Here is a 57671-nt window from a genome sequence, read left to right as displayed (position 1 = left end):
CGAGCAGCGCACGGCCCCGGGGCGGTCGGCGAAGTCGAAGGCGGGTACGAGGCAAAGGCTCGAGCCAGCCCGCTCCCCGGGTGCGTAACCCTGAATCCCAGTCGGCGACTTGAATCGCCCCGCGTGGCGCAGAAGTTCACTCACGGCCCGTGGACAGCACGGGGAGTCGGCCCTCAGGATGGTGCGCGACCACGGATGAAGGAGAAGTTCACATGCATAGACGTCATGTGCTCGTGGGCGGCACCGCCCTGTCCGCCGCCGCGCTCGCGTCGCCGTGGCGGGCCTCCGCCGCCTTGGCGGCCGCGGAACCGGCGTCCGCCGGGCGTGTGGTGCCCGGAGCCGAGCTGCCGTCCCGGGACGCGATCATCCGCGTACTGCGGCGCGTCGCCGACCACTGGATCGGTGCGCATGGCGACCCGGGCGACAACGGCTGGGCCAACGCCACCTTCTTCAGTGGCCTGCTCGCCCTGCACCGTCTGACCGGTGCCGCGCCCTACCTCGCGTACGCCCGCCGGTGGGCCGAGAAGCACGCGTATGGGCTCAAGGGCGGTGTCACCACCCGGCACGCGGACAACCAGTGCGCGGGACAGGCCTATCTCGACCTGTACGAACTCGAACCCGAGGCGCAGAAGCTCGCCGCGATCGAGGCCTGCCTGCGGCGCATGACCCTCACTGACCAGCCGGCCAAGAACGACGACTGGTGGTGGGACGACGCCCTGCACATGGCGATGCCGCCGTTCGCCCGGCTCGGCGCGCTGCGCGAGGACCCGCGCTACTGGGACAAGATGTTCGCCCTGTACCGGCACACCAAGACGGCCGAGGGCGGACCCGGACTGTACGACGCGGGCGCGTCGGGGCTCTGGTACCGGGACAAGCGGTTCCTGCCCGGCGGGATCCTCTCGCCCGGCGGCAGGCCGGTCCTCTGGTCGCGCGGCAACGGGTGGGTGGCGGGCGGACACGTCAAGACGCTCAAGGCGCTGCCCGCGAGTGAACGCCACACGGCCGAGTACCACGCCACGCTCGTGCGTCTCGTCACGGCGGTGGCGAAGGTGCAGCGGGCGGACGGTTTTTGGAACGTCAACCTGGCCGACCCCGCCCATCTGCCAGGGCCTGAGACCAGCGGCACGGCCTTCTTCGTCTACGGCACGGCGTACGCGGTGGCGGCGCGGCTGGTCGACGCGGCGACCTATGTGCCGGTGGCCGCGCGGGCCTGGAACGGGATGGTCGCGACCGCCGTGCACCCCGACGGCTTCGTCGGCTTCGTTCAGAAAGTCGGCGACCGGCCGGAGTCCAGTCAGCCCGTGACGTACGGGAGCACCGCGGACTTCGGTGTCGGCGCCTTCTTGTTGGCGGGGGTGGAGTTGGCGCGGATCGCGCGCTGATGGGGTGACGGGCATGCGTGGGGCGCGTCGGGGCGAGAGGTGCTGTGCGAGGTGCGTCGCGCGTCGTGCCGGGAACGCGATCGCCGGGCGCGCGTGGGTTCACGCGCGCCCGGCGAAAGAAGGTGAAGAGTGCTACTGCCGAGTGATCAGATCACGTCGACGGCGTCGCCGGTGGCGCTCACCGAGGACGTCGTCGTGTTCCCGGCGAAGGTCCAGCGGTAGCTGCCGTCGACGGAGGCCTTGACCGTGGTCTTCAGGTTGCCCTTGTTGTCGGTCTTCACGGTCTTCACCGCGGTGTAGGCCGTGGCGCCCTTCTTCTTGAACTCCAGCTTCGCGGACTGGCCGGTGTAGCCCGCGTACTTGCTGGTCTCCCAGTTGGCGCGGGTCAGCGCGCCGGTGACGGTGAGGGTCTTGCCCTTCTTGATGGGCTCCGGGGAGGCGTTCACCGTGAGCTTGGCCTGGCGCTGGACCTTAAAGGAACCGGCCTTCTCCGCCAGGATGGTGTCGATGTCGTTCGCCGTCACCAGGGCGTCGACGTACCACGTGCCGGCCGGGCCGTTGTCGAAGAAGTCCGTGTCCGGGTCGAGCGTGAACTTCGCCGTGCAGGTGGACGTCGTCGTGCTGTCCGCCACACACTTCGGGTTGCCCTGCGGCAGGGCGTGGCCGGCGCCGCCGCCGAAGAGCGAGATGTCGGCGGTCTCGATGCCCGAGTCGTCCGATGCGGTCACCGAGACGGTGAAGGTCTTGCCTGCGGTGGTGCCGAGCACGATCGGCTTGCCGCCGTTCACGACGACCTTGTCGATCGTGACGTCGCCGGACGGCGCGGCCACGGCGCCGGGCGCGGCGAAGCCCGCCGCTGCCACGGCCAGGGCCGAGCCGAGCATGGCGACGCGAGTGCGGTGTCGCATGGATCCCCCCACGGGATGATGCCGGGTCAGAAGTGGTGCCCGGCGAGAGATGTGAACGCGATGACAATACGGTCTTCACGGCATCTCCATCATTGTGTTGATCACCACGCGTGTCGCGTGCAACCTTTCGCGCTACGGAATGTCAAAACTCGAAGGAGCTTTCGCCCTGTCGCCCGAAGTGATCATTCCGCCTCTGTGGCGCCCGGTGGGCGCGCCGGAGCCCGCCCGCAAGGATTGTGCGGAACGTTCATCAGGAGGATCGTCGGCTCTCCATGACGTGGGAGCGCGTGGCCGGGCCGCGGTCGTACCGCGCTCGTCTCCGGGTCGTTCGACGACCCGGAGGGCACGAGGTCGTCGAGAGGTCGAAGGGGTGATGAGAGGGTGAGGGGAATTCGTGCCCACGAGGCACGGCGTTCCGGTACGTGAGACGAGACAGCGGGACCCCGACCGAGCAGTCCGCCGCGCGGGCGGTGAGCGCCGCCTTGCAGTCCGCGCCGTGGCCCCTCCTCCTCGCCGGTGCCGACGGGCGCGTCCGGTGGCTCAACCCCGCGGCGACCGCCCTGCTCCCCGGCGTCGGAGCCGGCACCTCCCTGGCGCGGCACGCCCCGTCCTGGCTCGCCGACGCGCACGCGCGCCGCGACCGCGCGGCCGCCGGTGCGGTGGCCGGGCGTGCCCTGCGGGCCGAGGCCGCCCCGGCGGACGGCGCCGAGGCCGTCCTGTGGTGGCTGCGCGACGACCCCGACCCGCACACCGCGCCGGACGCCGAGCGCGAGCGCGCCCGCCTCCTCGCCGACGTCTCGGATGAACTCTTCGCCCGCCTCAACCCCCAGGAGTGCAGGGGGAGTACGGCCCGGCTCGCCGCCCGGCACCTGGCCGACGCGGCCGTTGTCGTCGGCGCGGGCCGGGGCGCACGTCCGCCGGTGGCTGCCGCCCGGCGCGACGGGGAGGTCACGCACGGGCGGCTCGCCGGTGACCCCGCCGACGTACCGGGGCTCGCGGAGGCACTGCAGGGGTTTCCGCCCGTTCCCGCGCGCTGGCTGGACCCGGCTGCCTTGCCGTCGTGGATGCTGCCCGAGGCCTTCGAGTTGCCCGAGGCATTCCAGGGGCGGGGCTCCGACTCCGTCAACGCCCCAGACTCCGTCGACACCCCCGACCCCACCGGCGCGCGCGGCGGTTCCGGTGCTTCCGGCGCTTCCGAGCCCCCGGGCGCCCTCATGGTCACGCCACTCCCGGGACGCGGCACCCCTATCGGCGCCCTGGTCCTGATGCGCCGCGCCGGGGCGCAGCCCTTCACCGAGGACGACGAGGCCCTTGCCCGCCTGTTCGCGGTGCGCGCCGCGGCCGCCCTGTCCGCCGCGACGCTCCACGCCGAGCAGACGGCCGTCGCCGACCTGCTCACCCAGGACACGCTGCGGCCCGGGCCGCGCCGCGTCGACGGCGTCGAGTACGCGGTCGGGCATCGCCCCGCGGACGGCGAACTCGGCGTCGGCGGCGACTTCGTCGACATCAGCACCGCGCCCGAGGCGGGCGGCGAGACCCACGTCGTCCTCGGTGACGTATGCGGTAAAGGTCTTGAGGCCGCCGCCCTGACCGGGAAGATCCGCACCACGCTGCGCGCCCTGCACCTGCTCGAACCGGACCACCAGCGGCTGCTGCGCGCCCTGAACGCCGCCCTGCTCGGCACGGACGACAGCCGCTTCGCGACCCTCGTGCTCGCCTCGGTCAGCCGTCGTGGCAGCGCCGTCGCGCTCCGGCTGACCAGCGCCGGGCATCCGCCACCCCTCATCGTGCGACGCGACGGGGACGTCCTCGCCGCCCCGACCCACGGCACCCTCGTCGGCGCCCTGCCCGAGGTGTCCACGCAGACGTACGAGACCACGCTGCGCCCCGGAGAGGCCTGCCTGCTGTACTCGGACGGCGTCACCGAGGCCAAGGGCGGCCCGCTCGGGACCGACCAGTTCGGCGAGGAGCGGTTGCGGGCGGCGCTCGCGGAGTGCGCCGGGCATCCGCCGGAGGCCATCGCCGAGCGGGTGCAGATGCTCGTCGCCGACTGGCTCGGCGGGCGCCGCCACGACGACATCGGGCTCGTGGTCATCGCCGCACCGCGTCGCCGTACCCACCTCACCGCGGCGCCCGCGCTGTGAGCCAGGAAGAACCGGCGAACTCCTGAGGCCCGTGCGGCCTGTGGCGCCGCTGTGACAGGAGGAGTAGCTTCCGCCACAGCCTGCCGGGTGGGGGCCTGGTGGGGTGGGTCCATGCCCACAGCCGCCCCGCAGGAGACGTCCCCTCAAGGGAGGTGGTGACGCCCGTGCTGGTCGGTTTCGGCGTCCCCGCCCTCTGTGCCATCGGTGCTCTCATCGCCGCCGTGGGCGTCGCCGCGATGGCGTTGCCCGGGCGGCCCGAGCCCTGGCCGGTGCACCTGTTGCGCCGTGCCGCGACGATGACCGCCTGTGCGGCCGCGTCCGTCTACTCCCTGGGGTTCTTCGCCGTCCTGACGGCCGACGTGGCGGTCGGCGACGGCGCGAACTCGCTGCCGGGCCCGGTCTGCCACGACGGCTTCGACGCGGACACCGTCCGGAACCTCTCCCACGCCCGGCCCTCGTACCTGCCCCTTGGCCTCGACTGCGTCCGCTACGACGGCACCTCGTACGCCAGCAGTCCCGACTACGTGTGGATGAACTGGTCGACGCTGTCACTCGCGCTGTGCGCCGTGGTGCTGGCCGTGGGCGCGGGCTGGGCTGCGGAGAACCGGGCCAGGCGGGCCGACGCGCGGGCCGATGTGACGTCATGAGGACGCCCCGACCTGCTGAATCGTTGCGGCGTGCCAAGCGGAAGAGGGGCTACCGCTGGACATGAATTCGACGGGTCCCCCATGGGGGTTTGGCCGCGTGGGACCGCGTTCGGTGGGTCGACACTGGCGGAATGCAGTGGACGCATGATGATGCGGCGACCCAGTGCTCGGTCGAAGTTCACGCCGACAAGAGACGTGGTGTGCGGGTGATTGCGGTGGTGGGTGAGATGGATGTCGAGTACGAGCCGGACATCGAACTCGCCCTGGAGTCAACGCCTTTGACGCTCCGTCTGGTCCTTGACCTGACCCGGCTCGAGTTCGCGGACTCCACGCTCCTGAACGTCCTCATCCGCACCCACCGCAGACGCGACCTGCGCATCCTCGGCCCGATGCCCGCGCAGCTGCGCGAACTGCTGCGGGTGACGGGCACCCTCGGGTTCTTCCACGTGTGCGACTCCCTGGAGGAGGCGTGCGCGCCATGACCCACTCCCCGGACGTGACCGCGCGCGGCGCGGCCCGCGGCGTGACGGCGCCGTGCCCGCTGTGCGACCGGGCGACGGTTCAGGGGGCCTGGTGCCCCACGGCCGGAGACGGTCCCGCACTCCTCACGGTCGACGCGGAGGACTGCGGCATCGGCGGGGCCCGCAGGGCCGCCCGCGCCTACGCCGCCGTACGCTGCCCCGCCGTCGACGCCGCCGACGTGGCGCTCGTCGTGTCGGAGCTGTGCACCAACTCCTTCCGACACGCCACGGGTTGGTGGCGGCTGCGGCTGCACGGGCACCGCGACGGCCTGATCGCGGACATCGACGACGCCAGCGAACAGCCGCCCGTCCCGCGCCTCCCCGACGTCCGCAACGGCACTGGCGGCATGGGCATGCTGCTCGCCGCCACGCTCACGACGACGCTCGACGTGTACGTGTACTCCGGCGGGAAGACCGTCCGCGTCACGTGGAAAGCGCCCTGCGACTAAAGCACCCCCCGCGCTGGTCCCCCGTACCCGGCCCACTCCCGGCGCCGTTGCCGGATCCACTCCCGGCCCCGCTCCCGGATCCACGCCCGGGCCCCGATCTGAGCACCCGCCCGGCCCCGCCCGGACCCGGCCGACAGCCACCCCCGTTGGAGCTCCCGATGACACCCACGGTCACCGCCCCCGAAGAACGAGCCGCCCCCTGGGCCGCCGCCCTGTGGCACGCGGTCATGGCAGGCGACGAGCCCACCGCAGCCGACACCGCCCGCGCCGCGCTCCAGGACGGCCTCGACGCCGAATGCGTCCTCCTGGACGTCATCGGAGCCGTCCAGCGACGCGTGGGCGAGGAATGGGCCGTCAACAAGCTGACCGTCGCCCAGGAACACGCCGCCACCGCCATCAACGAACGCGTCATCGCGGCACTGTCCCGACCGCCCGGCGAGACCCCCGCCACGCGTCGGCCCGGCGGAACCCCCACCACGCACAGGCCCGGCAGGGCCCCTGGCAAGCACAGGCTCCGAGAGGCCCCGACCAAGCAGCGGTTCGGCGGAATCCCCGCCCCGCACGGACTCGGCGGGACCCCCGCCCCGCACGGACTCGGTGGAACCCCCGCTCCACACCCCGAGGCCACTCCGCCCGGCGCCCGAACCCCCTCCGACACACCCGCACGACCCCGCATCACCGTCGCCTGCGTGGACGGTGAGTGGCACGCCCTGCCCGCCCGGCTCCTCGCCGAAGTCCTCACCCTGCGCGGCTGGCGCGTCGACTTCCTGGGCGCGCAGGTGCCCACCGCACACCTCATCGACCATCTGCACCACACCCGCGCCGACGCCGTGGCTCTGTCCGGCTCGCTCGCGACCCGGCTGCCCACCGCCCACGCGGCGATCTCCGCCTGCCGGGCCGCCGGTGTGCCCGTCCTCGCGGGCGGCGCCGCCTTCGGGCCCGGCGGACGCCACGCCGAACTGCTCGGCGCCGACCTCTGGGCCGCCGACGCCCGCACCGCCGCCGCGCGGCTCACCGAGGGCCTGCCGCGACGGCCCGTTGGCACCCCGCTCGCCGACGAACCGCTGAAGCACCTCCTCGACCAGGAGTACACGCTGATCAGCCGCGCGGCGCCCCAACTCGTGCGGGCGACCCTCAACGGGCTCAGCTCCCGGTTCCCCGCGCTCCTCGACTACACCGAAGCCCAGCACCAGCACACGGCCGACGACGTCGCCCAGATCGTCGCGTTCCTCGCCGCCGCCCTGTACGTCGACGACTCCGGCCTGTTCGCCGCGTTCGGGCGCTGGACCGCCGCCGTCCTCGCCGCACGCCACGTACCGGTGGAGTCGCTGCTGCACGCACTCGACGTCCTCGATGCCGAGGCCCGCGACTTCCCGCGTGCCGCCGCGATGATCCGGGAGGCGCACGAGGCGGTGCGGACGTCGCCGGAGGGGGCGGGGGAGTGACGGCGGTGTGCGGCACCCCGGCGACCGGCGGCGGGGCGCGGCCTCTGGGCCGTCCGGCCCGGCGCCCGGCAGCGGGTGTCCGGCGCCTGGCGTCGGGCGGACAAGCAGATGTCGGCCGCCGCGCTCCCGCTTCCGCGCCTCTGGCCATCACGGCCCCGCTCCACGTCCCCACGGCTCCGCTTCACGTCGCGGAGGCTCCGCTCCCAGCCACCGCGCCCCCGCTTCACGGCATGGAGGCCCCGCTCCACGCCATGGAGGCCCCGCTCCCAGCTACGGCGGAGCCCCACCCCTAGCCACCGCGGCCGCGACCGAGCATGCTGCGGACACAGCACCCGCCACCGGCTCGACGCAGACCATCACCGGCTCGGGGGAACGCATGAGCAGTTCCGAGGACGACCCGGAAAGCACCCGGCCCCGCTGGGCGATCCAGTTCGACGCGGACGGCGGCGATGCGGACGGCGGGCAGTGCGCGCGGATCGCGGACGCCGTGCGCGCTGCGGGCATCCGCGACCTGGTGCTCCTCGCGCACAGCGCCCACAACGACGCCGACACGACCGCCGACGTCGACGCCCGCTTCCGCGACCTGTTCACCGACGAGGCCGCGGACGACGACGTGGGCTTCGTGAGCGTGCACTGGCCCGGCATGCGGTTCGAGCCGGAACCCCGGCTCACCGACGCCACCGAGTCCGCGCTCCGCCGCACGTTCCCCGGCCAGGACCGCGTCATCGCGAAACTGCGCGCCCTGGTGGACGAACGGCCGCACCATTTCGGCGCCGTCGACGACGTGGGCATGATGCTGCGGCGACTCGTCGAGGAACCCCTGGACGCCCCCGTCACCGCCTACGCCACCGACATGAGCGACGAACTACTGCCCCAGTCCGAACCGGCGATGCTGTTCGACAGCACCGACCACGTCTGCGAGGGCTTCGCACGCGCCCTGGAACAGGCCCACCAAGAGGCCGAGCGCACCGAACAGCGCCCGGAGCGGATCGAGCAGCCGGGGCGGGGCACCGAGGCACCTACGGTGTCGAAGTCCGGAACACTGACGGAGGCCGAGAGCGCGGGCCCGCGCCCCGCCGACGCCCCCGCCGACTGGCTCTCCCGCCCCGAGCCCCTCACCCCCGGCACCCGCGCCTTCGGAGCCACGGAGTCCAAAGGCGCCCACGACCGGCTGTGGGACGGCGCGCACCAACTCCTGTGCCAGGGAGTCTCGTACGCCATCAGGCGGCGCGCCGGACTGATCGGCGGGACCGGGCTCGCCCCCGCGCTCGGACAGCTCACCGAGGCCCTGCCGGACACCCGGATCCATCTCGTCGGCCACGGCGCGGGGGCCCGGCTCGTCGCGTACGCCGTCCGCGGACTCAGGACGGCGAGGGGCGGGCCCGCCTCCGTGACGCTGCTTCAGGCCGCCCTGTCCCACTTCGCCTTCGCCGGGCGCCTGCCGCAGCAGATGCGCGGCGGGGGAGCGCTCGCCGGGGTGGCACAGAGTGTCGCGGGCCCAGTGGTGTGCGTGTACTCGCACCACGACCTGGAGCTGGGTCTGCTGTTCCCGCTGGCCTACCGCATGATCGGCGAGTCGCCCTCACTGGTGGGAGCCGACCGGATGTGGGGCGCGCTCGGCTACGACGGGGTACAGGGCGTCGAAGGCTGCCTCACCCTCACCCTCGCCGGCGCGCTCGCCGAGCACGCTCTGCCGAGCTCGGGCTATGTCAGCGTCGACGCCTCGGCCGTCGTCCGCGGCGGAGCGCCGCCGCAGGGCGCGCACTTCGACGTGTTCCATCCCGAACTCGCCCGCCTGGTCCGGGCCGCGGGCCGGGTCGGGAGGTAGCTCGCAAGTGAGTGCGTGACGCAATTCCGGATCGCCAGGTGTGGGACCACGAGCGAGGGGCAGACGCGTCTTGAGTCCCCGGATCGTGACACGGGGTGCCGTCGAGTGAAGGGTGGATCGTGTGGCTGCCGCGATGGGTGCACGCAGGCCGACAGTGTCCGGGATCCGGTCGACGAGGGCCGAGGCCTGCGTGGAGGGAGAACTGCCACTGATCGAAGCACCGTCGACCGTGGAGCCGCACAACGCACGGGTGCTCTCCCGGCAGTTCTTCGACCGCCTCGCCGTTCTCGAAGAGGGCACGTACGACCACCAGTACGTGCGCAACACGCTGATCGAGATGAACCTCTCGCTCGTGCGCTACGCCGCCTCGCGCTACCGGGGCCGCGGCGACGAGATGGAGGACATCGTCCAGGTCGGCACGATCGGCCTCATCAAGGCCATCGACCGGTTCGACCTGTCCCGCGAGGTGGAGTTCGCCACCTTCGCCGTGCCGTACATCGTCGGTGAGATAAAGCGCTTCTTCCGCGACACCAGCTGGGCCGTGCACGTCCCGCGCCGACTCCAGGAAGCGCGCATCGAACTGGTCAAGGCCACCGAGGAGCTGGCGACCCGCCTCGACCGGGACCCGACCACCGCCGAGCTGGCCGAGCTGATGTCCCTGTCCGAGGAAGAGGTCATCGAGGCCCGCAAGGCCTCCAACGGCTACACCTCCACGTCCCTCAACGCCGCGCTGCTCATGGGCGGCGGCAGCGACGACGGCGAGGCGGCCCTCGCCGACTTCATCGGCGAGGAGGACGCGGCGTACGAACTCGTCGAGGACTTCAACAGCCTGGCGCCCCTCATCGGTGAGCTCTGCGACCGCGACCGCGAGATCATCCACATGCGCTTCGTGGAGGAACTGACCCAGGGCGAGATCGGCGAACGCCTCGGCGTCTCCCAGATGCAGGTGTCCCGACTCCTCAAGCGCATCATCGGCCGCCTGCGCGCGGGCCTGATGCCGGCCGGAGTCTGATCCGGCCCCTTCCTCTGCCCCCGCGGTCGGACGCGGGGGCAGAGGTATGACTGCCCCAAGTCGGTCCGGGTCAGCGCCTGCGACCGGCGTGCAGTTCCAGCTGCTCGGCTTCGAAGCACGCACGGAAGCCGCGATCGTGCGAGACCGCGACCACCGCCCCTGGGTACGTTGCGAGCGCCGCCTGAAGGTCCTCGACCAGGTCGAGGGCGATGTGGTTGGTCGGCTCGTCGAGGACGAGGAGGTCCGCGGGCCGGGTCACCAGGGTCGCGATCTGCAGCCGCCGACGCTGCCCCACGGACAGTGCGGCGACCGCGACGTGCAGGTCCTGTTCACGGAACAGGCCGAGGGACAGGAGCTGTTCGGCGTACTCGTCCGGCAGTCCGGGCCGCCCGGTGGCGAACGCGGCGAGCAGCGTGCGCCGCGTGGCGTGCGCGGGCAGTTCCTGAGCGAGGTAGCCGATCCGGGCGGGACGGCGCGCCGTGCCCGCGTCCGGCCGCAGGTCGCCCGCCAGGACGCGGAGCAGCGTCGTCTTGCCCGCGCCGTTCTCGCCCGTGACGAGAAGGCGCCCTCCGGGCTCGATCGCCAGGAGGCCGTCCAGGCGCAGCCGTTCCCCGACCCGTACGTCGTCGAGCTCGGCGAGCGCGCCCTGGACCGGGCCGCCGGGCGCCGACGGCAGCGCCGTCGTGAACCTGAGCGGCACCGGCGGCGCCGCCACCGGGTCGCGCCGCAGCCGCGCCAGGTGCTCCCGCACCGCGCGCACCTGCCCGCCGAGCTTCGCCTCGCTGGAGCGGCGGTGCTTGCCGAAGCCCTGCTTCGGGTCGCGGCCCGTGGTGGCCAGCCTCCTGCCCGCGGCCTCCAGGAGTTCCTCCGCGCGGGCCACCTCCTCGACCCAGTCCGCGTACCGCTGCTCCGCTCCGCGCCGGGCGGCGGCCTTCGCGGCGCGGTATCCGGCCCAGCCGTCGCCGTACCGGCGCACGGTGCACTCGTCCCGGTCGACCTCGAGGATCGTGGTGGCGATGTGCTCCAGGAAGCCGCGGTCGTGGGTGACCGCGACGACGGTGCCGCGATGGGCGCGCAGGTGTTCCTCCAGCCAGCGCACGGCCGCCGCGTCGAGGTGGTTCGTCGGCTCGTCCAGGAGCAGCAGTTCGGGGGAGGCGGCCAGGACGCAGGCGAGCGCGAGGCGCGACTGCTCGCCGCCGGACAGCGAGCCGAGCGGGCGCTGCCGGGTGATCCGGGCAAGGCCGAGCCCGTGCATGGCGGCATCCACCCGGGCGTCCGCCTCGTATCCGCCGCGTTCCTCGTAGGCGATCAACAGGTCGCCGTACGTGGCGAGTTCCTCGTCCGACGCGTCGGCGAGGGACTCCTCCGCGGCACGGAGGCTTCGCTCCATGGCGCGCAGATCGGTCAGGGCGAGGTCGACGGCGTCCTGCACGGTGCAGTCCGCTTTGAGGTCGAGGGTCTGGGCGAGGTGGCCGGTTCCGCCGGGAAAGCGGACGGTGACCTCCCCGGCGTCCGGCGTCTCGGCCGTGGCGAGCAGCCGCAGCAAGGTGGACTTGCCGGAGCCGTTCTCACCGATGACGGCGGCCTTCTCGCCCGGCCGGACGGTGAAGGAGACCTGGTCGAGGACGGTCCGGGTGCCGTACGACTTGGTGACGGACTTGACGGACAGCTGCGCCACGGCGGGGACGGCGGTGGGCAGGGCGGTATGAGCGCGGTCGCGCATGGGACTTCCCTGGGCGTACGAAGGGTCGACGGGCGGCAGAAACGGCGGCAGGGGCCGTGCCCGGACTCAGACGAAGAAAAGGAAGGCCATGACCTCACCATAGCAAGACGAACCGTCTCGCCTCAAGTCGTACGGGACGCGAAGTCCGCAAGTCGTGCGAGATGCGAAGTCCGCGATCCGGAGCACACCGGCTCGTCCGGGCGCGGTGCTCACCTCTCCTCGGTGCGCGGCTGCGGCACCGTCGCCCAGACGTTCTTGCCCCCGGGGCGCCACTCCACCCGCACGCCCTCGGTGAGGTCGCGCACCAGATGCATCCCGAAGCCGCCGGGGCGGCCCGGGTCCAGCGGCAGGGTCCGCGGTGGCCGGTTCCCGGCGTCGCGGACCGAGACGGTGAGACCCCGGTCGTGCTGACTGAGCCGGAGGCCGGTCACCCCGCGGGCGTGCCGCAGGGCGTTGGTCACCAGCTCCGACACCACGACGAGGACGGCTTCACGGTGTCTCTCGTCGTGGTAGCCGACGGCTGTCATGAAGTCCCGCGCCAGTTCACGGGCCTGCGCCGCCGACGTCGGCGCGTCCCACCCCCACTCCCGGCACGCTCGCTGTTCTCCTGGGGAGTGCAACACGGCAACCTCCCGTCGCTCTGCGGCTCCTGGACATCGTTCGCTTGCCCGGATCCGCCGCCTGTACGCGGGTGTCACCCAAGTGGCCGACGCGCGGCGTCGGACTACCCGCAGTCGCGCCGGGGTGTCGGCGGCTGCGTGTTCCCCGAGTCCGCCTCCTGCGACGTGAGCACCTGGACCCTCAGGAAGCACTCGACCTGCTTCACCGTGTGGAAGACGACCAAGTCGTCCGGCCCTGACGGGTTCTGCTTGCCACCGGCGACGAAAAGACCGACGAGCAGCGCGCCGTGCACCGGGTGCCCGTCGATCACCGTGTCGATCGGTACGAACACCGGCGCTCCCGAGTCGCCGAAGTCCGAGATCGTGTGGCCGCCCTTCACCGCGCGGGCGAGCCCCTTGGTGCAGCGCTTCGGCGGATCCTTCTCGCACTCCACGCCGTCGCTCAGGTGCCGGACGGTGATGTCGCAGACCAGCTTGGTGATGTTTCCGCTGATGCAGATGCTGGAGCCCTGGGCCGGAGCGTCGGCCTTGCCGAGCACGCGGCGGGCGACCGGTGAACCGGCCGGGCCGCCGTCCGTCCAGAGCGTGGGCGCGTACGTCTGCGCGCTGTCCGGCGTCCCGCTGATCAGCCCGAGGTCTGCCTTCTCCTCGAAGGCGGCCTTCGAGAACGAGCCGTACGTGTACTGGCCGGACGTCACCTTCACCCCGGTCAGGGCGTTGGAGCAGTGTCCGGCCGTGGCCATGGCGCGCTTGCCGTCGTCCCAGCTGCGCACCGTGAAGCCCGACGTGCAGCCGAAGTCGCCCTCGCTGCGGTGGACGACGAGGTCGGCGCCGCCCCGGTGCGGCTGCGGGTCGTTGGCCCGGCTCGCGGGCGCGCCCGAGGTGGGCGTCGACCACGTCAGCGCCATCATCAGCGCGGCCACGCAGGCCGTGATCGCCTGTCTGCGCATCGCGGTCCTCCTACAGTTCGAAGTCGAGCCGGCCGAGGAGGCCGACGGTCAGGCCGAAGTAGTCGGCGTGGACGAGGCGGCGGGCCGCCGCCACGGGCTGGCCGTTCACGGTGACGGTGTCCGTGGCGGTGTCCTTGTCGGTGCGGTACAGCTCGTACTCCTGCACGAGCAGCCGGTAGAGGGTCAGCAACTGGCCGCCGGGCGCGGGGACGCCGCCGCTCCACACGAAGCCGCCCCCTTCGGCCCGGCAGGCGAGGTCCACCGGGGCGGCGGCCTGCTTCCAGTCCATGTCGTCCTCGCCGAGGCTCGCCCTGCTCTGCAGGGTCACCACGACGCGTCGGCTCGCCGCGGCCGCGGCGGCGCCGGTGCCGCTGATCTCACCTAGCTCATTGAACGGCGCCGGACCGGTCAGCTTGATGTCGAGGCGGTCGCCCTCCCGGCGGCCGGTGAGGGCGCGCTCCGGGAGGACCTGCGCGAACTCCGCGACCTCGACCTTCGACAGGTGCAGCGGATCCACCGAGTACGGCTGGTAGCGGGCCAGGGCGAGGCGCAGATAGGGGAAGTACGCCGCCGGGCCCGCCCCCGCGCCGAAGTCCACGTCGATGTCGACGTACCAGAGCTGCCGCTCCTGGTGGTACTTCGGCGTGAAGGCCACCGCGTCGACGAGGACCGGCGCCGAGTCCGGCGACTCGGCGAGGCGCAGCCCCGTGGGCCGCCGCTCCGCGTTCGGGAAGTGCGCGGCCGCCGGCCTGGGCAGCGGCGGGGTGCCGGACCAGACGGGGTCGACGCCCCAGCGGGTGGCGAGGTGGTCCTTGAGGCCGGTGCCCGGGTCGAGGACCACGGCGAGCATCTCGTCGTCGCCCGAGGAGAACCACGGACGGTTCAGATAGACCCTCAGGCCCGCCGTCACGCGCCGCTGGGTGACCGTCTGCCGCTGGTGGTCGACGCCCCGCTGGCGGCGGAAGGTCGGCACGACGTACGCCACGACCGGCGGCTCGGGCCTGCGGGAACTGGGCACCGGCAGCGGGGCGTGCGTCGGGCCGACGCGGATGACCTTGCTGCGGTCCTGCGTGATGCTGGGGTGGAAGTACTCGCGGAAGCGGGTGACGGCGGTTGGTGTGTAGCGGACGTTGCGGTGCCGGGTGTCGCCGAACTCGTGGGTGCGGCGGACCTGTTCCACGTCGTCGGTGTACTCCAGGGTGATGTCCTCCAGGTGCGTGTGGCCGTCGATGCGGGCGGGCGCGGTCTGGGTGACGTCGTCGAGCCACTCGCTCCAGTGCGCGTCCAGCTCGACATGGCCGCTGCTCTCGGCGTGGCTCCTCAGCTCGCCCGTCAGCCGGGCGGCCGTCTGCTCTGCCTCCCGGGCGGACCCGAGGCCGCTCAGCTCCGGCGGGTGCACGGGCTTCTCCACGGCGTGCACCAGGGTCAGTTCGACCCAGGGGGTGAGCATCCAGTTCTCGCCGTCGGCGCTGGCCCGCGTCACGAAGGTCTTGTCCCGCTCCGGCAGGTCCGTCCAGAACTGCGAGCCGGTCAGCAGACCCCACTGCCGCAGCAGCGGCAGCTTCGCCGGGTCCAGATAGCAGCTCAGCCGGACCTTGGCGATCTCGCCCTTGGGCAGGAACACTTCCAGGACCCGCTCGATCAGGCCGTCGTGGAAGTGCGGCTCGCCGGTGCCCTCCAGGATGCGCAGCTTGAACGGCTTCGCCTGCGGCCAGGGCCCGGGGAAGGGGATCTTGCGGTTCTCCCGGTCGCCCGGCAGGCCGCGCAGCATCACGCCCTCGGCGAGGACGTCCGGGAGGTAGGGCAGGATCAGCTGGTCGGAGTCGTGCACCACGAACTCGCCCTGCTGCAGCTCCGCACCCCGCCGGGGCAGCGGAAGCGGCGTGACGGGCAGCGGGTCGTGCACGTCGTGCTTGGCGATGTGGATGCTGTCCTCGCGCAGCAGGTCGTGCTCCCGGTACGGCCACTCGGGGTCGCGCACCACCGTGTCCAGGAAGGACCCGGCCTCGCGGGAGGCCACGGCGACGTACTCCTGGCGCAGCCGCTCGGGCTTGCCCGCGCCGAAGGCCGCGTCGAACACGCCGTGCTCCTCGGCCATCTGCAGGGCCGTCTTGGGCGGCGCCAGATGGCGTTCGGCGATGGCCTTGTACTGCCGGTCGAGTCCGTCCACGTCGGATTCCGGCTTGTGGTCGGGGACGTCCGAGCGCCACAGGACGTACTCGTCGGTGGAGATCTCCCGGCCGTCGTCGGTGACCGTGCTGCGGATGACGAGCCGCTCGGTGGACTCGCCCTCGTTGAACGGAAGCAGCGGGATCACCACCGGCTGGGGCACCGGCTCCCAGCGCCCGTACGTGATCGCCTCCGACTGCACGGCCTGCGGCGTACTGGCCGTGTGCTCCAGGCTGTTGCCCGCGAGGTCGACGACCCGGGCCCGCATCCGGTACGTCCGGCCGTAGCGCAGCGCGGGCAGCGAGCCCGGCTCCGCGGTGAACTTGGTGTCCAGGGGAACGTCCCGGGAGACCGGTGGAGCGGGCTCCTCCGGCGTGTCGCCCAGGCCGATGGTGCGGCCGGGCCGGGGCGCGGCGAGGCTCCAGCCGTGCCAGCCGAACACGGCCTGGTGGCCGTAGAGCTGACGGTTGTCGGCCCCGTCCTTGGTGACCACGCTGGCCCGGACCGTGCCCTCGTCCGGACGGACCTGGATCTCCACGGGCGGCTGCCCGGGCCGGCGGATCGCATAGCGGCCCCGGCGCCGCAGCAGCGACCGCCACTGCGTCACCAGGCCCGTGGCCGGGTCGACGGCGCCGATGTCCACCCGGTAGCCGCGCACCAGGCTCTCGGCGGTCAGGTCGGCGTCCGCGGCCGTCGTGCGGCGTCGGACGTCGGCGCCGATGAGACCGGCGAGCTGGCGGTCCCGGTCGGTGTGCAGGAGCGTGATGCCGGAGCCCCGGGCGGCGGGGGTGCCGGTGCCCGTCACCTGCTGGGCGACCGAGCCGATGCCGCCGGGCAGGTCGCCGCTCAGCAGGTCGTCGATGGAGCGGGCGTAGTCGACGTGCTTGAGGGCCGCGCCGTCCACGTCGAGTTCGGTGAGGTGCCAGGACTCGGGGTCGCCGAGGTTCAGGACCCGGCCGGTGAGCGCCCCCGGGGTCTCCTCGGCCGTCTCGAAGACGCTGCCACGGGTGAACCGGATCTTCGTCCAGGGGCGCCTGCCCGGGGCGTTGAGCTGGGCGTCGCCGGTGACGCCGTCGTCGAACAGCACCCGGACCTTCGTCCCGTCGGCCACCCCCGAGGGCATCGTGAAACGCAGGTCGACGACGAGGCCGAATCTGCGCTGCAGCTCCGGATAGTCGCCGATCAGGCCGCACGCCTCGTGGAAGTCCACGCGGTGCTCCGGCACCTCGGCGAGCGGGGCTGGTTCCTTGCCGCGCTCGTAGAACCGGGCCGCCTCGGCGAGGGGCAGCATCCGCCGTCTGTCCTCGTCGTTGTAGAACGTGCTCGTGCGGTCCATGAAGCGCGGCTCGTGCTCGGGCGCGGCGGACCGCGGTCCGTCACCGTGCGGGTCGAACGCTTCCTCCACGGCCGCGAACCCGGTCTGCACGTTCTTGCCGAGATCAAGGACCTGCTGCGAGAGGATGTCCCACATCCGGTACATCGAAGGCAGCTCCCAGCCGCGGTGGTCCGTCGGCGGCTCCTCGCACAGCATCCGCTCCTCGCGGGCCCAGTGCGCACCCAGTCTGCTCCGGGTGGTGTACACGGCGACCGCCTCGTACACCCCCGTCACCTCGTCGTGCACGAGCTTGCCCGGGTACGAGCGCAGGGTGCGCTGCTCGGCCGCGGCGAACGCGGCGGGATCCTCGGGCCGCCGGACGAAGGTGGCAGGGGTGAACAGGGTCTGCCACAGCGCGGCGTCGGCCGCGGGGTAGCGGCCGGTGGGCTGCCACTGCTTGACGATCGTGCCCCGCGGGCTCTCGAACTCCAGCCACAGGGCGGGCAGCAGCACATCGGCGAGCTTCTTCGGCCAGTTCACGAAGTACGCGGAGCCACCGAGCGCGTCGATCCCGGTCAGGCTGGGGCTGACGAGGATCGACACGCGCACCGCGTCGCCCTCCACCACGCCGTCCGGGAGCACCGTCCATCGGATGCTGTCCATGCTCACGCCACCTCCGCGAAGGCCGTGCAGTAGTCGAAGACGGGGTCGACGCGCGCTCCGGTCACCGGGTCCACGTACGGGGACATCAGATCGGTGAACGTCGGCGGGGCGATGCCCGGGGCGGCCGCGCCACCGGCGAGCGCGAACGACGCGCTGCTCCCGGCGAACCGCTTCTCGCATCGGATCGTCACCGACGTCTCGAAGAAGCCGATCTCGATGCTGATGGTCAGGCTGGCCCGGCCGACCGCGTAGCCGTCCTCGTAGCCGAACTCCAGGTAGAGCTCGATGGACGCCGAGACGATGCCGAGGACGTCGACCTCGCCGCGCGCACGGAGATAGCCGACGAGTTTGACCTTGTTGCGGGGCGAGCCTGGGCCCCCGGTCAGTTCGAGCCGGAAGTAGATGCCGGCCATCACCGACAGGCTGCCGCTGGCCACGCCGAAGTCCATGGACACGGCGGCCCCGAACTCCAGGGCCGCGTCCAGGACTGCGATCTCCTTGGGGCTCAGCACGATGCCGAAGTAGCCGCCGCCGCCCAGCATCGACACCGTCAGGCGGAACGGCGCCTCGCGGCGGCAGAAGGAGAACCCGGCCTGCAGCGGCGTGTCCCCGATGAACGGCACCGAGAGCGCGGCGTTCAGGGAGATGTTCTCCAGGCTGAAGACGCCGACGGCGGCGTTCGGCAGCTGCATGGAGAAGTTCGCGTGGATGCCCGAGCCGTCGACGGTGATCGCGGGTGGGTCGCTGAAGCCGTCGAGCGGGATGATGTTCCGCAGGGTCTGGACGAACGCCAGGTTCCCCACGAAGTCGATGCCGCCGAACTTCACCTCGACGTCGGGCTTCTGCCCGGCGCGCATGCCGAACCGGATCCGGTCGAACTTCAGCACGATCGCGTCGAAGCCGGGCACCATGCGCAGCTGGAACCTGTCCAGCGTGCAGGAGACGTCCGCGGCCTGGGGCACGTCCGGGCGCAGCGAGCCGCGCAGGTCGGCGACCAGCGTCAGCTTGCCGAACGGCCAGAACACCGCGTTGTCGGGGCTGGTGGGCGTCGGCTTGCCCGGCGACCAGGGCTTGATGTCGGGCTGCCACTGCAACCGTGAGTTGACGACGTCCGGCAACTTGGCGCCGAGGGCGGCGAGTTGGATCGCCTGCTTCAGGGCGAGGGCCTGGCCGACGGCGTCGTCCCAGGTGGCGGCCTGCTCGGCGATGCGCGTGAGCAGCTGCCGCACGCCGGTGTCCACGGCGGCGGGCAGGGCGACGCGCAGCGCGGTGAGCGCCTCGGAGAACGCGTTGAAGGCGTTCTCCACCTCCCTGATGGGGAGGGGGTCGGGGTCCTGTTCCAGATGGCTGGTGATGAACTCGACGAGGGTTTCCGCGAACAGCGCCGCCGCGTCCGTCACGCGGATGACCTGGTCGGCGATCTCCGGGAACTGCTCCTCGACCGAGGCGAGCAGATCGCGCAGCCCGCGCAGGTCGTTGAGGAATCCCGTGACCGCGTTGACCGTCGCCGTGAAGAAGTTCGGCGCCTTGAGGTTGTCCAGGCCGATCTCGCTCATGATCTCGGTGAGCGGGAACATCCCGAACAGCTTCGCCTCGGACAGCTTCGCGAAGAAGTCCTTCGGATTGAACCGGCCCTGCGCGAGGTTGGCCCACTTGTCGATGGCGGGGCCCGCGTCCGCCTCGGGTCCTGGCGGAGGGGCGGGGGTCGCGGCGACGGGCCCGGTGACCCGGGAGAGCCCCGCCACCGGGAAGCTGGGCTGGGCGAGCGCCCCCGCCGTCTGCCCGCCGTTGCGGAACGTCAGGTCGACGGTCTCGGCCAGCTCGATGAACAGCTGCCCCTTGTTCGCCTCGGTGAAGGCGTTGGTCACGTACGGCTCGGGATAGAACACCGACTGCGTCCCGTCGCCGCCGGAGACGGTGTTGAACTGGCTCAGGGCGGGGACGACGGCCCGCGCCCAGCGCACCGTCGGCAGGAACCGGGGGTGGTCGGTGGGGTCCAGGGCCAGGATCGACGGGGTGGTGACGGCGCCCCACACGAACTGGGCGGTGGGCAGCGTCGTGTCGTCGGGCTTGCGGCTCGGCGCGTACGCCACGGACTGGCCGCGGACGTCCGCGACGACTCGCCGTACGTCGGCGTCGTCGAGGTCCGGTGGCTCCGGCCGCCGCGCGTCGGCGATCAGTCCGTGATAGTGCTGGATGATCTTCTCGACGTCGGCGGCGTTCTCGTGTACCCGCTTGCCCACGAACGCCATGGGCGTGGCGAATTCGAGGACGCGGCCGTCGACGTCGACCATGCTCACCTGGAACCGGAACGGGTCCTCCGTGAGGGTCACCGGGAAGAAGGCGAACTTGTCGTTGGGGTCGCCGCCAGGTGTGGACAGGCCTGGGATCGGCTTCGGCGGCAGCAGGTCCGGTGTGACCAGGGTGAGCAGCCGGACGCTGGTGAAGGGGAAGAGCCTGCGCAGCCGCTTCTGGTCGTCGTTGTCCGCCGTCGAGCCGTACGCCCGCACCGGCTCGCGGACCATGATGAAGAACCGCTGGTTGAGGTAGGCCGCGTTGTCCGGGCGGTCGTGGTCGAACTTCCGCTCGGTGACCTTGACGAGGTCGGCGAGGTGGCCGAAGGGGAAGAGGCGCCCTCGGTACATGACGCGTACGTAGTGGTCGCGGCCCATCGAGGCGCGGTGCCGCCACTGCGTGACGCCGAAGCCGGTGGGCGGCCGTTCCCACACGCCGAGGGAGTCGAGCCAGCCGCCGAGGGACGACAGGACGAGGTGGTCGACCTTCACCGGCGCGGGCGTGAAGTCGCCCGGCAGATTGGTGTTGGAGCTCAGGTGCACCACGGAGGAGCGGTCCGTGGTGGTCAGCGCCATCGTGAATTCGCTCGGGCTGTCCAGCGGGCGCGGGTCGGCGGGGTTGAATCCGGGGTCGCGCGTCCACACCGCGCGGGCGTCGCCCGCCGGCATCCGGGTGTGCCACAGCTCGATGCGGCCGTCGGGGGCGGGGAGTTCGGTGGTGTGCGTCCAGGTCGTCGTCTGGGGCGGGGACAGGAGCAGCCGGTAGGGGAGTTCGATGCCGGTACGGGGGTTGGCGGGGTCGGCCAGGGGGTTCTCGGGGCCGGGGCCGAGGGCGGCTGCTCCGGCCGACCGCTCGGACGGCTCGGCCGGGGTGGGCGCGCTGCGGAGGCCTGCGGCGACGGGGCCGTGGGGGCCGTGGCGCGAGGAGAGTTCCGCCATGGTCCGGGCGAGGCGCAGGGCTTGGAAGACGTCGTCGGGCCGACGGGTCATGGCCTGGCGCAGGCCCGCCGCTGCGGCGGGTTCCCGGGCCGCGTCCACGACCCGCAGGGGGAGCGTCCGCATGGCGGTGAGCAGCCCGGATTCCGTGTACGGGATGACGTCCCGGGCGCCGACGGCGAAGACGAGGACGCTGCGGCCGCCGATGCGGGAGGCGACGGGCGGTGGCTTGTGCGGCTCGCTGCCGCCGGGGGCGGCTGGTGCGTCAGGTGTGTCGCGTGCGTCAGGTGCGTCAGGTGCGGCGCCCGGTGCGGTCGGCGGCTCCGGTTCGGGGATGCCCTCGCTCACTTCGAAGAAGGCCTGTTCGGCCACGTGCTGGGGGCCGAACGTGACGACGAGGTAGGCCGGTTGGGCGGGGTCCTTGCGGATCAGGCGGCGGGGCCCGATGAGGGGGCGGTCGATGCGGAGCCCCTGGAACAGGAAGTGAAGGTCGAGCAGGTCGGTGGCGCGCAGGAGCCGGTAGGGCTGGGGTGACGGTGGCACGGACATGCGATTCCCCCGTGGGACATCGGACGTGGGACGTCGGCCGGACCGAGGCCCACTTGAACCATGTGTCGGGCTGGAAACGTGCGACGGACGTGGTCGGGGAGCTGTCTCAGGGCGACGGCGAACGCGCCGACTGGCGTGCTCGGGGCGGCGCTCGGTGAGACATGGGGGCGCGGAGCCGCGTGGAGTGGACCGGGCACGCGGGTGCGCGAAGATGTGAGAGATGCGAGAGATGTGAGAGACGCGAGTGACGTGAAAGGCGCTGAGGATGTGGCTGAGTGGGAGGCCGCGGGAGCGGACGTGAAGTGGGGCGGGTCCCGTGAGGGGGGACCGGCGCTGTGACGAGTGGTGCCCTTTTCTGCAACACGCTTTCTATCGCACGCGCGGGGCTATCGTCTCCGCCGGTTTCGGCCTACTCGCACGGCTCGGAAGGCGTACGACCGGGGGCGTCACGCACCCGGTGACCCGCACCAGGGACCGGGGAACCCGGGCGCAGGGCAACGTGCGCGGATCACGGACGAGTTGCGTCCTGACGCGTTCAGCAACCGCTTGCCACATACCTGCCCCCTCCCCGTGACTCCTCACTCCCAGGCTCCCTGACACCACGGGGCACATGTCTACAGGCGGCCTCGTATGTCACCCCATCGGGTGAACTTGCGGATTGGCTGGGTTCCGACGGTGCGGGGCGGATCAGCGTTGGGCGCGCCCGAGTTCGGCCAGGCGGGTCAGGGCGGGCAGGGCCTCGGTGATGGACTGCCGCTGCTCCGGGGTCAATTGGGCGATCAGGGGGGTCAGATGGCGGGTCCGGTCCTCGTGGCGGGACCGGCCGATGCGGCGTCCGGCCGCGGTGATGTGGACGAGGACGGCGCGCCCGTCGGTCGGGTCGGGGCGGCGCTCCACCAGGCCGTCGCGCTCCAGGCGGGTGACGAGCTGGGTGATGCCGGGCTGGCTGACCTGCTCGGTGCGGGCCAGGTCGCTCAGGCGCATCGGGCCGTCCCCGAAGGCGAGGGTATCCAGGACCGACAGCGTGGTGAAGGGCAGCTTCTCCAGGACCGGCAGGCGGATGTAGAAGCGGTTGAAGTTCTCGAGGGCGGCGGCGAAGGCCTCCGCGTCCAGGCTGCCGTCGGCGCCGTTTCCCCCGCCGTTCTTCGCGGTCCCGCTGTTCTTCATGGTGTCGTCCACTCCAAAAATATATCGCACACTTAATTAAGTTGCTTATGATGTTTTCGTCGGCGCACCGCGACCTCGACGCGAGGGGCGCCGCACGCCTCGTAGGCGCAAGAACCGCACGCCTCGTAGACGCAAGAAAGGACAGCCCCATGACTGTGCGCATAGGCATCAACGGCTTCGGCCGGATCGGCCGGAATGTCTTCCGGGCGGCGGCCGCCCGTGGAGCGGACCTGGAGATCGTCGCCCTGAACGATCTCGGTGACGTTGCCACCATGGCCCATCTGCTCGCGTACGACTCCGTTCTCGGCCGCTACCCGGGCGAGGTCGCCGCCGGGCCCACGGGCATCCGCGTCGGCGACGCGACCGTGCGGGTCCTGGCCGAACGCGACCCCGCCGCCCTGCCCTGGGGAGACCTCGGCGTGGACGTGGTCATCGAGTCCACCGGAGTGTTCACCGCGGCCGCGAAGGCGCGGGCGCACGTCGACGGCGGCGCGAAGAAGGTCATCATCGCCGCCCCGGCCGACGGCGAGGACGCGACGCTCGTGCTCGGCGTGAACGAGGACACGTACGACCCGGAGCGCCACACCGTCATCTCGAACGCCTCCTGCACCACCAACTGCCTTGCCCTGCTTGCCAAGGTGCTGCACGACGCCGTCGGCATCGAATCCGGAATGATGACCACCGTCCACGCCTACACCCAGGACCAGAACCTCCAGGACGCCCCGCACAAGGACCCGCGCCGGGCCCGTGCCGCGGCCCTCAACATCGTCCCCACCTCCAGCGGCGCCGCCAAGGCCATCGGCCTGGTGCTGCCCGAACTCCAGGGCCGCCTCGACGCGTTCTCGCTGCGGGTGCCCGTCCCCACCGGCTCGGTCACCGACCTGACCGTCACGACCACGCGCGCCACCACGGTCGAGGAGATCAACGCCGCGTACGCCGAGGCCGCCGCGGGCCCGCTCAAGGGTCTGCTCGCCGCCACCGACGCCCCGCTCGTCAGCACCGACATCGCGGGCGACCCGGCCTCCTGCGTCTTCGACGCCGGACTCACACGCGTCCTGGGCCCGCAGGTGAAGGTGGTCGGTTGGTACGACAACGAGTGGGGGTACGCCAACCGGCTCGTGGATCTGGCGCTGTTGGTCGGCAACAGGCTCTGATCGCCCCGGAGTCCGGGCCTTGGGGGCGCGGGCGGGAGCCGCCCGTGCGTGCGGAGGGGCTCCGGCCCGCCGCTGGGGGCAGCGGACCGGAGCGGTTCCTCGCGGGCGGGTCAGTTCCAGGGGTTGGCGGGCTGGTCGTTGATCGCCGTCCAGAAGCGGGTGCCCGCGGGCACCTCGCCCTTGGCCCAGTAGCTCCAGCCGCCGGAGCTCTCCAGGTTCGGGCCGTACCGGCCGTCGTGGAACTCGGCCATCCGCCAGCCCGCGCCGAAGGTGTTCGCGCAGACGCTGTCGGCGACGGCGCGGCTGGTCAGGCGCGTGCCGCGGATCGGATTGCTCGCGGCGACGGCGCCGCGGGCCCAACCGGCGTAGAAGTTGGGGGTGATGCCCGTGGGCGCGGCGCTGTTGTCGATCTTGAGGCACAGTACGGGGAGAGCGGTGGTGACGGCCGTGTCACCGGTGTACGCGTTGCTGAGCGGGCCGCCGCCCACCTGAACCGTGCCGCTGGGACCGTCGGCCAGCAGCGTCCAGGTCATCGCCTTTCCGTTGTTGTCCGGCGCGGCCGCGGCGGGGCTCGCCGCTCCGGCGGCCACCATCAGGGCGGCGGCGCCGAGGGACAGAGCCATCTTGATCGGGCGCAAGGCTTCTCCTCACGGATGTCACATCACGGATGTCACACGAGTTACGTGCCAGGGCGATCACGGATTCTTCACGTTCTTCAGATTTTCTCCAAGGGTGAGAATGCGTCATCCAAGGCGTCAGGAACCGGGGCACAATGGGCTGGCGGCACGGTGGCCCGGCGCGTCGGGGAGCGGGCTCCGTCATGTGCGGCTGGGGGGGCGTCCATGACCAAGTGCGGGGTCGGGCCGAGAATTTGTCGGCGCGAGGTCGGTCCGAGAACGTGTCGGCGCACCGGAGTCGGGCTCGGCCCAGTCGGGTGCCGTCCGGCCGGACCGTGGACAGGACATGGCCGGGTCGGGTGACGCCCGCCGCCGCAACGGCCGCCTCGCGATGTCGGCCGTGGTGGGCGCACAGGTCCTGGCGGGCGCGGCGGTCAACCTCCTCACCAGTTCCTGGAACTGGCTGGTGCTGTGCTTCCTCGTGGCCACCGTCGTGTGCTGGGTCGCACTGGAGGCCCGGCGCACCGACCCGCTCCCGCCGGCCCCCGCGCCCGGCGGCTCCGAAACGGGCTCCCTGGTACCGCCCTGGGGACTGCGGCCGCGCCGCATCCGCGGCCGTGACACCACCGTGGGACGGCTCACCCGGCTCACCACCGCGCCCGACGGCTGCTTCCACGTGCTGTGCGGGCTCGGCGGCTGCGGCAAGACCTCCATCGCCCTGGAGACCTGCGCCCGGGCCCGCGCCCGAGGCCTGCCGACCTGGTGGCTGCGGGCCCCCGACGGCGCCGCGCTCGACACCGCCCTGATCGCCCTGGCCCGGGGGCTCGGCGCCGACGAAGGACGCGTCGACCGGGCGCGGATGAGCACGCGACGGCTGCTCGACCTGGTGTGGGCGCACCTGGACGGCACGTCCGGCTGGGTGCTCGTCTTCGACAACGTCGACGTCCCCGAGGCGCTCACCGCGACCGGCGTCCCGATCCGCGACGGCAACGGCGTCATCCGTGGCTCGCTCAGCGGGCTCGTCCTGGTGACCAGCCGTCAGGCCGACCCCCTCGTCTGGGGCGACGGCGCGGTCCTGCACGCCGTCGAGCCGCTCACCGACGCCGACGGCGCGCGGGTGCTCCTCGACGACGCGGGCACGGAGGCCGGGGACGCGGCAGCGGCGGCGGCGCTCTCCCGGCGCCTCGGCGGACTGCCGCTTGGCCTGCGCGCCGCCGGACGCTACCTGGCCTCCACCCGGGCCGCGCTCGACGGCGTGTCCTCCTTCGCCGCCTACGCCGACGCCCTGGAGACCCGCTTCGGCCAGCTCTTCCCCGCCGACGTCGCCGGCGCCCGGCCCCAGGAAGTCGTCACCGCGACCTGGGAGTTGTCCCTGGACCTCCTTGCCGCGCGCGGACTGCCCGCCGCCCGGCCCCTGCTCCGCCTCATCACCGCGTTCGCCGCCGCGCCGGTCCCGGTGGCCCTGCTCGAACCGTCCGTGCTGCGCCGCCGCCGGGTGCTCGGCCGCGGCCGCCACGGGACGCTCCACCGACTGGTGCCGACGGGCCCGGCGCGGGGGCGGACCACGGTCACCGCCGCGGACGAGACACAGGACGTCCTGGCGGGCCTCGCCGCCCTCGGCCTGGTCTCCCTCACCGTCTACCGCGCGTCCCAGCCGGGCACCGCGCCCGTGCCGTGCCTGTTCGTCCACCCGCTGCTTGTCGACGTCAACCGGCACCGGATGCGCACCGACGACGCCCACCGGGACGCCTCGGAGCTGGTGGCCCACCTCCTCGCCGAGGTCTGCCGGGACCACGCGGGGCACGATCCCGCCGAAGCGCCCTGGTGGATCCTGGTGGCACCGCACTTCGCGGCGGTCCTCACGGGCGAGCCCCTGCCACGCACCGCCTCCACGGACCTGCTGCCCGAGGCGATGAAGGCCGTGGAAGGGCTGCGGACCGCCGGGAGTTACGCGGCCGCCCACGACCTCGCCCGCGTGGTGCTCGCCGTCAGCGCGGACGTGTTCGGCGAGCGGCACGCGGACACCCTGCGCAGCCGCAACAACCTCGCCGAAGTGCTCTACGCCCAGGGCAAGTGGCGCGAGTCGGAAGCCGAACACCGCACCACCCTGCGCATCAGGCAGGAGGCCCTCGGCCCGCTGGACCCCGACACGCTGCGCAGCCGCAACAACCTCGCCGAGGTCCTGTACGCCCAGGGCAAGTGGCAGGAGTCCGAGGTCGAGCACCGCAACACCCTGCTCGCCCGGCGCGAGGTGCTGGGCCCCGACGCCCCGGACACGCTGCGCAGCCGGGCCAACTTCGCCTGGGTCCTGAAGGACCTCAGACGCTTCGACGAGGCCGAGGCCGAATGCCGGGAGGTGCTCAGAGCAAGCCGCAGGGTCTGCGGCGCGGGCCACCCCGACACCCTCACCATCCACAGCGACCTGGCCTGGATCCTGCGGGAGCAGGGGCGGGCCGCGGAGGCCGAGGCCGAGATCCGCGCCGTCCTCGCCGACCGCACCAGGCTGCTCGGCGCGGACCACCCGGACACCCTCGGCTCCCGCAGCAACCTCGCCGTGGCGCTGCGCGACCTCGGCCGGCTCGCCGAGGCCGAGCGCGAGAGCCGCGCGGCGCTCGAAGCCCGCGCCCGGGTGCTCGGCGAGGACCACCCCGACACGCTGACCAGCCGCAGCAACCACGCCGCGATCCTCCTCGACCAGGGCAGGGCGGACGAGGCCAGGGCCGAGAACGAGGCGGTGCTCGTCGCACGCTGTCGCACCCTCGGCCCCGATCACCCGCGGGTGGCCACGAGCCGCAGGAACCTCGCCCTCGCCCAGCGGCGCTGCGCGGGCGGCCGGAACGTCGAAGCGGCCGACGTCACGGGCTACTGAGGGCGTACGAGCCCCGGTCGGGGGCGTCGGGGAGCCGGTGCGGAGGCGGTCGGCGGCCGGTGACGGCCGCGCGCCGAGGCACGGAGGTCACCGACCGCTGAGGTCACCTGCTCACCGCGCGCCGAAGTTCTGCGTCCACCACGGTCCGCCGGAGCCCTTCACGATGCCCACCCCCAGCTCCTTGAACGAGCAGTTGAGGATGTTGGCGCGGTGGCCCGAGCTGTTCATCCAGGAGGTCATGACCGACTTGGCGGTCTGCTGGCCGCGGGCGATGTTCTCGCCGTAGGTGCTCCACCGGTAGCCCGCGGCGGTGATGCGCTTGCCCGGGTCGGTGCCGTCGGGGGAGGTGTGCGAGAAGTAGTTGCGGGCCTTCATGTCGGCGGAGTGCCGCTGCGCGGCCAGGGCGAGCTTGCTGTTGTTGGTGACCGGGCGGCAACCGGCCTTCTGGCGTTCGGCGTTGACCAGGTTCAGGACCTGCTGGGCGGTCGAGCCGGAACCCGCGCCCGAGGGGACCTTGGGCGTCGGCGTCGGGGTCGGGCGGGTCGTCTTCACAGGCGCCGGGGGCTTCGGCTTCTCGGGCTTCGCCGTCGGTGTCTTCGTGGGCTTCTTCGAGGGCTTCGCCGGCTTGGCCTTCTTCGGCTCGGCGGGCTTCGACGGGGACGCGGCCTTGGACTTCTTCGCCTTCGGCGTGGAGGACGGCGCCTTGCTGGACGGCGTGGGCCCGTCCGTGTCCTTGTCCGTGTCCAGGGCGGCCGCGGCGGCCGTCTTCTCGGGGGTGTCGGAGCCGTCCGAGCCCCACTGCATGACGGCGGTCAGCGTCGCGATCGCCGCGATGCCCGCCCCCGCCGCGATGGCCTGCCGACGGCGCCGCGTGGTGCGCCGCTGCCGCAGCTCGGCGCGGGAGCCCGAGGCTCCGGACGCGGCCGGGGATATCGCCGTGACGCCGTCGACGAGGTGCGCGTCGGCGCCGTGCGGCGAGGGGTACGCCTGCCCCGGGCCGGTGGCCGCGTCGTACGCGTACGGGTCGGGGTGGTGCGGGTAGGGGCCGCCGGGCGCCGTGGGGTCGGCGGGGTGGGGGTGGGACAGCGGGTCTGCCGGATCTTGTGGATTCATGGTGTGGGGGAACGCCTCGGTGTGGTCGGAAGGGGACGGACAGAGGAAACGAGCAGGTCGGCGCGGTCCGGGGACGGGACGCCGTGGTGCGTGTCCTTGAGGAGCTCGGTCGGGGCGGTCAGGTGGATGGTGCCCGCCGCCAGCGGAGGTACGGGTGCGGGGCCGGTCGGGACCCGCTTCGTGGGAGCGAGGAGCGCGCCGTGGCGCGTGTACGCGGCGCACGCGCGGGTGGGGTGCGCGAGGCGCCCCGCCACGGCGCCGTCGACCTGCTCGGGCTTCCGCCGATCGTGCTGCACGACGCTCTCCTCTCCTGGTTCCTGTGTGGCCTCGCTGATGGGGAGATCCTGCGGGCTGGGGCGGCATAACAGAAAGCGAAGAGATTGCTTTGAGAGCCGGGTCACGTTTCTCGGCTGTGAGGGCCGGGACATGTTCTCGAAGGAGGGGAAACACCGAAACGGGAGGAATGCACATGCGAAGGGTGACGACGGCTGCGATGGCGGCTCTGACTCTCACCGTGGGGTCAGGTGTCACCGCGGGGGCGGCGACAGCGATCACACCAGCGAAGACCGCACCGGCAGCAGCCCGAGCGGAGTCACCGACATCTGGTTTGTGGCGTGTGGATGGATATGGTGCGGTGTGGTCGATTCGTGATGGCGTGCTCCAGGAGTACGAGACCACGTCCGTGAGCTGTCTCAAGGGCGACGTCGCGAAGCGGACGGGCCCCGGTCGCTACCTCGACGGGAACGGCGTCGGCCTGACCCTGCGCGCGGGGCCCGACCGGGACCGGGCGATCCTGCACATGGACGGCACCACGGGCCACCAGGAGCTGCGGCGCGTCGGGAAGCTCCCCGCCACCTGCACACGACCGGCACCGCAGGGCCCCGTGGCCACCTTCGACACGTTCTGGCAGACGTACGAGGAGAACTACCCGTTCTTCGCCGCCAAGGGCATCGACTGGCACGCGATGCGCGACCGGTACCGCCCCAAGGTGCACGCCGACACCACCACCGAGGAACTGTTCACGATCTTCTCCCAGATGCTCGACCCGCTCGAGGACATGCACTCCGGGGTGGGGTACGGCGACAAGGTCTTCAACCGGGGACGGTCCGGAACGGTGCCGCCCAGCGAGGAACTGGACGCCCGGGTGAAGAAGTTCGTGCTCGCACGCGACCTGAAGGACGCCGAGCACGTCCAGGACTTCGCCAAGGGCCGCATCACCTACGCCGACCTGCCGGACGGCCAGGGCTATCTGCGGATCTCCGGCTTCAGCGGGTACGCGGGCACCGGCTCCCCGTATGCCGAGGATCTCGCCGAGCTGGACCGGGCGCTGGAAGCCGTCTTCACCAAGGACCGCACCCGGAAGCTGCGCGGCCTGATCATCGACCTGCGGATCAACGGCGGCGGCTCGGACGCCCTGGGCGTGCATCTCGCCGGGCGCCTCACCGACACCGGCTACGTCGCCTACTCCAAGCGCGCCCGCAACGACCCCGCCGACCCCACGCGGCACACCCGCCCGCAGCCCGTACGCGTCACGCCCGCCGCCGGGCCCCGCTACACCGGACCCGTCGCCGTGCTCACGGGCGGGTCGACGGTGAGCGCGGGCGAGACGTTCGTCCAGGCACTGATCGACCGGCCGGGCTCGTCCGTGCGGATCGGGCAGTCCACGCAGGGCGTGTTCTCCGACGTCCTGCCGCGCAGGCTGCCCGCCGCCGGTATGGGGACGTGGCTGCCGAACGAGGAGTTCCTGACCCGGTCGGGAACCACCTTCGACGGCCCCGGTATCCCCCCGCACCTGACCGAACCGGTCTTCACGGAGGAGGAGTTCGAGAAGAACCGGGACTCGGCCTTCGACAAGGCCCGGAAGATCCTGCGGAGTTACTGACCTTCAGGGGGTGATGTCGTCGAGGTAAGGCCGGTTGCGGTGAGGCATCCGTCGATGAGGTCGCTGCGGTACTGGATCTGGCGGAGGCCCTGCCGCAGGGCTCTCAGCAGATGGTTGGGGTCGGCGAAGGCGGTGTTGGCCTGTCGTCTGCGCCGCAGTGTGGACCAGACCCCTTCCACCGGGTTGAGGTCGGGAGTGTAGGACGGCAGCTGGAAGACGGTGATCCAGCCGTGCTCGGCGACGAAGTCGCGAAGCCCCACTGTGCGATGAGTGTTGAGGTTGTCCCACACCAGAACGAGCGGAGCGCCGAGCTGTTTATGGGCGGCGCTCAGCAGATCGCGATAGTCGGTCCAGGAGAAGCTGCGGCGTCCGGATTTCGTATGGCCGCCATGGGGGTCGTGGAGGATGTGCCGGTAGATCAGGCGCGATCGCTCGCCGGGTTTGTAGCAGCACAGAGCGGCCACCGAGACCCGGCCCCGGGATCGTCCCCTGACCCGGACCACCGGGGTGTGCCCGCGCCTGGACCAGGTGCGGGAGGTGGGCGGCGTCATCGAGAAGCCGGCCTGGTCCTCAAAGACGATCCAGCCGCCGAGCGCCGCCGCGGTGCTTCCACCTGGGGCCACGTGTCCTTCACCCAGCCGGTCACCGCGTCCTCGTCCCGCTCCAGCGCCCGCCGGGCCGGGACCTGGTGGCTGAACCCGTGGCGGTGCAGCATTTCCGCGATCGCCGACAGCGAGAGCCTCTTGTGGAACCGGCGCCCGATCAGCGTCTTGATCCTCGCCAGGGTCCAGGTCTGGTCCTGCCAGCCGTGTGCGAGTGGCCCTTTTGCCAATTCCTGCTCCAGGACTGCGAACAGGGCCTCGCTCAGCTTCGGCCGGGCAGCCGACCCCCTGGAATGCAGGGCCTGCTGTCCGCCGTCCTGCCAGGCAGCGCGCCAGCGTTGCACCGAACGCAAGCTGACCCGCAGTTGCCTGGCCACCACCATGTTGTCCTGCCCCGCGGCGAACATCCCGGCGGCCTCCATCCGGATGCGCTCCCGAAACGCCCGCCGCTCGGCCGTCAGCCCACCGCCTTGCGGATACCTCATGGTTCAGACCTAGCGCGACGGCCGTCACCTGTCAGCCCTCCACGACATCACGCCCGGAAGGTCAGTAGCCTGACGAGATGGTGAGCAGGGGCGGGTCGAAGAGGGGCGGGGCGGCCGGGGACCAGGCGGCCCGAGGGGAACCGATCGGGGACGAGGCGCGGCTCCTCGCCCTGGAGGTCGACGCGATCCACGGGCTCGTCGCGGAATCGGGGGAACCGCCCGCCGTGCGGGACGCGACCGTCCTTGCCGTCTGGGCGTGGTCGCCGCGGGCCCGGCTGCTGGCCCTCGGCCCCGGTGTCGCGCCCCGCGCGGACGGCGAGCCCGTCGCCCACGTCGACGACGAGCCGTACGACCCGGACCGGCCGCCCCGCACGCTGGAGCGTCTGGCCGCCCACCTGGGCGGCCAGACGGCGTCCGTCGAGGGCGGCCCGTCCTGGCTCTTCCCCGCGCGACTTGCCGTCCCGGCCCCCGGCCCGCTGCCCGTCCTGGCCTCCACCACCGAGGGCCGGGCGGCCGCGCGGGACCTGATCCGCCCCGACAACTGGCAGCCCGGCGAGTGGGCCGACCTCATCGGCGGGAGCCTGGGGGAGTGGGCCATGGCCATGCACGGCCGGGAACCCGTGTCGATCTGCCACACCCCCGCGGCCAACGACCTCGCCGCCGAGGCGGGCATCTGGACCCGCCCCGACCACCGGGGCCGCGGCCTCGCCCGTGCCTGCGTCGCGGCCTGGGCACAGCGCGTACGCCCCACCAAGGACGTCCTCTTCTACAGCACGACCAGCACGAACCACGCCTCCCGGGCGGTGGCCCGCGGCCTGGGGCTCACCCCGCTGGGCGCGATCTGGACCGTGCGCCCGGAAGCCACCCGCCCGGCCCCGCCGCAGGAGGGGTGAATCCTTTGGCGGCCCTGGTGCCTCTTGTGCATGTGCGGACAGCTCCGTCGGCACAGGAACTGGAGGTTTGTCGTGATCATTGGTGCCGTCATCGTCGCGGCTGTGCTCATCTGCGCGTGCACTCTCGTCGTGCGGCGTCAGCGGGGGCGCTCGCGTGGCTGACGTGAAATGGCCCGGGGACCAGTTGATCGCCGCGGCACAGGAGGGTGATGTGGAAGCCACGGCCGCGCTGGTGAGCGGCTCGCACCCGCATGTGCAGCGGTTCGCTTACTCGTTGTGCGCCACTCCTCAGGACGCGGAGGACGCCGCGCAGGAAGCGCTGATCATCCTGTATCGCAAGATCGGAATGCTGCGGGCTTCCGGAGCCCTGGCGTCGTGGATGTTCCGGATCGTGCGCAACGAGTGTCTGCGGCGGGCGCGACTGAGCCTGCGCAGCCACGGGCCGGTCCCGGACACCGTGGTGCCGTCGTTCGAGGACGAGGTGCTGCAACGCCTGGAAGCGGGCCGGGTGGCGGCGGCGATCGCCGACCTGCCCGCCGACCAGCGGCGTGTGCTGATCCTGCGGGACATCCAGGGCTACAGCGGGCGGATGGTCGCCGATGCGCTCGGCCTGAGCACCGCGGCGATGAAATCGAGGCTGCACCGTGCCCGTGCGGCGGTCCGCCAGGCATTGCAGGCGACACCCGATCCTCTTCCGGGAGCGGGCCATGACTGACCGGCGGAGCTTCGCCAGCACGTCGTTGCCCCGGCATCTGGCGCGCGGCGCGCTGGGATTCGGTGCCTTGGCCGGTTCGGTGCTGCTGATCCCGGTGGTCGGGCCGGTCGGCCTGCTGCTGGCGCCGCTGGGGCTGCTCGCCTTGCGCGGGTGCCCCATGTGCTGGGCGATCGGGCTGCTGCAGACCATCTCGAACGGCCGACTGCGACGTTCGTGCGTGGACGGTCACTGCGAACTGTCCGTCGCCCGGCACACCCGTTCCACATAGACGCCGTTAGGGAGGATGCTGGTCCTTCTCGCCCCAGCGGGGAGGGCCAGCAGACGGGTAGGTGAACGCCTTCCGGCCGATGCACGGTAATTCTGTTGAGCGCCGGGCCCACGCACTCGTACGTTCGGCGGCGTGACGAAATCCGCGACTCCCCGCGACCGGGTCCCCGACCTCCCCACGGAGCTGCCGGACCTGGTGCTCCAGGAACTGACCGCCGAGGACGCCGACGCGTACTACGCGCTCCTGGACCGCAACCGGCAGCACCTGAGCCGCCTCGGCGACTACCAGGAGGAGAGCCGCGCCACCCCGGCCTGGGTCCGCGCCCACCTGGCCGACGACCCCGGACCTGATCTGCGCTACGGCATCCGCCTCGGCGGCGAACTGATCGGCCGCGTCGACCTCATCGCCGTCGACCCGCCGAACTACGGCACCGGCTACTGGATCGACGAGGCCCACCAGGGCGCGGGCCGCGCCACGGCCGCCTGCGCGGCGCTGTACGGACACGCGGCGCGCGAGCTCGCGGCGACGGACATCTACGCCGGGGTGACGCACGGCAACGACCGGAGCGTGGCGCTGCTCGGGCGCCTGGGCTTCGAGCGGGTGGCGGAGTTCGCGGAGTACACGCGCTTCCATCTCGCTCTTCAGAAGTAAGGCCACACGCGACAGCACGGCACGGGGGTGGTGTGGCGGACGGCGTTCTACGCGCGGTTCGCCACACCACCCCCTGCCAGGTCGTCGTCAGTGACTCTCGCCCACAGGAACCTTCGCCTCCGAGGCCCCGCCGGACGTCTCGCCGGACCTCTCGGCGGGCGTCTCGCCCCCGGCCTCCTCCTCGAAGCCCGTCCGCGCCTGCCGCAGCAGCACCATCGCTGCCACCGCGAGCACCGCCACGACGGCGCCCGCGATCCCGGCGGCGACGTTCAGGCCGGAGGTGAAGGCCTCCTGCGCGGGTTCAAGGAGCTGCTCGCCCAGAGGGCCGGGGAGTTCACGGGCCGCGGCGTCCGCGTTGGCGAGCGTGTCGCGGGACGCGTGCGCGGCGTCCTCGGGGAGGGCACGGGGAAGCGTGTCGGCGGTCTCGTCGCGGTAGACGGCCGCGACCACGCTGCCGAGACCGGCGATGCCGAGGGCGATCCCGAACTCCATGCCCGTCTCGGACATCGCCGCGGCCGAACCCGCCTTCTCCGGCGGGGCCGAGCCGACCACCAAGTCCGTGCCGAGGACCATCATGGGGCTGATGCCGATGTAGACGAGGACGAGGCCGGTCACCAGGAGGGGCAGCCCGCCGCCGCTGTCCACCTGGGTGATCAGGGCGTAGCCGACCACCGAGACGAGCAGGGTCCCGCCGACGACGTACCCGGGACGGATCCGGCGGGTCAGCGCCGGGGTCAGCGACGAGGCGACGATCAGCGCGACCGCGGCGGGCAGCAGCCACAGGCCGGCCTTGAGCGGCGAGAGCCCCTCGACCAGCTGCAGGTACTGCGTGATGAAGAGGTAGAGCCCGCCCATCACACCCAGGCCGAGGAGCAGCACCAGGAGCGCGGCGCTGAACGCGCGGCTCCGGAACAGCCGCAGGTCGAGCAGCGGGTCGGCCAGGCGGCGCTGCCGGAGCACGAAGAGCACGCCGAAGACCGCGCCGGTCAGCAGCGCCGCGACCGCGAAGGCGTCGATGCCGTGCTCGGCGAGCCGCTTGATGCCGTAGATGCCCGGAAGCACCGTGAGTAGGGACAGCACCACACTGGCCGCGTCGATGCGACCGGCGGCCGGGTCCCGGTACTCCGGGAGCAGCAGCGGCGCGGCCACCAGCAGCACGACCATGACGGGCACGCCGAGCAGGAACACCGAACCCCACCAGAACCACTCGAGGAGCACACCGCCGAGGACCGGGCCGACGGCGATGCCCACGGAGAAGCAGGTGACCCACACGCTGATGGCCACCCCGCGCTGCCGCGGGTCCTTGAACATGTTGCTGATCAGCGCCAGCGTGGACGGCATCAGGGTGGCGCCCGTGATGCCGAGCAGCGCGCGGGCGGCGATCAGCATCTCGGGGCTGGTGGACGTCGCCGCCAGGACCGAGGCGAGACCGAAGCCCAGGGCGCCGAACATCAGGAGTCTGCGGCGGCCGATGCGGTCGCCCAGCGTGCCCATCGTCACCAGGAACCCGGCGATCATGAAGCCGTAGATGTCGACCGTCCACAGCAACTCGGTGCTGCTCGGGCCCAGATCGGCGCTGATGTCGGGCACGGCCAGATTCAGCACGGTCGCGTCGAGCGCTAGCAGGATCGTGGGCAGCGTGAGCACGAAGAGGCCGAGCCATTCCCTCGGTCCCGCCGCGTGCGCCGCTCTCGGTGTGTTCGACGTGCTCATGGCGGGACCTTTCACAGAGGTGTCTGCTCCCGGGCTTGATCGCCGGGGCGGACGTCAGCTTGCGGCCGAGCACTCACGAACCGCTCTCCGCCCGCTCACCGCGCTCTCACGCCCGCCATCCCGCAGGTCACAGCGCTGAGTTACGGTGACGCCATGCGATTCGGGGTGCTGGGGCCACTGGCCGTGTGGACGGCGGACGGCGACCCCGTCACCGTGCCGGGGCCCAAGACCCGCGCCCTGCTGGCCGCGTTGCTGGCGCACGAAGGGCGGCCCGCGTCCGCGGACCGGCTGATCGACGACCTGTGGGGCGAGGAGGAGCTGCCCGGCAAGCCCGCGGCGGCCCTGCAGACCAAGGTGTGGCAGGTGCGGCGCGCCTTCGAGGACGCCGAGCCCGGCGGCCGTCAGCTCCTGACGCTTCAGGAGAGCGGCTATGCGCTGCGCGCGGACCGGGAGAGCGTCGACTCCGGCAGGTTCGGCGCGCTGACGGTCCGCGCGCGAGCCGCCGACGACCCGGTCGTCCGCGCGGGGCTCCTGTCGGACGCCCTCGCGCTCTGGCGCGGTACGGCGTTCGCGGGCTTCGAGGACACCCCGTTCGCACGGCCGGTCGCGGTCCGCCTGGAGGAGGCTCGGCTCGCCGCCGTGGAGGAGCACGCGGAGGCGCGCGTCGAGCTCGGCGCGTACAGCGACGTGGCCGGGGAACTGGGCGCGCTCGTCGCCGAGCACCCGCTGCGGGAGCGGCTCCGCGCGGTGCAGATGCGCGCGCTCTACGGCGCGGGCAGGACGGGCGACGCGCTGGCCTCGTACCGGGAGCTGAGGGTCCGGCTCGCGGACGAGCTGGGGCTCGACCCGGGGCCGGAGCTGGTCGCCCTGCAGCAGGCGATCCTGGAGCAGGATCCGGCGCTCGGCGCGGGGGCGGTGCTGCCTCGGGCCCGTGCGGTGTCGGCTGACGGCTCCCGGGCGGTGCGCGTCGAGGACGACCGTGCCGTACGACAAGGGGAAGACCGCGCTGTACGACATGGCGCAGACCGTGCCGTACGACCTGAACGCGACCGCGCCACGCGACGCCACGCAGACCCCCCTGTACGCAGCGGCGCAGACCGCCCCGCACACGGCGACGAGTCGTGCCCCGCACCCAGCGAAGAGTCGCACCCCGCACCGCCTCCCGCCCCACGCCCGCGCCCCGACCTGCCCGTGCCCCTCACCGAACTCATCGGCCGCCAGAGCGCGTTGGCCGAGGTGACGTCCCGGCTCGGCTCGGTGCGGCAGTTGACGCTGACCGGGGCGGGCGGGGTGGGCAAGACGCGGCTCGCGCTCGCCGTGGCGGCCCAGGTGGCCGGTGACTTCCCCGACGGCGTCCTGCTGGTCGAGCTCGCGTCGCGGGGGCGTACGGAACCGGCGGACGCGCCGCACGCCGTCGCGGAGGCGGTCATGGCCGCGCTCGGCATCCGCGAGGAGACCGCCTCCGAAGCCGTCGCCCCGGGCAGCCCCGCCGCACCCGCCGACCGGCTCGCCGAAGCGCTCGGCGACCAGCGGCTGCTGCTGGTCCTCGACAACTGCGAGCACGTGGTCGACGCCGTCGCCGACCTGGCCTCCGTGCTGCTGCGGCGCGCCCCCGGTCTGCGGGTCCTCGCCACCAGCCAGGAACCCCTCGGCATCCCCGGCGAAGCCATCTGGGCCGTACCACCGCTCGACGTACCCGACCCCGCACGGGACGAGGACGTGGCGGACGTGGCACGCGCCAGCGCCGTACGGCTCTTCGTCGCGCGGGCCACCGCCACGGCCCCCGGCTTCCGCCTCGACGCGGGCAACGCTCACGACGTCGCGACGGTCTGCCGTCGGCTCGACGGAATCCCGCTGGCCCTCGAACTCGCCGCCACGCGCGTACGGGCGCTCGGCGTCAGGGAGTTGGTGGCCCGGCTCGACGACCGGTTCCGGCTGCTCGCCACCGGACACCGGGGCACCCCGCCCCGACAGCAGACCCTGCGGGCGATGATCGACTGGAGCTGGGAGCTGCTGACCGCACCCGAACGGACCGTGCTCCGCAGGCTCGCCGCGCACACCGACGGCTGCACACTGGCCGCGGCCGAAGAGGTGTGTGCGGGTGAAGGCCTGCCGCCCGAGGAAGTCTTCGACCTGCTCGCACGCCTGGTGGACCGCTCACTGGTCGTCGCCGTCGACAGCGGCGACGGGCTGCGCTACCGGCTCCTGGAGTCCGTCGCCCACTACGGCGCGGCCCGCCTGGAGGAAGCGGGCGAGGCCGGGAGCGTACGCCGTCGGCACCGTGACCACTACACCGCACTCGCCGAACGCGCCGCGCCCCACCTGCGCGGCCACGACCAGCGACGCCGACTGCGGCTCCTGGACGCCGAAGCCGCCAACCTGCGCCGCGCCCTCGACGAGGCCGTGCGCGACGGCGCCGCCCACCACGCGCTGCGCCTGGTGAACGCGCTCGCCTGGTACTGGTTCCTGAGGGGGCGTCTCAGGGAGGCCGTCAGATCCCTCGAAGCCGCGCTGGACACGTCGCGACGGCATGCGGGACCCGCCGCGACCCCGGAGTCCCTCGTCTCCGCCCGGGCCCAGGCGCGGGCCTGGCAGGCCGGATTCGCCGTGCTCGTCGGCGACGACGCCGACCGCACGGAGTGGAACTGGGGCGCCGTCGAACTCTCCAAGGACATCACGGACCGGCGCGAGGGCGCCCGCGCCCAGTGGTTCCTCGGCTTCGCCCTGTTCGGCGTGGGCGACCAGGCCGCCAGCGAAGAGCTGATCCGCCTCGCCCTCGACGGATTCCGCGCCCTCGACGACCAGTGGGGCCTCGCCGCGGCCCTGTGCGTCCGCGCCAACCAGGCCCACGTACGCGGCGACCTCGAAACCCTTGAGGACGCCGGACGCCGGAGCGCGGCCCTCTTCTCCGAACTCGGCGACAGCTGGGGGCAGTTGCTGACCGTCGAACCCCTCGCCGGACTCGCCCAGATGACCGGCGACTACCGGCGGGCCGCCCGGCTCCACGAGGACGGACTGCGCATCGCCGAGGACCTCGGCCTGTGGCCCGAGGCCACCGACCAGCTCTGGGGCCTCGGCAGCACCGCCACCCTCACCGGCGACCACGACGCGGCGCGCGCCTTCCACGAACGAGCCATGCGGATCGCCGTCGAGCACAGCTTCAAGCCGGGCGTCATCCGCGCCGAGACCGGCCTCGCCCTCGGCGCCCGCCGCGCGGGCCACCTCGAGGCCGCCGAGACCCGGCTCCGCCAAGTCCTCCAGTGGTTCACCCACACGGCCTTCGAACCGGGCATCGCCCTCGCCCTCGCCGAACTCGGCTTCATCGCCGAACAGCGCGGCGACGCGGCGACGTCCCTGCGACTCCACCTGGAGGGCTGGGCCGCGGCCCGCAACACCGGAGACGCACGCGCCCAGGCCTTCGCCCTGGAAGGCCTGGCCGGAGCCCACGCCGCCGACTGCCGCCCCGCGTGCGCCGCCGTCCTCCTCGGAGCGGCGCACACGGCGAGGGAGTCGGTCGGCATGCCCCTGCCGCCCGCCGAGCGCGGTGACGTCGACCGGATCAGTGCCGTGGTGCGCGAATGCCTGGACGAGGAGGAGTTCGGGGCCGCGTTCGCGCGTGGGGCCGCGATGACGCCCGAGGAGGCGGTGGCTGCTTGCCGCTTGGAGGCTCGGGCTGTGGCTTGACGGGGGTGTTCGCGGGGCCTGAGCCAGGGGGATGAAGGGGCGCCACATGTGGGTGACGTCGACTTCCGATCCGGTGACGGGGCGGCGGGTCCGGCTGATGCTCGCGTCATGAGCATCGGATACAGGCGTCCGCGCCGTACGAACTCCACCGGGTGGCCCGTATCGCAGCTGTGACCGCGATGCCGGCCTGGCCCACCGCCGCCTTCTCGGCCCCCGGCGTCAACGAGAGAATCCATGGCAACCCCGGAGACGATGAGATCCAGGTCCTGCTGAACGAGGGCGAAGTCGACGGCGGCGAAGGCAACGACCATTGCCTTGTGAATGAGGGCATTGTGCTCAATTGCAACCCGTAGCCAAGGGGGCGTTCGTGGGAAGCGGATCCGTGGAGTGGCCTGGACGCGCTGGTGTCCGACGTGTCGCAGTCGTCGGCGTGGGCATCGTCGGGGCGAGTGTGGGCTGGAACCTGTCCCGGCTCGGCGCCGAGGTGGTCTTCATCGACGCGGGCCGACCAGGGGAAGGCGTCACCAACTGGTCCTTCTCGTGGGCCAACGCCAGCACCAAGACCGCGCGCAGGTCCTACTTCGACCTGAACGTCGCGGGCATGGCGGCCCACCGTGAGCTCGCCGGGACCATCGGGCCGGACCCGTGGTGGCACCCCAGCGGCCACCTGCGGTGGGCGGACGATCCCGCAGCGGAGGCCGAACTCCTGGAAACGGCCGAACTGCTGGGCCGCTGGGACTACCGAGTCGAGACGTACACGGGCGCCGAGGTCCGCAGCCGCCTAGAACCTGCTCTCGTACTGCCCGACACGCTTCCCGTCGTGTTCTATCCCGACGAAGCCTGGGTGCACGGGCGTCACCTCGTCGGCCGCCTGGTCGGCGAGGCCGTCGCGTCAGGCGCCGAGCTCCGTTCCGGCACCGCGGTCCGTGACATCGGTACCGATGCCGACGGGAGCGTCCGGACAGTCGCCCTGTCCGACGGCAGCCGTCTCGACGTCGACATCGTCGTGAACGCGGCGGGTCCCAGCGCGTCTCTCGTCGCCGGGCTCGTCGCTCGGCACCTGCCGATGCGCAGGGAACCCGGCGTCCTCACCCGGCTCGACTGTGCTCAGGTCCCCCTGCACCGAGCCATGCACGCGCCTCACATCGAGATACGTCCCGACGGAGACACTTCGGTGGTCCTCCACAGCCGCGAGATCGACGCCCTCATCGACACCGGCGAAGACCCAGGCCAACTCGCCCGGATGCTCCGCGAATCGGCGCGCCACGTCGTCCCCGAGCTTGGCGACGCCCGCATCGCGGAGACACGAATCGTCGACCGGCCCATCCCCGCAGACGGTTTCCCCTCGGTGGGAGCGGTGCTGTCCGTGCCGGGCTACTACGAGGCCGTCACTCACAGCGGCATCACGCTCGGGCCGGTGATCGGCCGCCTGCTGGCCTCGGAGATCCTCAGCGGGAAGAGGGACGAGCTGCTCGCGGACTTCTGTCCCGAGCGGTTCCCTGCGTGACAGCTGCTTAGGCGCCGCTACGGAGGTGGGCATCCGACTGCCTGTGGAGAGAAGCCGGACCGCCTCGGCGCGCTGCCGAAGCGGTCCACTCGCTCGTGACGGCCCACCCCGTACGGAGGCGGTCTACCTCCGTCCGGGGCGGTCCTCCCCGTCCCCGAGGCGCCCCGCCCGCCCCCTCACGCCTTCGCCTCCACCTCCACCTCCGCCTCCGCGTCCGTCTCCGCGTCCGCTCCCCGCGCCGCAGCCTTCGGCCAGCCGATCCGCGCCGAGCACACCGACACCAGCGACGCCGAGACCGCCACTGCCGCCATGCCCCAGACCAGGCTCGTGCCGTGGGCGAGGAAGCCGATGAGCGGTGGGCCGGCGAGCAGGCCGGTCGTTCCCATCGCGGCGACCAGGGCCAGTGCCTCCGAGCCCTGCCTGGCCGCCGCCACGTACACGCACGGCGTGACGGCCGCGATGCCGAGGCCCATGCAGGCGAAGCCGATCAGGGCCGGTACGACACCACCGGCGAGGAGGGCGAACGCGAGGCCCGCGGCGGCCAGGAGGCTGCCCACGCGCACGACGCGGCCGTCGCCGAACCGGGTGCGCCAGCCGTCGGCGAAGAGCCGGGCGAGCACCATCATGACGGAGACCACGGCGATGCCGAGCGGCGCGAGGCGCGCCGACGCGTCGGCGACCTCCTTCAGGTACAGCGCCGACCAGTCGTTCATGGCGCCCTCCGCCACGGTGCCGCACACCATGGCGCCGCCCATCCACAGGGTGACCCGGGAGGGCAGGCTCCAAGCCTTCTTCGCCTTCTTCCGCGGGGCGTCGGCGTCCTGTTCGGCGGCAGGGTCCGCAGCCGGTTCCGCGGCCGCGGCGGCGGGCTTCTCGTCCGGAAGCAGCGCCGGTTGGGCGAACAGCGTCAACAGCAGCACCAGCACGGTGGCGACGCCGAAGTGCAGCGCCACCGACGAACTCAGCGCGCTCATGCCGGAGGCGAGGAGCGCGGCGCCCAGCGAACCGGCGCTGAACGTCGCGTGCAGCTGCGACATGGCGGTCCGCTCGTGCCGGGCCTCGAGCGCGGCGCCCTGCGCGTTCATGGCGACGTTCAGACAGCCGACGCCCACGCCGTCGGCGCACATGACGACGAGGGCGACCGGGTAGTTCGGCGCGGCGGCGAGGGCGAGCAGGAGCACGCCGAGGAACAGGGCCGACACCAGCGCGAGGCGCCGCGAGCCCCAGCGTCGGGTGAGCGCGGCGACCAGCGGGAAGGACGCCGCCGCGCCCACCCCGCAGGCCATCAGGAGCAGCCCCAGCTCGGCCTCGGACAGGTCGAGCCGGGACTTGAGCGCGGGCAGCCTGGCCGCCCACGTGGCGTACTGGAAGCCCAGGACGCAGAACAGCGCCGCGATGGCCAGTTGTGCGCGCCGGAACTCATCGCGAACGAGCGATCTTTGCATCAGCGTCTTCAGCCTCTTCGTCCTTCCGGCACCGCCGCGGACATGTAGACCGCGTCCGTGCCGTAGCTGCCCGGGAGCGGGATCTCCCGATGGGCCCGGTACCCCTGCGCCGACCAGAAGGTCTCGCTCCCCGCGACGGCGACCAGGGAGATCTGCTCGTACGTCTGCGACCGTGCGGTCGTCGTCAGATGCCGCAGGAGCCGCCGGGCGAGCCCGCGCCCCCGGAAGTCCTCGGCGACGACGAGGTCGTGCAGGTGCAGATTGTCGGAGGGAGGAGCGGGGGGAACGGGGGCGTGGGTGGAGCCCGGGTCGGCTGCGGGCACATGCTCCTCCGCCCGCGCCAGGTCCGGCGACTCGAACGGCGGATACGGCAGCGCGAGCAGATACCCCGCGGTCCCCCCGGCGCAGTCGAGCACGAAGCACGTGCTCGGCGAGGCCCGCGCCCGCGACTCCAGGGCGGCCCGGCCCTCCGAGAGCCCGAGCGGTGTGTACACCTCGGCCTCCAGCGCCGCGATGCCGCCCCAGTCGTCGTCGGCGATGTGCCGCAGCTCGATGCGTACGTCGTGGGTCATCGCGCGCGCCCTCCGGTCGAGGAGACGAGGGGCGCGGCGTCGCCATCGCCGCGTATCCAGGTGTAGGGCAGCGGCCCGAAGCCGTTGAAGCCCCGCGTGGTGTAGCTCGCCGCGTACGCGCCGGAGGACAGGATCCACACCGGGTCGCCCGACGCGGCGCCCCGTGGCACGTGCACCAGGCTGCCCTCGTGGCTGTACGCGTCGTCGCTGTCGCAGGTGGGGCCCGCGACGACCGCCGGGACGTAGTCGCTGCCCCGGTACTCGGGGAACACCAGCGTGTACTGGAGCGCGTCCATCTCGTACAGGCCGTTGAACTTGCCGCAGCTGAGGTAGAGCCAGTGCTGGCGCTCCCCGTTGACCTGTTCGCGCGCGGACAGGCGGGACACGTGGGCGCGGACGGCGCCGTGGTCGGCGACGAGGTAGCGGCCCGGCTCGATGACGAAGTCCAGCGGGGTCCCGGTGACGGCCCTGAGCCGTTGCATGCCCTCCCGGATCACGGCGAAGATCTTGTCCAGGGGCGGGTCGAGGGGCCTGCCGTACCGGTCCCGGTAGCCGAGGGCGGGCAGGCCGCCGCCCAGGTTGATGTGGTCGAGGCGGATGCCGCGCCGTTCCAGGGCCGCGAGCACGTCGGCCATGCGGTCGAACGCGGCGTGCCACGCCTCGGCCGTCATCTGCTGGGAACCGACGTGCACCGACAGGCCCGACGGCGTCAGGCCCGACGCCCGCGCCGTGGAGAGCACCCGCAGGGCGTCGGCGGGGGAGCAGCCGAACTTGTGGCTGAGGCCCCACAGGGCGCCCTCGCCGTCGGTGGCGAGGCGGCAGAACACGCGGGAGCCGGGGGCGAGCGCCGCTATCGCGCGGACGTCCTCCACGCTGTCCGTCGCGAAGTCCCTGATGCCGAGGTCGTACGCCTCGGCGATGTGCCGGTCGGACTTGATGGTGTTCCCGTAGTGGATCCTGTCCGTCGGTGTGCCGGTGGCGAGGGCCTGCGCGATCTCGTGCGGGCTCGCCGCGTCGAATCCGGCTCCCCGCCCCGCGAGGCAGGACAGCACCTCGTCGACCGGGCAGGCCTTCATCGCGAACCGCACGGCGACGCCCGGCAGTTCCCGCACCAGGGAGTCGTGACGGTCCGCGATGCCGGGCAGGTCGTAGACGATCTGGTCCTCCGTGGCGGCCGCCAGGGCCGCCCGCAGGTTGGTCGTTTCGTACATGGTGGATGCCCTGTTCCGCTACGCGTGCAGTCGGCCGAGGCGCGTGGACCGGCTCGCCCGGACCAGCGCCGCCCAGCTCTCGATGAGCAGCGCGAAGTCCTCCATGTCCTGCCGTGCCTCGTCGAGGAGCCGCCCGCGCCGGGGCACGAGGGTGTCGGCGAACGCGGCGTACTTCCCGCCGAGCTTCCGGTAGGAACGGTCGAGGGCATCGAGCCGCGCCACGTTCTCCGCGGTGTCCAGCCGGGTGCTCTCGCGGACGAGTTCGGCGATCCGCGGGACGCGCACCTCGTGGCGCTCGTCGAGCAGCGCGGACCCGGCCGCCGTCATCTCGCCGTAGACGTGGTTGAGGTACAGCATCGACAGGAAGAACTTCACGAACCGGTTCTGGTACGCGACGAAGCCGGCCTCGGTCCTGCGCTCGCCCGTGTAGAAGTTCACGATGTTGCGGTTGTGCACGACTCCAGGCAGCGTGGCGTCGTACACCAGGTGCAGCAGGAAGTAGTCGCTGCCGATGGTGTCGGTCGCCGGGGGCAGCGGCACCCGCTCGTGCACCCCGTGGAAACTGACGTTGCACATGTCGACGCGCATGGGGTCGACGAGCGTCAGGTCCGCGCGGTCGCCCGTGAACGGGTCGTGCCCGGCGCCCCGGAAGGACTCGTCGACCAGCTCCCGCTTCTGCTCCTCGGACCACTCCTGCGGTGCCCACAGGCTGACCACGTCGTAGTAGACGTCGCGGTCCAGGTCGTGCATCTCGCCGATGTCCACGGACAGTTCACCGATGAACGACGAACCGACGAGCACCACGGGCTTGTCCGCGTGCTCCACCGCGAGGTCGGTCCCGGTGACGCCGTCGGCCGCGTCGGCCGCGCGCTTGCCGAGGGACATCAGCTCGTGGTGCACGGGGTAGACGGGCTCGCCGCCCAGGACCTGGTAGTCGCTGTCGGAGTCCCTGCGGTGCACCGACGCGCAGCCGAGCGCGGCGGCGATGAGGAACGCCCGGTTGGTGCAGGCGCCGTACGACACGGCGGCGGGCAGCATCAGATCGAGCAGCAGGTCCTGCTTCACGGCGCCCGCGGTGTCGATCACCTCCCGCAGGAACTCCCGCTGGTCGTCCTCGCCGAGGTGATGGACCACGATCCCCGCGGCGGCGGGCGCCGTCCGGGCGGCGCGGGCGTGCTCGGCGAAGGTCGCGGGGCCGGAGGAGTCCAGGATCAGTACGTGCACCTCGACGTCGAAGGTGCGGGCCGCGTACTCCGCCTCCTGGAGCAGGGCCACGATCATCGCGGTGCACGCCCTGTTGGTGGGCAGGGTCAGGCAGATCTTGCGCATGGCGGTTCTCCGCTTCACCACTAGGCGTTGTCGGCGTGCCAGGAACTGAGGCCGAGGAGCTTCTCGCCGAGCTCGGTGAGCTCGGCGGTGCCGTAACGCAGCGACTCGTGCTTCGTGGCGTCGCCGACGAGCGTCGCGTTCCAGTCCGGCGTGGACAGGTTGCGCCAGGACTCGACGCGCGACTTGCGCAGCGCGTGACTCTCCTCGAGCGCCGGCATCATGGAGAGGTACTGCACCGATCGGACACCGTTGTCGGAGGTGTTGGGGGCGACGCCGTGCGCCAGCATGCCGTTCCAGATCAGCAGGTCGCCCGCCTTCAACTCGGGGCGTACCACGGGGAATTCGGCGCGGTCGGTGTTGGGGCGGATCGGGTCGCGGTCCGCGGGCTGGTCGAGCTTCCACCGGTCGAACCGGTGGAACAGCTCCGGCGAGCACTGGAAGCCGCCCAGCTCCGGCTGGGTGTCGTGGAGCGCGATGATGCCCTGCACCCGCTGCGGCAGCACCCCGCGCGTGGAGTCGACGTCCCAGTGCAGCTCGATGTCGAAGCCCTCTTCCGTGGGTGCGATCAGCGCGCGGTCACGGTTCTTGACGTTCGGCGGGTTGAGGTTGAGCCGGTCGAGGGTCACCCACAGCTCTTCGCAGTCCCACACGTCGACGAACGCGTCGTAGACCCGCTGCGTCTGGCGGCTGTCCCAGATCAGCTGGTGGTGGTACGCCTCCACGAAGCCGTAGATGTACAGGTCCCGCTCCAGGTCGGTGCTGAACTCCCGCTCCTCGTACCAGGTGTCGGGCCGGGACCGGTCGAGTCCCTGGAACTCCCAGGTGAAGTCGAGCAGACGGCCCGCGGCCTCGGCGGATATCGCCTCCGGGACCACCACGTAGCCGTAGCTCTGCCAGGAGGCGAACTGCTCCTCGGTGAGGACGCGCAACGGGTGCGTCTTCTTGATCTCGTTCAGCGGGAACTGCGCCAGGTACGTCTCGCCGTCCGAGCTGAAATACGGGCGGTCCGACGCGGCTCGGTGCAGGAATTCGTACGGGGTGGACATGCGGGGTCCTCCAAGGCTGCTGGGACGCGGTGAAGGGGCACTTGTGGGCACGGCGAACGGGCGGGAAGCAGCCGCGGCTCGGCGGTTCGCGCGTGGGGGGAGGCCTCGCTGGGGGAGGCGGCGACGAGATCGGCCGAGGTGCTGCCGTCGTCGCGGTCCGGGAGCAACACTGCCCGCCGGACCGGCGGTGGTACCGGGGCGGCACACGCCGCGACGGACGCGGGCGTCCGGTCGCGGGGGCGTCGCGAAACGACGTGCCCCGGTCTGTCCGAGGTCGGAGTGTGTGCGGGTTCGTTTCCCGCCGGCCGCATGGGACGCGGTGTGCGGGGGGTGGGAGAGAGGGTGACGGTCGGTCGGTGCCGCTGCCGTGGCGTGGGGGTGGTCGGTCCGGGGCCACGGTGGTGGCATGGCGTGCGGATCGTGACGGCGGACCGCGGCCGTAGGGTGCTCGGCCGTGGTCCGTCAGGCCGAGCGCTCGGTGCGGTGCGTCCGGGGCGAGCGGCGTGGCGGGGGGAGGGGCAGCGGGGTGGCAGGGCTGCGGGGCACTGTCGTGCGGGTGGCGCGGGCGCCGTGGTGCCCGGTGTCGACAGAGCCGGTGGTGCTACCTCCTCGTACTCGACGCCGCTCCCGGGGCAAGAGGCCGCGGTGGACGCGCGATGCCGGCCGTCCCGCTCCGCGGCGGGGCCGCACCGGGCTCCTGGATCCGGCGCGCACCCTTCCCGGAGTGGACTAGACCAGCTTCGGTTTCAACCAAAGATGGACTAGACCAAGGGCGAAGTCAACCCCCGCCCGGACCGGGTGTGTTGCTGCGCCCGCGGCCAGGCGCACGGCCCGTGAAGGTGCCCTAAAGGGCACCTTCGACTGCCCCGTGAGCTGCCCCGAAGGGCCTTGCGGAGGCCTCTGGGGGCGGCTCTGTGCGGGCGGCCCGTCACCGGACCGCCCCGGCGTTCAGGAGGCGCCGGCGAGCACCTCGGCGACGGCGATTCCGGAGACCCGGGTGGCGCCGTACGTCATCACGTGGACCGCGCCGACCTGTTCGCCCGCGGGAACCCCCATCTCCACCACCAGGGCGTCGGGGCGGCGGCGCACCAGTCCCTGGAGCGCCTGGGACATCCACGGGTGCCGGGCCGCGTCACGGACGACGACGATCAGGTCCCGGCCGTTCGCGGGGGTCAGGGCGAGGCGGTCGAGGAGGTCGTCCTGGCCGGTCAGCTCGGACTCTGAGATCCGCACGGACGTCGTGCCCGGACGCAGCGCGCGCAGCGGCTCGCCGACGCCCCACGGGGTGGCGCCGTCGACGGCGAGGCTCATGGTGGGGGAGAGCTCGACGACGTGCGGGTCGGCCGTGAGCGGCAGCTCGGCGCCGTTGCCGCTGCGATGCACGCGCACGGCGCGGCGGGCCGCGACCAGACCGATGTCGGAGGCGTCCGCGTCCGGGTCCGCCTGCCGGGCGAGGGCGGCCGACCAGGTGGCGAACTCGCCGACGCGCGCGGCCGCTTCGGTCAGGCGCTCCTCGGGCAGCGTGCCGTCGAGGACCGCGCGCACCAGGGCGTCGGCGAGGTCGACGGTGGTGGACTCCTCGGCGCTCTCGCCGCCGACGCACACCGCGTCCACGCCCGCGGCGACGGCCCGGACGGTGGCGCCGGTGATGCCGTACGGGCCGGTCACGGCGCCCATCTCGATGCCGTCGGTGACGACGAGGCCGGTGAAGCCGAGCTTCTCGCGCAGCAGGCCGTTGATGATCGGGCCGCTGAGCGTGGCGGGCATCTCGTCGTCGTGGGCCGGGACGAGCATGTGCGCGGTCATGACGGCGCGGACGCCCGCGTCCATGGCGGCGGCGAACGGCGGCAGGGCGGTGCGGGCGATCTCGTCGGCGTCGGCCGTGAACCGCGGCAGGCCGTGGTGGGAGTCGACGTCGGTGTCGCCGTGGCCGGGGAAGTGCTTGGCGCAGGCGGCGACGCCGACGGACTGCAGGCCGCGGATCCAGGCGGCGGTCTGCCGGGCCACCACGTCCGTGCTGGCGCCGAAGGAGCGGACGCCGATGACCGGGTTCATCGCGTTGGAGTTCACGTCGGCGCTGGGCGCGAAGTCCAACGACACGCCGATCGCCCGCAGTTGGCGGCCGATGTCGCGGGCGACCTGCTCGGTGAGGTCGGGGTCGTCGATGGCGCCGAGCGCGAGGTTGCCCGGCCAGGAGGCGCCGGTGCGGGCGCCGATGCGGGTGACGTCGCCGGCCTCCTCGTCGATGGCGACGATCAGGTCGGGGTTCTCCGCGCGCAGGGCCGCGGTGAGGGCGGCGACCTGCTCGGGGCTCTCGATGTTGCGGCCGAAGAGCACGACGGAGGCGAGCCCGTCGGCGATCCGGCGGCGCACCCAGTCCGGGGCGGTGGTGCCCGCGAAGCCCGGTTGGAGCACGGAGTTGGCCAGCCGGGTGAGGCGCGGGTGGCTGTCGCTTGCCATGAGGGACCTCCGGAGGAGCGGGGTGCGGGATCGGCGGATCGGTCGACCGCGGCGAAAGCGGTGCGAACGAGGTGGATATTGGCCTATACCAATCAACCGCGTCAAGGAGTCGTTCCATGCCGGTGTGTGCTCAAATGTGCTGCACAGGCAGGGGGTTTGGGGTGATCGCGGAGTGCGGCCGTCCGGTGTTGACCCCCGCCTCCCGCGCCTCAGGCGTCAGTCATTGGCCTAGACCTTTCGGTGAGGGGCGAGTTTACGTCGATTGCCTGTCTCCCGTGCATCGGACATCCGGATTGCCCGGGTCAGCCGAAGGATGTACGCGAATGTCGTTCAGGCTGTCGATCCCGCTCCGTCGGCCGCGGCGGAGCATGAAAGGAGATCCCGGACTGAAGGCGGTGCCACGATGCTGCACGAAGGACTTTCCTCCCCGCACGGCGGAGTCTCCTCCCCGCACGACGGACGTCTCTCCCCGCAGGGCGGATCCCCGAACGGCGGACTGCCCGCCCTGCTCGGCGAACTGGCCCGGCTCGCCCAGCTGCCCCTGGAGCGCGGCGAGACCCTGCCCGCCCGGGCCTACACCAGCGAGGACTTCCACGCACTGGAGCAGGACCGCATCTTCGGCGGCGACTGGATCTGCGTCGGCCATGTCTCGCAGGTCGCCCGCCCCGGCGACTATCTGCGCGTGGACGACCTCGGCCGGCCCCTGGTGATCACCCGCGACGAGAACGGCGACCTGCACGCGCTGTCGAGGGTGTGCCGGCACCGCTTCATGGACGTACTGCCGCCCGAGTCGACCCCCGACCAGGGCTCGCTCAAACGGCTCACCTGTCCGTACCACACCTGGACGTACCGCCTGAACGGCGAGTTCGCGGGACAGCTCGCGGGCGCCCCGCTGATGAACAAGGTCGAGTTCGACCGCGCCGCCTGCCGACTTCCCCAGTTCCGCCTGGAGGTCTGGCACGGCCTGCTGATGGTCACGGCGGACCCGGACGCGGCCCCGCTCGCCCCGCAGCTGAGCGCGCTCGAAGCCACGGTGGCGCCGTACCGCGTCGAGGACCTGGTCGTCGGGTTCACGGCCCGCTGGGACGGCGTCCCCGCGAACTGGAAGGTTGCGTTCGAGAACGGTTCGGAGAACTACCACCACATGGGTTCGCACGCCGACTCCCTGGAGCGGATCCTCCCCGGCAAGGACACGGTCGTCGACGAGTGCGAGGGGCGCGGGTTCAGCATGTACACCCCGTTCGCCCCCGACATGGAGATCCCGCAGGGACCGGACGGCATGGACCTGGTCGGCACCCTCATCCCCGGACTCGGCATGCGCCAGCTCTCCGGCATGACGGTCGCGGGCGTCTTCCCGAACATGGCGATGGCCATGATGCCCGACAGCGTCGCGTTCGCACGGTGGATCCCGAGGGGCCCGGGCGGCCACGACGCGGTCTTCACGATCCTGGTCCCCGAGGAGGCCAAGCGGCGGCCCGGCTTCGACGCCTATGTGGAGGCCTCCCGGCAGCAGTTCGAGATCATCCAGGCGGAGGACCTGGTGGCGATCCGCGGGGTGCAGCGCGGACTCGCCACCGACCCCGCGCCGTCGGCAGGCCGCTTCTCCCATCTGGAGCGTCCGCTGTGGCAGTTCCAGCGGTATCTGGCGGAGCGCCTGGCCGGGGCGGGGGCCGTGGCGTCCTGAGCGGGCGGTGCGGCCCGGGGGGGCGCCCGGAGAGCGGTAGGGGACGGCCACGGAGGTCCGAAGGGGTGGCTGCGGAGATCAATATGAACGCAATCCCCGGGCTCTCGTACGCCACTTCACCGGTGCCTAGCATCGAGCCCTCCGCGCGAGGGCCGCGCCTGGAGGCCCGGGGAAGGACGACTCATGGGCAACTGGCTGACCGCACGGCGACCACGCCGTTCACGCATGTCCCACCGGCGGGGGTGCGCCGCCGTCCTCGCCGGTGGCGTCGCCGTGGTCCTCACGGCGGGCCTCGCGGGACCCGCCCCCGCCACCGCGGCCGACCCCGGGCGCCCCGGCCCCGCGGACTGCCCGGCGAGCGTGGGCACGAAGGCCACCTGCTACACCGGCCGGGACGGCAACGGCGCGTACTACACCATCGCCGTCCCCCGGGACTGGAACGGCTCGCTGGTCCTGCACGCGCACGGCGGCCCCGACCTCGGCGCCTGGTCCGACCCGCAGCGCAGCATGGACGACCTCGGCCGCTGGTCGGTGATGGTGGACGAGGGGTACGCGTGGGCGGGCTCCTCCTACCGCCGGGGCGGCTACGGCACGCGCATGGCGGCCGCCGACACCGAGAACCTGCGCAAGCTCTTCGTGCGCGAGTTCCGCAAGCCGCGGAAGACCTACCTGCACGGCCAGTCCTGGGGAGGTGACGTGGCCGCCAAGGCCGTCGAGACGTACGGCTCGCGCGGTGGGCGGCCCTACGACGGCGCGCTGCTGACCAACGGCGTGCTCGGCGGCGGCTCGCGCGGCTACGACTACCGCGTGGACCTGCGCGTCGTCTACCAGTACTACTGCCGGAACCACCCCCGGCCGTCCGAGCCCCAGTACCCGCTGTGGAGCGGCCTGCCGAAGGACTCCGCGATGACGGGCGATGACCTCGAAGCCCGGCTGCGGGAGTGCACCGGCCTGGGCTCGGCGCCCGCCGACCGCACGGCCCGCCAGCAGCGCAACCTCGACGACATCCTCGCCGTCACCCGGATCCCGGAACGCTCCCTGGAATCCCATCTGAAGTTCGCGACCTTCACCTTCCGCGACATCGTCGACAAGCGGCTCGGCGGCCGCAATCCCTTCAGCAACAAGGGCGTGCGCTACTCCGGCTCCCACGACGACAAGGCCCTCAACGCCGGGGTGCAGCGGTTCTCGGCCGACCCCACGGCGGCCCGCGACCTGTCGTACGACAGCGATCTCACCGGGAAGGTCTCGATCCCCGTGCTCACACTGCACGCGATCGACGACCCGACGGCCTTCGTCGAACACGAGGCCGCCTACCGCGCCTCGCTGCGCGGAGCGGGCCGGGACCGGCATCTGGTGCAGACGTTCACACGGGAGAACGAGCACAGCGGGCTGAGCGCGGCCGAGTACGCCAACTCCCTTGCCGCGCTGGACACCTGGGTGCGCAAGGGCAGGAAGCCGATCCCGGCGTCCGTGGCCGCTTCCTGCCCGGCCTTCGACGCGACGTACGGCACGGGCTGCTTCTACGACCCCCGCTTCGTGCCGGGGGAGTACGCCTCGCGGGTGCGGCCGCGTCCCGGCGGTCACTCCTGGCCCGCGATGACGGCGGCGCAGGAGCGGAGTTGGGGGCGCGTCCCGGGTGTGGGCATCGCTCCCTGACCGCACGGCCGGTGACGGTTCCGTGCCCGGCGGCGCGGGGGAGGTCGTGCCCCGTGCCGCCGGTTCCGCGGGCCGTGCTTTGTCCTGCCGCGAGAAAAAGTTGCGTTCTTTGTCGCGCAAGGGCTTCCGGGTTCGATGAAAGCTGACTAGCGTCCCGCCCCAAGTCACCCGCACGCGCCCGGAGCCCCTGTGGTGCCGGATGCCCCACCCCGCGCACAGGTGGCGGAACGCCAGGTCCCTTCGCCTCATCACCTGCCGGGAGCAGCAATGAGCGCACGGTCGTACCGAAGATTCCGTACTCGTTTGAGCTTATTGGCCGTCGGATCCCTGCTCGCCGGGGTCACCGGGGCCACGGGCGTCTCCGGAGCCGCCTGGGCGGCCCCCGCCCCGGCCGCCGTCTCCGCCGACGACGATCCGAGCCCCTTCGTCGAACTCCCGCCGCAGGAGCCAGGGGTCACCCAGCGCGTCTACGACATGCAGCGGCCCCTGAACAAGCTGTGCGAGCTCAAGCCCGGGCAGACCCCGAACGTCGACGAGCTGAAGCCGGTCGTCGACTGGAAGGAGGCCGCGGACTTCGGCGGCCTCGCCGACAACTTCGTCTCGCACACGATCGCCAACCTCAACGTCCCGCGGGACGGCAGCTACACCTTCCGCCTCACCAGCGACGACGGCTCCCGGCTGCTGATCGACAACAAGCGGGTCATCGACCACGACGGCCAGCACGGACCGAGCCCCAAGGACGGCACGGTCGAGCTGACGGCCGGGTACCACGCCCTGCTCATCGAGCACTTCGAGGCTGGCGGCGAACAGCAGGTCACGCTCTCCTGGAAGCCGCCGGGTGCCGGTGACTTCGCCGTCGTACCGAACTCGGTCCTGAGCACCGACAAGGGCGTCGTGCGGGTCACCGCGCCGGGCCGCAAGGAGTGCGCGGGCTCCACGGAGACGCCGGGCGACGGCCTTCCGCTGAACGGCGTCCACCCCGACTACCGGCTCACCGACCTCAGGCCGAAGGGGTTCGAGCCGCAGGTCTCCGCGATGGACTGGCTGCCCGACGGCCGTCTCGCCGTGGCCACGTGGGGCGGCACCGACAACACCAAGGGTGAGGTCTACCTCCTCGACAACGTCACCGGCAGCACCGGCCCCGAGAAGGTGACCACCAAGAAGGTCGCCGAGGGCCTGAAGGAGCCGATGGGCCTCAAGTACGTCGACGGCTCGCTGTACGTCTCCCAGAAACACGAGCTGACCCGGCTGAAGGACGACAACGGCGACGACGTCACCGACGCCTACGAGACCGTCGCCACCTGGCCGTTCGGCAAGAACTTCCACGAGTTCGCCTTCGGCCTGCTCTACCGGGACGGCTTCTTCTACCTGAACCTGTCCGTGGCCATCAACCTCGGCGGCGCCACCACCGACCCGCAGCCCGCGAAGAACCGCGGCACCACCATCAAGGTCAACCGCGCGACCGGCGAGGTCTCCTACGTCGCGGGCGGCCTGCGCACCCCCAACGGCATCGGCTGGGGCCCCGACGACGAGCTGTTCGCCACCGACAACCAGGGCGGCTGGCTGCCGTCGTCGAAGCTCCTGCACGTCAAGCAGGGCCGTTTCTTCAACCACCACACCAACCCCGACGGGCCGTTCGACGACAAGCCCGTCACACGGCCCGTGCTGTGGCTGCCGCAGAACGAGATCGGCAACTCGCCGAGCAATCCGATCCTCCTGAAGGAGGGCACCTTCGCAGGGCAGTTGCTCTTCGGCGACGTGACCTACGGCGGCGTGCAGCGGGCGTCCCTGGAGAAGGTCGGAGGCGAGTACCAGGGCGCGGTCTTCCGCTTCACACAGGGACTCGAGGCCGGGGTCAACCGGATCAGCACGGGCCCCGACGGCGCCCTGTACGCCGGTGGTCTGGGCGCCGGCGGCAACTGGGGCCAGCCGGGCAAGCTGAAGCACGGCCTCCAGAAGCTGACGCCCCAGGGCGCCGACGCCTTCGACATCAAGGCCATGCGTGCCACGCGGAGCGGCTTCGAGATGGAGTACACCAAGCCGGTGTCCCAGGCGACGGCCGAGAAGCTCGCCGCCCGCTACCAGGTCACGCAGTGGCGCTACGTACCCACCGCGGCCTACGGCGGCCCCAAGGTGGACGAGGAGACCCTGCCCGTGCGCTCGGCGACGCTCTCCTCCGACCGCAAGAAGGTCACCTTGGAGATCCCGGGCCTCAAGGCCGACCGCGTCGTCCACGTGCGCTCGCCCCGCCCCTTCACCGCCGAGGGCGGCAAGAGCCTGTGGAGCACCGAGGCGTGGTACACCCTGAACCGCATCCCCGGAGTCAAGCCCGCCCCGCAGTCCCTGTACGAGGCGGAGGAGGCCCGGCTCGACGGCGGCGCCCGGACCAACGACAACCACGCCGCGTACTCAGGCAGCGGATTCGTCGACAGTTTCGGCACCAAGGGCGCCGCCACCACCTTCGACGTCCGGGCGAAGAAGGCGGGCACCTATGACGTCGGCCTGCGGTACAGCAACGGCCCGTACCCGGCGGCCGGGACCAAGACGCTGAGCGTCCACGTCAACGGTGAGAAGGTGCGGCAGACGAAGCTCCACTCCACCGGCACCTGGGACAAGTGGTCCTCGCAGACCGAGCGCCTGAAACTGCGGGCGGGCACCAACACCATCACGTACCGCCATGACGAGGGCGACACCGGCCACGTGAACCTCGATCTGCTGGCCGTCCACCCACAAGGCGCCAGGACCACCCTCTTCGATGGCGCCGACCGCTCGCCCTGGCAGCACACCGACGGCCGCACCCCGCAGTGGCCGCTCGTCGGGGACCGCGCGATGGAGGTCTGCTGCGGCGACATCCGCACCAAGCAGGCGTTCCAGGACTTCAAGCTGCACGTCGAGTTCTGGCTGCCGAAGCTGCCGCCGGACGTGACCGGCCAGGACCGCGCGAACAGCGGCGTGTACCTCCACGAGCGCTACGAGATCCAGATCCTCGACTCCTACGGCGACAACTCCCCGGCCAACGACGAAGCCGGTGCGATCTACAAGAAGAAGGCCCCCGACACCAACGCGGCCAAACCGCCCGAGACCTGGCAGTCGTACGACATCACCTTCCGCGCCGCCCGCTTCGACGACAGCGGCAAGAAGACGGACGACGCCCGCGTCACGCTCGTGTGGAACGGCGTCAAGGTGCACGACGACGTGGCGATCGACGGACCGACGGGAGCGGGGGATCCGGAGGGCCCGACGGCGGGCGCCATCCGGCTGCAGGACCACGCGAACGCGGTGCGGTACCGGAACATCTCGATACAGCCGCTGTAGCACTCCACCAGGCGCGGGCCCGGTTGCGCGAACGGTCGTCACAGGCCGCTCGGCAACCGGGCTCGCGGCACGCCCCGCCAGGACGTGGTGGCCACGCCGGACACCGGCCGGTGGGCTAACCGCCGCGACGAGAACCGCCGTCGAAGCTCCAGGCGTCGACGTCCCGGTACCGGATCGGGCCCGGACCGCGGCCGAAGTTGCTGGCGACCAGGTGGAGACGCTCGGCCTGCCAGCGGCGGCCGGTGAAACCGCCCAGTCCGGCGGCGGCCTCGACCGCGCACGACGGCGTGTCGCGGCGGGCACGGGCCAGCGTCAGATGAGGACGGAACGGCCGCTCCACGAGGCCGATCCCGCACTCCTTGACCACGGCACGCACCGTGGTGGCGAGCAGAGCCAGTTCGTCGAGGTCGCCGTCGACGCCGCTCCACAGCACCCGCTCGTCGAAGTGTCCGCCTCCGCGCAGCGCCAGGGTGAGGGGCCGGTGGGCGGCCGCGAGCACCGCCAGCGGCGGGCACAGCTCCGGAACCGTCGCGCGCGGGACCTCGCCGAGGAACGCCAGGGTGATGTGCCAGTCCTCGATGCGGTTCCAGCGCATTCGCGGATGCGCCCGGTAGGCGGGGCCGAGTTCCCGGGCCAGTTCCTGTTTCGCGTCGTCGGGCGGGGCGAGCGCGATGAACACACGCACGGTCTCGGGTTGGATCTCTTGGTTCACAGAGAGTTCGTACCGCACCCGGGTGACGCGAGTGCCGCCGACCCCGCCCCGGGGCTCGAAGGCGCCGCGTCCGGCACCGCTCCGCCGCCGACACGGGCGTAGGGTCCGATGGCATGCAGCCCTCTCGCCCCACGCCGTCATGACCGGCCGCCGCAGCGCCGGACTGCTCCTCTACCGCCGCCAGGGCCCCGCGCCCGAGGTGCTCGTCGGCCACATGGGCGGGCCGTTCTGGGCCCGCCGTGACCAGGCGGCCTGGTCGATTCCCAAGGGTGAGTACGGCGACGAGGAGGAGCCGTTGGCCGCGGCGGTGCGCGAGTTCGAGGAGGAACTCGGCCTGCCCGCACCCGCCGGGCCCTACCAGGCGCTGGGCGAGGTCCGGCAGGCGGGCGGCAAGACCGTGACCGTCTGGGCCGTCGAGGCCGACCTCGCCCCGGAGACGGTGGTCCCCGGCACGTTCCGCATGGAGTGGCCGCGCGGCTCGGGCCGCGTCCAGGAGTTCCCGGAGCTCGACCGGGTGGCCTGGCTCCCGCTGGACCGGGCGGCAGAGAAGCTCGTGGCGGGGCAGCGGGCGTTCTTGGAGCGGCTGGCCGGGCTTTTGGGTGCCTGACTGATACCGGGCCAGTAATAACTGCTTGGCAACGGCATCAAACCCGCGGCTCCTTCGGCCTGTGTCGAAACACATGGCCCCCACCGGCCGGGCATCAGCATGCTCATTTCAGCGTCGGCGTCGCGCCCGGCACCGACGGCCAACTACAGCAACGGGGAAGACACATGGCACAGTCAGGCAAGTTCAAGCGGATGCTCGTCGCCTCCGGCGCGGCAGTCGTGCTGTCGGCCGGCGCACTCGGTGCGCCGGCGGCGCTCGCCGACAGCCCCGGATCCCAGGCAGGGCGCACTACCGTCGCCGCCCAGCCGAGGGTGATGGCGAATGACACCCCGGACGGCTACGCCTGGAAGGCGTACATCCAGAACCACCGCTACGCCGATGTGATCTGGGACGACTACACCTCCGACGGTGCGGACGTGGACAGTCTCACCATCGACGACGCGAACTTCGACGGCCGCTCGTCGGAGCTGCGGGTCTACAAGAGCAACGGCGACCTGTACAAGAAGGTGCACGCCTACGGCGGTAGCAAGACGATCCAGAAGAAGACCTCGAACGGCAAGAAGGCCTACTTCCGGGTTTGCGGCTGGAACAACGAATCCCAGAAGGGCTGCACCGGCAAGCACTACTTCCGTGAGTGATCAGGTCCTCTGCCGGAGATGAGTGGAGCGGGGGCTGGTGGCCCAGGCGGGGGACAAGGGAATTAGGCCCGAAGGGTTGAATGAGGTTGTTTTGGAGTTAGTGTTGGGGGTAGGGGGGCGA

43 protein-coding genes are annotated in these 57671 nt (G+C 72.2%); 23 read left to right on the top strand and 20 right to left on the bottom strand.

Going from position 1 to position 57671, the window contains the following annotated elements; all coding sequences use genetic code 11:
- The first annotated feature begins 212 nt into the window (after nt 1–212).
- Nucleotides 213–1382 carry a glycoside hydrolase family 88 protein gene (locus ACFVHO_RS01565; RefSeq protein ID WP_385708552.1) on the top strand — a complete coding sequence of 390 codons (1170 nt, stop codon included), beginning with the start codon at nt 213–215 and terminating at the stop codon, nt 1380–1382.
- Between the two features lie 146 nt (nt 1383–1528).
- On the opposite strand, the gene ACFVHO_RS01560 is transcribed toward ACFVHO_RS01565, so the two are convergent.
- Complete coding sequence (locus ACFVHO_RS01560; protein WP_385708549.1) at nt 1529–2290, bottom strand: calcium-binding protein; 762 nt, start codon at nt 2288–2290, stop codon at nt 1529–1531.
- A gap of 422 nt (nt 2291–2712) precedes the next feature.
- Between ACFVHO_RS01560 and ACFVHO_RS01555 the strand changes: the two genes are divergently transcribed.
- The 7 genes from ACFVHO_RS01555 to ACFVHO_RS01525 all read left to right on the top strand — a co-directional run bounded on the left by ACFVHO_RS01555 (nt 2713) and on the right by ACFVHO_RS01525 (nt 10336).
- Nucleotides 2713–4434 carry a PP2C family protein-serine/threonine phosphatase gene (locus ACFVHO_RS01555; protein WP_385708546.1) on the top strand — a complete coding sequence of 574 codons (1722 nt, stop codon included), beginning with the start codon at nt 2713–2715 and terminating at the stop codon, nt 4432–4434.
- 155 nt (nt 4435–4589) lie between these two features.
- The gene (locus ACFVHO_RS01550) at nt 4590–5081 is read left to right on the top strand and encodes a hypothetical protein (RefSeq protein WP_385708544.1); all 492 of its coding nucleotides are present in this window, start codon (nt 4590–4592) and stop codon (nt 5079–5081) included.
- Nucleotides 5082–5212: 131 nt separating this feature from the next.
- Nucleotides 5213–5563 carry an STAS domain-containing protein gene (locus tag ACFVHO_RS01545; RefSeq protein WP_385708541.1) on the top strand — a complete coding sequence of 117 codons (351 nt, stop codon included), beginning with the start codon at nt 5213–5215 and terminating at the stop codon, nt 5561–5563.
- Nucleotides 5560–6051, top strand: a complete 492-nt coding sequence (locus tag ACFVHO_RS01540) for an ATP-binding protein (RefSeq protein WP_385708538.1) — start codon at nt 5560–5562, stop codon at nt 6049–6051. The genes ACFVHO_RS01545 and ACFVHO_RS01540 overlap by 4 nt, the downstream gene beginning before the upstream one ends.
- A 158-nt stretch (nt 6052–6209) precedes the next feature.
- Nucleotides 6210–7496, top strand: coding sequence for a cobalamin-dependent protein (locus ACFVHO_RS01535; RefSeq protein WP_385708535.1), 1287 nt, complete (start codon nt 6210–6212; stop codon nt 7494–7496).
- A 376-nt stretch (nt 7497–7872) separates the two neighbouring features.
- Nucleotides 7873–9324, top strand: a complete 1452-nt coding sequence (locus ACFVHO_RS01530; protein ID WP_385708532.1) for a hypothetical protein — start codon at nt 7873–7875, stop codon at nt 9322–9324.
- 133 nt (nt 9325–9457) lie between these two features.
- A complete protein-coding gene (locus ACFVHO_RS01525; protein ID WP_385708637.1) occupies nt 9458–10336 on the top strand; it encodes an RNA polymerase sigma factor SigF in 879 nt (292 codons plus the stop codon).
- Between the two features lie 70 nt (nt 10337–10406).
- Here the strand turns inward: ACFVHO_RS01525 and abc-f are convergent, their stop codons facing one another.
- The 6 genes from abc-f to ACFVHO_RS01495 form a co-directional block, all read right to left on the bottom strand.
- Entirely contained in the window at nt 10407–12059 is a 1653-nt protein-coding gene (gene abc-f, locus ACFVHO_RS01520) for a ribosomal protection-like ABC-F family protein (protein WP_385708529.1), read from the bottom strand.
- Between the two features lie 209 nt (nt 12060–12268).
- Nucleotides 12269–12682, bottom strand: coding sequence for an ATP-binding protein (locus ACFVHO_RS01515; RefSeq protein WP_385708526.1), 414 nt, complete (start codon nt 12680–12682; stop codon nt 12269–12271).
- Nucleotides 12683–12783: 101 nt separating this feature from the next.
- Nucleotides 12784–13629 (bottom strand): hypothetical protein, encoded by an 846-nt coding sequence (locus ACFVHO_RS01510; RefSeq protein ID WP_385708523.1) that lies wholly within the window; start codon nt 13627–13629, stop codon nt 12784–12786.
- Nucleotides 13630–13639: 10 nt separating this feature from the next.
- Nucleotides 13640–17776, bottom strand: a complete 4137-nt coding sequence (locus tag ACFVHO_RS01505; protein WP_385708520.1) for a hypothetical protein — start codon at nt 17774–17776, stop codon at nt 13640–13642.
- 2 nt (nt 17777–17778) lie between these two features.
- Nucleotides 17779–21555, bottom strand: coding sequence for a hypothetical protein (locus ACFVHO_RS01500; RefSeq protein WP_385708517.1), 3777 nt, complete (start codon nt 21553–21555; stop codon nt 17779–17781).
- A 687-nt stretch (nt 21556–22242) separates the two neighbouring features.
- Nucleotides 22243–22734, bottom strand: a complete 492-nt coding sequence (locus ACFVHO_RS01495; protein ID WP_385708514.1) for a MarR family winged helix-turn-helix transcriptional regulator — start codon at nt 22732–22734, stop codon at nt 22243–22245.
- Between the two features lie 137 nt (nt 22735–22871).
- On the opposite strand from ACFVHO_RS01495, the gene gap reads away from it, so the two are divergent.
- Nucleotides 22872–23876: a type I glyceraldehyde-3-phosphate dehydrogenase gene (gap, locus tag ACFVHO_RS01490; RefSeq protein ID WP_385708511.1), complete on the top strand. Its 1005-nt coding sequence runs from the start codon at nt 22872–22874 to the stop codon at nt 23874–23876.
- 110 nt (nt 23877–23986) lie between these two features.
- On the opposite strand, the gene ACFVHO_RS01485 is transcribed toward gap, so the two are convergent.
- The gene (locus ACFVHO_RS01485; protein WP_385708508.1) at nt 23987–24514 is read right to left on the bottom strand and encodes a hypothetical protein; all 528 of its coding nucleotides are present in this window, start codon (nt 24512–24514) and stop codon (nt 23987–23989) included.
- A gap of 325 nt (nt 24515–24839) precedes the next feature.
- Here ACFVHO_RS01485 and ACFVHO_RS01480 point away from each other — a divergent pair, with 325 nt between their 5' ends.
- Complete coding sequence (locus tag ACFVHO_RS01480) at nt 24840–27362, top strand: tetratricopeptide repeat protein (RefSeq protein WP_385708505.1); 2523 nt, start codon at nt 24840–24842, stop codon at nt 27360–27362.
- Nucleotides 27363–27473: 111 nt separating this feature from the next.
- Here ACFVHO_RS01480 and ACFVHO_RS01475 read toward each other — a convergent pair whose 3' ends face one another.
- Together ACFVHO_RS01475 and ACFVHO_RS01470 are read right to left on the bottom strand one after the other, a co-directional pair.
- A complete protein-coding gene (locus ACFVHO_RS01475) occupies nt 27474–28475 on the bottom strand; it encodes a CAP domain-containing protein (RefSeq protein WP_385708502.1) in 1002 nt (333 codons plus the stop codon).
- The gene (locus ACFVHO_RS01470; RefSeq protein ID WP_385708499.1) at nt 28472–28771 is read right to left on the bottom strand and encodes a hypothetical protein; all 300 of its coding nucleotides are present in this window, start codon (nt 28769–28771) and stop codon (nt 28472–28474) included. Before ACFVHO_RS01470 ends, ACFVHO_RS01475 begins: the two co-directional genes overlap by 4 nt.
- Before the next feature lie 197 nt (nt 28772–28968).
- Here ACFVHO_RS01470 and ACFVHO_RS01465 point away from each other — a divergent pair, with 197 nt between their 5' ends.
- A complete protein-coding gene (locus ACFVHO_RS01465; RefSeq protein ID WP_385708496.1) occupies nt 28969–30357 on the top strand; it encodes a S41 family peptidase in 1389 nt (462 codons plus the stop codon).
- Here the strand turns inward: ACFVHO_RS01465 and ACFVHO_RS01460 are convergent.
- Both ACFVHO_RS01460 and ACFVHO_RS01455 read right to left on the bottom strand, forming a co-directional pair.
- Nucleotides 30351–30908 carry a transposase gene (locus ACFVHO_RS01460; RefSeq protein WP_385708634.1) on the bottom strand — a complete coding sequence of 186 codons (558 nt, stop codon included), beginning with the start codon at nt 30906–30908 and terminating at the stop codon, nt 30351–30353. The genes ACFVHO_RS01465 and ACFVHO_RS01460 overlap by 7 nt on opposite strands.
- Nucleotides 30905–31444 (bottom strand): winged helix-turn-helix domain-containing protein, encoded by a 540-nt coding sequence (locus ACFVHO_RS01455; protein WP_385708493.1) that lies wholly within the window; start codon nt 31442–31444, stop codon nt 30905–30907. Before ACFVHO_RS01455 ends, ACFVHO_RS01460 begins: the two co-directional genes overlap by 4 nt.
- 77 nt (nt 31445–31521) lie before the next feature.
- Here ACFVHO_RS01455 and ACFVHO_RS01450 point away from each other — a divergent pair, with 77 nt between their 5' ends.
- The 4 genes from ACFVHO_RS01450 (at nt 31522) to ACFVHO_RS01435 (ending at nt 33971) form a co-directional block, all read left to right on the top strand.
- On the top strand, nt 31522–32337 hold the full coding sequence (locus tag ACFVHO_RS01450) for a GNAT family N-acetyltransferase (RefSeq protein ID WP_385708490.1): 816 nt from the start codon (nt 31522–31524) through the stop codon (nt 32335–32337).
- Nucleotides 32338–32491: 154 nt separating this feature from the next.
- On the top strand, nt 32492–33052 hold the full coding sequence (locus ACFVHO_RS01445) for an RNA polymerase sigma factor (protein ID WP_385708488.1): 561 nt from the start codon (nt 32492–32494) through the stop codon (nt 33050–33052).
- On the top strand, nt 33045–33320 hold the full coding sequence (locus ACFVHO_RS01440; protein ID WP_385708485.1) for a hypothetical protein: 276 nt from the start codon (nt 33045–33047) through the stop codon (nt 33318–33320). Before ACFVHO_RS01445 ends, ACFVHO_RS01440 begins: the two co-directional genes overlap by 8 nt.
- A gap of 132 nt (nt 33321–33452) precedes the next feature.
- Entirely contained in the window at nt 33453–33971 is a 519-nt protein-coding gene (locus tag ACFVHO_RS01435) for a GNAT family N-acetyltransferase (RefSeq protein WP_385708482.1), read from the top strand.
- Between the two features lie 87 nt (nt 33972–34058).
- On the opposite strand, the gene ACFVHO_RS01430 is transcribed toward ACFVHO_RS01435, so the two are convergent.
- Entirely contained in the window at nt 34059–35684 is a 1626-nt protein-coding gene (locus tag ACFVHO_RS01430) for an MFS transporter (RefSeq protein WP_385708479.1), read from the bottom strand.
- 153 nt (nt 35685–35837) lie between these two features.
- Between ACFVHO_RS01430 and ACFVHO_RS01425 the strand changes: the two genes are divergently transcribed.
- The 3 genes from ACFVHO_RS01425 to ACFVHO_RS01415 all read left to right on the top strand — a co-directional run bounded on the left by ACFVHO_RS01425 (nt 35838) and on the right by ACFVHO_RS01415 (nt 40875).
- Nucleotides 35838–39368: a BTAD domain-containing putative transcriptional regulator gene (locus ACFVHO_RS01425; RefSeq protein ID WP_385708476.1), complete on the top strand. Its 3531-nt coding sequence runs from the start codon at nt 35838–35840 to the stop codon at nt 39366–39368.
- A 170-nt stretch (nt 39369–39538) separates the two neighbouring features.
- Complete coding sequence (locus tag ACFVHO_RS01420; RefSeq protein ID WP_385708473.1) at nt 39539–39721, top strand: hypothetical protein; 183 nt, start codon at nt 39539–39541, stop codon at nt 39719–39721.
- 14 nt (nt 39722–39735) lie between these two features.
- Complete coding sequence (locus tag ACFVHO_RS01415) at nt 39736–40875, top strand: NAD(P)/FAD-dependent oxidoreductase (protein ID WP_385708470.1); 1140 nt, start codon at nt 39736–39738, stop codon at nt 40873–40875.
- A gap of 176 nt (nt 40876–41051) precedes the next feature.
- On the opposite strand, the gene ACFVHO_RS01410 is transcribed toward ACFVHO_RS01415, so the two are convergent.
- From ACFVHO_RS01410 to ACFVHO_RS01385, 6 genes are all read right to left on the bottom strand, one after another.
- Entirely contained in the window at nt 41052–42320 is a 1269-nt protein-coding gene (locus tag ACFVHO_RS01410; protein ID WP_385708467.1) for an MFS transporter, read from the bottom strand.
- Between the two features lie 8 nt (nt 42321–42328).
- On the bottom strand, nt 42329–42892 hold the full coding sequence (locus tag ACFVHO_RS01405; RefSeq protein WP_385708464.1) for a GNAT family N-acetyltransferase: 564 nt from the start codon (nt 42890–42892) through the stop codon (nt 42329–42331).
- Entirely contained in the window at nt 42889–44103 is a 1215-nt protein-coding gene (locus ACFVHO_RS01400; protein ID WP_385708461.1) for a type III PLP-dependent enzyme, read from the bottom strand. Before ACFVHO_RS01400 ends, ACFVHO_RS01405 begins: the two co-directional genes overlap by 4 nt.
- 18 nt (nt 44104–44121) lie before the next feature.
- Nucleotides 44122–45432 carry a DUF6271 family protein gene (locus ACFVHO_RS01395; RefSeq protein ID WP_385708458.1) on the bottom strand — a complete coding sequence of 437 codons (1311 nt, stop codon included), beginning with the start codon at nt 45430–45432 and terminating at the stop codon, nt 44122–44124.
- A gap of 20 nt (nt 45433–45452) precedes the next feature.
- Nucleotides 45453–46478 (bottom strand): YbiU family protein, encoded by a 1026-nt coding sequence (locus tag ACFVHO_RS01390; RefSeq protein WP_385708455.1) that lies wholly within the window; start codon nt 46476–46478, stop codon nt 45453–45455.
- 948 nt (nt 46479–47426) lie between these two features.
- Nucleotides 47427–48938: a glycoside hydrolase family 3 protein gene (locus tag ACFVHO_RS01385; protein ID WP_385708452.1), complete on the bottom strand. Its 1512-nt coding sequence runs from the start codon at nt 48936–48938 to the stop codon at nt 47427–47429.
- 403 nt (nt 48939–49341) lie between these two features.
- Between ACFVHO_RS01385 and ACFVHO_RS01380 the strand changes: the two genes are divergently transcribed.
- The 3 genes from ACFVHO_RS01380 to ACFVHO_RS01370 all read left to right on the top strand — a co-directional run bounded on the left by ACFVHO_RS01380 (nt 49342) and on the right by ACFVHO_RS01370 (nt 55593).
- The gene (locus ACFVHO_RS01380; protein WP_385708449.1) at nt 49342–50622 is read left to right on the top strand and encodes an aromatic ring-hydroxylating dioxygenase subunit alpha; all 1281 of its coding nucleotides are present in this window, start codon (nt 49342–49344) and stop codon (nt 50620–50622) included.
- A 225-nt stretch (nt 50623–50847) separates the two neighbouring features.
- Entirely contained in the window at nt 50848–52278 is a 1431-nt protein-coding gene (locus ACFVHO_RS01375; RefSeq protein ID WP_385708446.1) for a hypothetical protein, read from the top strand.
- A 267-nt stretch (nt 52279–52545) separates the two neighbouring features.
- Complete coding sequence (locus tag ACFVHO_RS01370) at nt 52546–55593, top strand: family 16 glycoside hydrolase (protein WP_385708443.1); 3048 nt, start codon at nt 52546–52548, stop codon at nt 55591–55593.
- Between the two features lie 115 nt (nt 55594–55708).
- Here the strand turns inward: ACFVHO_RS01370 and thpR are convergent, their stop codons facing one another.
- Nucleotides 55709–56305: an RNA 2',3'-cyclic phosphodiesterase gene (gene thpR / locus ACFVHO_RS01365; RefSeq protein WP_385708440.1), complete on the bottom strand. Its 597-nt coding sequence runs from the start codon at nt 56303–56305 to the stop codon at nt 55709–55711.
- A gap of 139 nt (nt 56306–56444) precedes the next feature.
- Between thpR and ACFVHO_RS01360 the strand changes: the two genes are divergently transcribed.
- On the top strand, nt 56445–56912 hold the full coding sequence (locus ACFVHO_RS01360) for an NUDIX domain-containing protein (protein ID WP_385708437.1): 468 nt from the start codon (nt 56445–56447) through the stop codon (nt 56910–56912).
- A gap of 164 nt (nt 56913–57076) precedes the next feature.
- The gene (locus tag ACFVHO_RS01355; RefSeq protein ID WP_385708434.1) at nt 57077–57550 is read left to right on the top strand and encodes a hypothetical protein; all 474 of its coding nucleotides are present in this window, start codon (nt 57077–57079) and stop codon (nt 57548–57550) included.
- Nucleotides 57551–57671 lie beyond the last annotated feature (121 nt).

This window comes from Streptomyces sp. NPDC127108, assembly GCF_042677545.1.
Classification (GTDB): domain Bacteria; phylum Actinomycetota; class Actinomycetes; order Streptomycetales; family Streptomycetaceae; genus Streptomyces.
This window is presented reverse-complemented; position numbering and strand designations above follow the sequence as displayed.

Excerpts from the sequence above, each read along its gene's own strand:
- ACFVHO_RS01375 (WP_385708446.1), top strand. The coding sequence starts at position 50,848 with ATGTCCCACCGGCGGGGGTGCGCCGCCGTCCTCGCCGGTGGCGTCGCC.
- ACFVHO_RS01360 (WP_385708437.1), top strand. The coding sequence starts at position 56,445 with ATGACCGGCCGCCGCAGCGCCGGACTGCTCCTCTACCGCCGCCAGGGC.
- ACFVHO_RS01430 (WP_385708479.1), bottom strand. The coding sequence starts at position 35,684 with ATGAGCACGTCGAACACACCGAGAGCGGCGCACGCGGCGGGACCGAGG.
- ACFVHO_RS01545 (WP_385708541.1), top strand. The coding sequence starts at position 5,213 with ATGCAGTGGACGCATGATGATGCGGCGACCCAGTGCTCGGTCGAAGTT.
- ACFVHO_RS01410 (WP_385708467.1), bottom strand. The coding sequence starts at position 42,320 with ATGCAAAGATCGCTCGTTCGCGATGAGTTCCGGCGCGCACAACTGGCC.
- gap (WP_385708511.1), top strand. The coding sequence starts at position 22,872 with ATGACTGTGCGCATAGGCATCAACGGCTTCGGCCGGATCGGCCGGAAT.
- ACFVHO_RS01475 (WP_385708502.1), bottom strand. The coding sequence starts at position 28,475 with ATGAATCCACAAGATCCGGCAGACCCGCTGTCCCACCCCCACCCCGCC.
- ACFVHO_RS01560 (WP_385708549.1), bottom strand. The coding sequence starts at position 2,290 with ATGCGACACCGCACTCGCGTCGCCATGCTCGGCTCGGCCCTGGCCGTG.
- ACFVHO_RS01525 (WP_385708637.1), top strand. The coding sequence starts at position 9,458 with ATGGGTGCACGCAGGCCGACAGTGTCCGGGATCCGGTCGACGAGGGCC.
- ACFVHO_RS01505 (WP_385708520.1), bottom strand. The coding sequence starts at position 17,776 with ATGGACAGCATCCGATGGACGGTGCTCCCGGACGGCGTGGTGGAGGGC.
- ACFVHO_RS01355 (WP_385708434.1), top strand. The coding sequence starts at position 57,077 with ATGGCACAGTCAGGCAAGTTCAAGCGGATGCTCGTCGCCTCCGGCGCG.
- ACFVHO_RS01405 (WP_385708464.1), bottom strand. The coding sequence starts at position 42,892 with ATGACCCACGACGTACGCATCGAGCTGCGGCACATCGCCGACGACGAC.
- ACFVHO_RS01510 (WP_385708523.1), bottom strand. The coding sequence starts at position 13,629 with ATGCGCAGACAGGCGATCACGGCCTGCGTGGCCGCGCTGATGATGGCG.
- ACFVHO_RS01440 (WP_385708485.1), top strand. The coding sequence starts at position 33,045 with ATGACTGACCGGCGGAGCTTCGCCAGCACGTCGTTGCCCCGGCATCTG.
- ACFVHO_RS01500 (WP_385708517.1), bottom strand. The coding sequence starts at position 21,555 with ATGTCCGTGCCACCGTCACCCCAGCCCTACCGGCTCCTGCGCGCCACC.
- ACFVHO_RS01480 (WP_385708505.1), top strand. The coding sequence starts at position 24,840 with ATGGCCGGGTCGGGTGACGCCCGCCGCCGCAACGGCCGCCTCGCGATG.
- ACFVHO_RS01530 (WP_385708532.1), top strand. The coding sequence starts at position 7,873 with ATGAGCAGTTCCGAGGACGACCCGGAAAGCACCCGGCCCCGCTGGGCG.
- ACFVHO_RS01380 (WP_385708449.1), top strand. The coding sequence starts at position 49,342 with ATGCTGCACGAAGGACTTTCCTCCCCGCACGGCGGAGTCTCCTCCCCG.
- abc-f (WP_385708529.1), bottom strand. The coding sequence starts at position 12,059 with ATGCGCGACCGCGCTCATACCGCCCTGCCCACCGCCGTCCCCGCCGTG.
- ACFVHO_RS01395 (WP_385708458.1), bottom strand. The coding sequence starts at position 45,432 with ATGCGCAAGATCTGCCTGACCCTGCCCACCAACAGGGCGTGCACCGCG.
- ACFVHO_RS01455 (WP_385708493.1), bottom strand. The coding sequence starts at position 31,444 with ATGAGGTATCCGCAAGGCGGTGGGCTGACGGCCGAGCGGCGGGCGTTT.
- ACFVHO_RS01540 (WP_385708538.1), top strand. The coding sequence starts at position 5,560 with ATGACCCACTCCCCGGACGTGACCGCGCGCGGCGCGGCCCGCGGCGTG.
- ACFVHO_RS01460 (WP_385708634.1), bottom strand. The coding sequence starts at position 30,908 with ATGACGCCGCCCACCTCCCGCACCTGGTCCAGGCGCGGGCACACCCCG.
- ACFVHO_RS01425 (WP_385708476.1), top strand. The coding sequence starts at position 35,838 with ATGCGATTCGGGGTGCTGGGGCCACTGGCCGTGTGGACGGCGGACGGC.
- ACFVHO_RS01450 (WP_385708490.1), top strand. The coding sequence starts at position 31,522 with ATGGTGAGCAGGGGCGGGTCGAAGAGGGGCGGGGCGGCCGGGGACCAG.
- ACFVHO_RS01385 (WP_385708452.1), bottom strand. The coding sequence starts at position 48,938 with ATGGCAAGCGACAGCCACCCGCGCCTCACCCGGCTGGCCAACTCCGTG.
- ACFVHO_RS01400 (WP_385708461.1), bottom strand. The coding sequence starts at position 44,103 with ATGTACGAAACGACCAACCTGCGGGCGGCCCTGGCGGCCGCCACGGAG.
- ACFVHO_RS01565 (WP_385708552.1), top strand. The coding sequence starts at position 213 with ATGCATAGACGTCATGTGCTCGTGGGCGGCACCGCCCTGTCCGCCGCC.
- ACFVHO_RS01390 (WP_385708455.1), bottom strand. The coding sequence starts at position 46,478 with ATGTCCACCCCGTACGAATTCCTGCACCGAGCCGCGTCGGACCGCCCG.
- ACFVHO_RS01370 (WP_385708443.1), top strand. The coding sequence starts at position 52,546 with ATGAGCGCACGGTCGTACCGAAGATTCCGTACTCGTTTGAGCTTATTG.
- ACFVHO_RS01465 (WP_385708496.1), top strand. The coding sequence starts at position 28,969 with ATGGCGGCTCTGACTCTCACCGTGGGGTCAGGTGTCACCGCGGGGGCG.
- ACFVHO_RS01535 (WP_385708535.1), top strand. The coding sequence starts at position 6,210 with ATGACACCCACGGTCACCGCCCCCGAAGAACGAGCCGCCCCCTGGGCC.